The following is a 45,028-nucleotide window of genomic DNA, read 5'->3' on the forward strand; positions in this document are numbered from 1 at the left end:
GGCCGCCGGGGGTTCGTCCGGCGTGGCAGCCGCGCGGGGCTCGGGCGCGGCGGAACCGGCCTGCGGCGGGGCGTCCGTGGACGGCTCGTCCTGGGCCGAAGCCCGCTGGTCCGCACCGGAGGTGCCCCGCTGCGGGTCGTTGGGCGGTGACTGGTTCATGGGGTGGATACCTCGGGGTGGGGACGCGGGGCCAGGGTCACTTGCCGAACGCCATCATCAGCTTTTCCTTGTCGTCGTCGTTACCGGTCAGCCGGTTCGAGGAGAGGTAGAACCGGCCGTCGGCCCAGGCGATCGCGCTGCTGAAGAAGGTGTCCTCGATCTCCGCGGTCGAGGAGGGGTTCTGCAGCAGCGTGCCCGCCCGGTGCACCGACCCGGAGACCGGGATCGCGACGACCCGGCCTCCCGTGTCGTACGACGCGTGCACATAGGCGACGAGCTTGCCGCCCTCCGCCTTGACGGGCGTCATCGACTCGTCCGTGGGCGACTTGACGCGCCACTTCTCCTTGCCGGTGGCGAGGCTGATGGCGACGATCTCGTTGGGCCCGGTCGTCGCGTTGGTGGGCAGATAGAGCGTGTCGTCGGCGACGACGGCCCCCTGGCAGCCCTGGAGCGCGCGGTTGAGCACCGCCCACCCGCAGCTGGTCATGAACTTCTCGTCCACCTTCACCTCGGAGCGGAACTTCCCGCCGTCGGTGAGGGTGGAGATGTTCCACGCCTTCTTCTCGTCGTTGACGAGGTAGATCACCAGCGGGTTCACCGCGTACGCGTGCTGGACCCGCCAGCCCTTCTTGATCGGCTGCGTCCACTTCACCTTGCCGGTGACCGCGTCGAGTTGGCGTACCTCGTCGTGCTCGTTGCTGCCGCCCGTGCCGCAGGAGGCCACCTGGATCAGCCGTCCGCCGCCACCGGTGAAACCGGCCGGGAAGCAGTCCTCGCCGTACTTCTTGGACTCGTACAGCTTGTGCCCGTCGCGGATGTCGAACGCGATGCCCGACTGCGAACGCCCCACGAGCAGGGTGTTGCCGCTGGTGATGAGCTGCACGTTCATGGCGCTGTCGAACAGCCCGCCCTCGGGGATCTCCCCGTGCCAGCCCTTCTTGCCGGTGTCGAGGTCGATCTGCTGGAGCTGGTCGCACTTGGCGCGGTCGCTGACGCCGTTCATGTACCCCACGACGATCTTGCCGCCGACGGGGTCCGGGGTGACCGCGCAGATCTTCTGCGGGAAGGCGATCGGGGCCCAGGCGGGGTTGCCGTCGGCCACGCGGTAGGCGAAGACCTGCTTGTACGCCGCCTTCACCGCCGTACGGCCGGTGATCCACATGCCCGGGGCGTCCGCGCCCGAACCGGGGGCGTCGGGGGCGGTCTTGTACCAGAGCACCTTCGCCTCGCCGGGCTTGCGGCCCGCGTTGAGGTCGTCGGTGTCGGAGCGTCCGTCGCCGCTGCCGTCACCGGGGTCGACGGGGGCGGTGACGGTCGGCTTGGGGTCGTCGCTCTTGTGCGCGACGGGCTTCTTGCCGCCGGAGTCTGCGGAGGTCACGGCGTAGACCGTGCCGCCGACGAGGAGCAGGGCGGCGGCGACAGCGCCCGCGATGATGGCCGTCTTCTTGCGACTCCCGCCGGGGCCGGGCGGAGTGCCGGGGGCGCCGGGGTACGGCGCCTGCGGGTACCCGTAGGGGCCGGGCTGCTGGGCGTAGGGGCCACCGGGGGGCGGGCCGTAGGGGGCGGCACCGCCGGGCTGGGGCGGGTACCCGTAGGGGCCCGGCTGCTGGGCGTACGGGCCGGGCTGGGCGTACGGACCAGGCGGGGCGTAGGGGCCGGGCTGCTGCGGGAAGCCGTAACCGGGCTGCGGCGGGGTGTTGGGGGGCTGCGGCGGTTGCGCCTGGGGCGCGTGGCCATGCGGCGGCTGATCCTGCGGTGCTCCGAATCCGCCCTGCGGCGGCTGACCGGGTGGCTGGGTCATCAGCGCTGCTCCCCCTCGTCCACTGATTTTTAGCCAAGTGATCCGAGGTTGACGGCCGACCGCAGGCCGGCGCGGCGTTCCCCCGAACGCCTCTTTTCTATCACCCGCCGCCGACAGCGCAGGAGCGCACGAGAGCCGGTCCCCCCAAGCGTTCCCAAGGGAGGACCGGCCCGTGATGCCTCCGTTACGCGTCCTCGGCCAACTCCAGCCAGCGCATCTCCAGTTCCTCGCGCTCGTCGGCGAGGCCCCGGAGCTGGGCGTCGAGTTCGGCCACCTTGCCGAAGTCCGTGGCGTTCTCCGCGATGGCCGCGTGGAGCTTGGTCTCCTTCTCGGAGATCTTGTCCAACTGGCGCTCGATCTTCTGGAGTTCCTTCTTCGCGGCGCGCTGGTCGGCGGCGCTGCGCTCAGGGGCGGCGGCGGTCTTCGGGGCGGGGGCGGAAGAGGCCACCGCCTCCTCCATCCGCTGCCGTCGCTCCAGGTACTCGTCGATGCCGCGCGGCAGCATCCGCAGCGTGCCGTCGCCGAGGAGGGCGTACACCTTGTCGGTGGTGCGCTCGACGAAGAAGCGGTCGTGGGAGATGACGATCATCGAGCCGGGCCAGCCGTCGAGGACGTCCTCCAGCTGGTTCAGGGTCTCGATGTCGAGGTCGTTGGTGGGCTCGTCCAGGAAGAGGACGTTGGGCTCGTCCATGAGGAGGCGCAGCAGCTGGAGACGGCGGCGCTCACCGCCGGAGAGGTCGCCGACCGGCGTCCACTGCTTCTCCTTGCTGAAGCCGAAGGTCTCGCACAGCTGGCCCGCCGTCATCTCGCGGCCCTTGCCGAGGTCGACGCGCTCGCGCACCTGCTGCACGGCCTCCAACACCCGCGTGTTGGGGTCGAGTTCGGCGACCTCCTGGGAGAGGTAGGCGAGCTTGACGGTCCTGCCGACGGCGATGCGTCCGGCGGCGGGCTGCGCCTCGCCCTCGGTACGGGCGGACTCGGCCATGGCGCGCAGCAGCGAGGTCTTGCCCGCGCCGTTGACGCCGACCAGGCCGATGCGGTCGCCGGGGCCGAGCTGCCAGGTGACGTGCTGGAGCAGCCGCTTGGGACCGGCCTCGATGGAGACGTTCTCCAGGTCGAAGACGGTCTTGCCGAGCCGGGAGGAGGCGAACTTCATCAGTTCGCTGGAGTCGCGCGGCGGCGGCACGTCCTTGATCAGCTCGTTGGCGGCCTCGACGCGGAAGCGGGGCTTGGAGGTACGGGCCGGGGCACCGCGCCGCAGCCAGGCCAGCTCCTTCCGCACCAGGTTCTGCCGCTTGGCCTCCTCGGTGGCGGCGATGCGCTCGCGCTCCGCGCGGGCGAAGACGTAGTCGGAGTAGCCGCCCTCGTACTCGTACACGTCGCCGCGCTGCACGTCCCACATGCGGGTGCAGACCTGGTCCAGGAACCACCGGTCGTGGGTCACGCACACCAGCGCCGAGCGGCGCTCGCGCAGGTGCCGGGCGAGCCAGGAGATGCCCTCGACGTCGAGGTGGTTGGTGGGCTCGTCCAGGACGATGAGGTCCTGCTCCTCGATGAGCAGCTTCGCCAGCGCGATACGGCGCCGCTCACCACCGGAGAGCGGACCGATGACCGTGTCGAGCCCCTTGGGGAACCCCGGCAGGTCGAGCCCGCCGAACAGCCCGGTCAGCACATCCCTGACCTTGGCGTTGCCCGCCCACTCGTGGTCGGCCATGTCCCCGATGACCTCGTGCCGGACGGTCGCCTCCGGATCGAGCGAGTCGTGCTGCGTCAGCACGCCGAGCCGCAGCCCCCCGGAATGCGTCACCCGCCCGGTGTCGGCCTCCTCCAGCCGCGCGAGCATCCGGATGAGCGTGGTCTTCCCGTCCCCGTTCCGCCCGACGACCCCGATCCGGTCCCCCTCCGACACACCGAGCGAGACACCGTCCAGCAGGGCACGGGTGCCGTAGACCTTGCTGACGTTCTCGACATTGACCAGGTTGACGGCCATTTCACTCCTGTGCGCGCGGGGCGGATCAGCCTTCAAGCGTAGGGCCTGCGGGGGAGGGGGCGGGGCGCGAGGGGTCGGTCACGCTTTGTGATGACGTGATCGGGATCCGGCGGCTACCGTGGTGGGCAGGCAGCAGGATCCCGTTCATGGGAGGAACCATGACCGCCGAGCCCGTCGAGCACCACGTCCAGTGGCCGGTGCCGCCGCAGGACGGCTACACCGTGGACGACCTGTTCACGCTGCCCGATCTCCCGCCGCACACCGAGCTGATCGACGGGAGCCTGGTTTTCGTGAGTCCGCAGCGTCGTTTTCATTACCTTGCGATCGACCTGCTGTTCAGCGGGCTGCGCGCTGCTCTCCCCCCGGAGTTCAGCGTCGAACGGGAGATGGCCGTCGTCCTCGACGACCGCAACGGCCCTGAACCCGATGTATGTGTGGTCCGTGCCGAGGCGGTGACCGGGCTGGATCAGACCCGATTTCAGGCTCGGGACGTCCTGCTCGCCGTGGAGGTCGTCTCCCCCGAGTCCGGTTCCCGCGACCGTACGACCAAACCGCAGAAGTACGCCGCCGCGGGTATCCCGATCTTCTGGCGTGTCGAGCAGGATGGACCCACCGGCAACCCCCTCGTCCATGTGTACGAGATCGACCCGCTCACCAAGTCCTACGTGCACATGGGCCTGCACCGGGACAACCTCAAGGTCGACAAGCCCTACCCGATCGGCATCGACCTGACCGCGATCGGACGGCGCTGACCGGATCAGACCACCAACGCCCCCGGCGCAGGACCGGACGCCACCCGTACCGTCCGGCACGTGCCGGACACCCGCAGCGCCTCCGCGACCTTCGCCGCGGACTCCGCGTCACGGGTCAGGAAGGCCGTCGTGGGGCCCGAGCCGGAGACCAGGGTGGCGAGGGCGCCCGCGTCGTGGCCTGCGGCCAGGGTGGCGGCGAGTTCCGGGTAGAGGGACAGCGCGGCGGGCTGGAGGTCATTCGAGAGGGTGGCCGCCAGGGCGTCCGGGTCGCCCTTGGCCAGGGCGTCCAGGAGGTCCGGGGAGGCGACCGGTTCGGGGATGTCGCGGCCCTCGGCAAGGCGGTCGAACTCTCGGAAGACCGCCGGGGTGGACAGGCCGCGCTCCGCCATCGCGAAGACCCAGTGGAAGCCGCCGCCGATGTCGAGCGGGGTGAGGCGTTCGCCGCGGCCGAGGCCGAGGGCGGCGCCGCCGACCAGGCTGAAGGGCACGTCGCTGCCCAGCTCCGCGCAGATGTCGAGGAGTTCCGGCAGGGACGCCCCCGTGCGCCACAGCGCGTCGCAGGCGACCAGCGCGCCCGCGCCGTCCGCGCTGCCGCCCGCCATGCCGCCCGCGACCGGGATGTCCTTGGCGATGTGGATGTGGACGGCCGGTTCGATGCCCCGGCGCTCGGCGAGGGCGATGGCCGCGCGTGCGGCCAGGTTGGTGCGGTCCAGCGGGACCGACGCGGCGTCCGGGCCCTCGCAGGTGACCCGGAGTTCGTCGGCGGGGGTCACGGTGACCTCGTCGTAGAGGCCGACCGCGAGGAAGACGTTGGCGAGGTCGTGGAAGCCGTCGGGCCGGGCGGCGCCGACCGCGAGCTGGACGTTGACCTTGGCCGGTACCCGTACCGTGACGCTCACGCGCCCGCCCCCTTGTGCTCCGCGATCCGCGCGAACTCCTCGACCGTGAGCGACTCGCCGCGCGCCTGCGGGGAGACCCCGGCCGCGACGAGGGCGGCCTCGGCGGCGGCGGCCGAACCGGCCCAGCCGGAGAGCGCGGCGCGCAGGGTCTTGCGGCGCTGCGCGAAGGCCGCGTCCACGACCGCGAAGACCTGCTCCCGGGTGGCGGTGGTCTTCACCGGCTCGGTACGGCGGACCAGGGAGACGAGCCCGCTGTCGACGTTCGGCGCGGGCCAGAAGACGTTGCGCCCGATGGCACCGGCCCGCTTGACCTCGGCGTACCAGTTGGCCTTCACCGAGGGCACGCCGTACACCTTGGAGCCGGGCGCGGCGGCGAGCCGGTCGGCGACCTCGGACTGGACCATCACCAGCGTGCGCTCGATGCTCGGGAAGGTCGCGAGCATGTGCAGCAGCACGGGGACGGCGACGTTGTAGGGCAGGTTGGCGACGAGCGCGGTGGGCGGCGGGCCCGGCAGCTCGTCGACGAGCATCGCGTCGGAGTGGACCAGCGCGAACCGGTCGGCGCGCCCGGGCATCCGGGCGGCGATGGTCGCGGGCAGCGCGGCGGCCAGCACGTCGTCGATCTCGACGGCGGTGACCCGGTCGGCGGCCTCCAGCAGGGCGAGGGTGAGGGAGCCGAGACCCGGCCCCACCTCGACCACCACGTCGTCGGGGCGTACCCCGGCGGTGCGGACGATGCGGCGGACCGTGTTGGCGTCGATCACGAAGTTCTGACCGCGCTGCTTGGTGGGCCGCACGCCGAGCACGGCCGCCAGTTCGCGGATGTCGGCGGGTCCGAGCAGGGCGTCGGGGGTGGGGCTACTCACGGAACAAGGGTACGGGGCGACGGGGCGCCTCCCGCGCGGCGGACGCCACGGCGGGGCCGTACGGCCGCACGAGAGCGCCTGATCCGCACCCCGTACGGCCCTTCTTCACCCCCGCAGCCGCCCCCCGCAGTGCGGCCAGGGACTCGTCCCGTGCCGCAGATAGAGCTTCTTCGCGCGGAAGGTCTGCTCCTCGGCCGGGGCGTCCTGGGGGCGGCCCTGGCCGCCGAGGCTGTGCCAGGTGGGGGCGTCGAACTGGTAGAGGCCGCCGTAGGTGCCCGAGGGGTCGACGGCGTCGGGGCGGCCGCCGGACTCGCAGACGGCGAGGGCGTGCCAGTTCAGGTGGTCCGCGCCGCCCACGGAGGCGGGGCGCTGCCGGGTGCCGTACCGGACCTTCCCGCGGCGCGGCTCGCGCACCACCTCGGAGCCCTCCAGGCGGGGCCGCTGCCGTACGCCGTTGACGGTGCGCACCAGATAGGTGATCCGGCGCAGGCCGGGGCTGCCCTGCCGGTCGACGACCTCGGTGCCCTGGAAGAGGCTCGGGTCCTCGGTGCGCTCCACGGTGTACGCGATGGGTTCCTCGCGGACCTCGCGGGTGCCGGTCACGCGGAGCACGGTGACCGTCTGCCCGTCGCGGGGGAAGCTCGCGGCGGGTACGGAGGTGGTGTCCTCGCCGTGCAGGGCGACCCCGGCCTCGTCCAGCGCCTGCCCGACGGTGGCGGCGTTGGTGCGGACGGTGCGGCTGCGGCCGTCCGCGACGATGGTGAGGGTGCGCTCGGTGCGCACGTCGAAGCGGAGCCCGGCCCGTCCGATGGGCTGGGAGCGGGAGACGGAGAGGTACGCGCCCTCCGCCCGTACTCCGAACTGCCGGAGCGCCTCCGCCACGGTGCCCGCGGTCGTCCACACCGTGCGCTGCTCGCCGTCGATGGTGAGGCGGAGGGGGCGGCCGTGGCGGACGGTGATCTCGTCGCCGTCGGTCAGCGGGGTGCCGGGGGCGGGGGCGACGACGTCGTGCCGGCCGAGACGGACGCCCTCCTCCTCCAGCAGCTCGGTCACGTCGTCGGCGAAGGTGTGCAGGGTGCGGTGGCCGCCGTCCACGGTCAGCTCGACGGACCGGTCCTCGGCGACGAACGCGCTGGTCCCGCCCGCGAGGAAGGCGACGACGAGGGCCTGCGGGACGAGTCTGCGCACGGCGGACTCGGGGCGCTCACCGGAGCGGGAGCGGCCCCGGGCCCTGCGCCGCGCGGCGCGTCCCCCCGGCGCACCCTCCCGTACGTCGTACACGTCCGGCGCCGGTCTCGGCACCGGCAGCGCGGGCTCGGTGGCGAGGTACGCCTCGGCCTCGTAGGCGGGCCGGTAGGTGTCCCGGCCGCCGGGCAGGTCGTACGGCAGGGTCCGCGCGCTGTGCAGGCCGTCGTGGTCGGGCACCGTGTCGGGCACCGTGCGGGCGAGGGGGCCGAGGGTGCCGTGCGGACCCACGGGGCCGTACGTCTCGTACTGCGACTTGGTCACGCCGACACACGCTCCAGGAGGCCGGGGGTCCGGATCGGGCCCCCAGAACCTAGCGGAGCGGGCGTCACTCTCCAAAGCGACGCGACTACGGTCCGTCGCGCCTCGAACGGGCGCTCAGTACCCGAAGGCGCGCGCCGTGTTCGCGGCGAGCGCGGTGGCAAGGGTGTCCTCGTCGGTGCCGCGTACGGCGGCCATGGCGCGCACGGTGACCGGGATCAGGTACGGCGCGTTGGGGCGGCCCCGGTACGGCGCCGGGGTCAGGAAGGGCGCGTCGGTCTCGACCAGGACCAGTTCCAGCGGGGCCACGGCGAGGGCGTCCCGGAGGTTCTGGGCGTTCTTGAAGGTGACGTTGCCCGCGAAGGACATGTAGTAGCCCTCGCGGGCGCAGATCTCCGCCATGTCGGCGTCGCCGGAGTAGCAGTGGAAGACGGTGCGCTCGGGGGCGCCCTCCTCCTTCAGGACGCGCAGGACGTCGGCGTGGGCGTCGCGGTCGTGGATGACGAGGGCCTTGCCGTGCCGCTTGGCGATCTCGATGTGGGCGCGGAAGGAGCGCTCCTGGGCCTCCTTGCCCTCCGGGCCGGTGCGGAAGTAGTCGAGGCCGGTCTCGCCCACGCCCTTGACCTGCGGGAGCGCGGCGAGGCGGTCGATCTCGGCGAGGGCTTCGTCCAGCGCCGAGTCGCCACCCGCGACCCGAGCGCCCTGCCTCGACCAGCCGTCGGGGTCCCCGTGGACGATGCGCGGCGCCTCGTTCGGGTGAAGGGCGACGGCCGCGTGGACGCTGTCGTACGCGGCGGCCGTCTCGGCGGCCCAGCGGGAGCCCGCGAGGTCGCAGCCGACCTGGACGACGGTCGTCACCCCCACGGACGCGGCCTTCGCCAGGCCCTCCTCGACAGTGCCGGACTGCATGTCGAGGTGGGTGTGCGAGTCGGCCACGGGCACCGCCAGGGGTGCCGGGAGCGGCGGGGCCGCGTGCTTGTCGTCCTGGGCGGGACCGGCGTTCGAAGGCATGTGCCGATCCTACGGAAACCCGCGCTCAGCTCGCCCGGCGCTGGAAGGGATGCAGCAGGTCGGAGAGGTGCCAGTGGTGGTGCGGCTCGGCTTGCGGCGGCGGCGCGGGGACGGGTCGTACGGCGTGCGACCTGGGCTGGGCGCAGGCACGCACCGACGACACCTGCCCGGCGCGCATGATCCGCACCACGCGTCCGTCGCAGTTCTGGCAGGCCGGGCGGCTCAGCGGGGACGGCACGACACGGCCGTCCGCCACGTACCGGACGCACTCGTGGCCCTCGGTGTCGGTGTGGTGGGCTATCTCGTACGACTGCTCCCAGCCGTGCCCGCAGCTCATGCAGGCGAAGGAATACGACTCGTGAACAACGGCGGTGGTCGTCGCCCGGAGGCCGACCGGCCCTGCGATCTCGCTCATGCCCGCTCCTCTTGTCCGCCGGAGGCGAGGGACAGGTTCGTCCCTCGACCAGTGGACGCCGGACGGTGAGCGAGCGCATCCGTCCTGTCGAGTGTTGGACCCGTTTTGGCCCGCCCTTGCCGAAACGCCCCTCCCTCCGGGGTCAGCCCTTTGCCTGGGGCCCGCCCCTTTTGCCCGCCCATGGGGCGCACCTCCGGCGCACCGGCGAGGAGGGGACGCGCCTCAGCCCCCGGACTGCTTCAGCCCGTGGTCTTCTTCGACGCCACCACCGCGTCGAACACCACCCGCTTCGGCAGACCCGCCTCGGCGGCGACCGCGGCGATCGCCTCCTTGCGGCGTTCGCCGGCCTCCTCGCGGACGCGGACGCGGCGGACCAGTTCGTCGGCGTCCAGTTCCTCGGGGCCGGGTTCGGGGGCGCCCTCGACGACGACGGTGATCTCGCCGCGGACGCCGTCGGCGGCCCAGGCGGCGAGGTCGGCCAGGCCCCCGCGCTTGACCTCCTCGTAGGTCTTGGTGAGTTCGCGGCAGACGGCGGCGCGGCGGTCGGGGCCGAAGACCTCGGCCATCGCGGCGAGGGTGTCGTCCAGGCGGTGCGGGGCCTCGAAGTAGACGAGGGTGCGGCGCTCGTTCTCGACCTCGCGGAGCCGGGAGAGGCGTTCGCCCGCCTTGCGGGGGAGGAAGCCCTCGAAGCAGAAGCGGTCGACGGGCAGGCCGGAGAGGGCGAGCGCGGTGAGGACGGCGGAGGGGCCGGGCACGGCGGTGACCTTGACGTCCTTCTCGACGGCCGCCGCGACCAGCCGGTACCCGGGGTCGGAGACCGAGGGCATGCCCGCGTCCGTGACGAGCAGCACCCGGGCCCCGCCGAGCAGCTCCTCGACCAGCTCGGGGGTGCGCGCGGACTCGTTGCCCTCGAAGTACGACACGACGCGCCCGCGCGGTGTCACCCCCAGGGCCTGGGTGAGACGGCGCATCCGGCGCGTGTCCTCGGCGGCGATCACGTCGGCGCCCGCCAGCTCCTCGGCCAGCCGGGGCGGGGCGTCCGCGACGTCGCCGATGGGGGTACCTGCGAGGACAAGGGTTCCAGTCACGCCCCCATCCTCCCAGGGCCCCGGGGGCGGACGGAAAACGATCGCGTCCCAATCGGTACCGCACATGCACGGGACTCCCACAGCGCGTTTCCCTACCATGGCGCGGTGACCAGTACCGCGTCCTCCACGGACCTCCGGCAGGGCCAGGCGCCGCCCGACGACGAGCGGCCCTCCTGGCAGCAGCGGCTGCGCCGATTCGGCTACGCGCCCGCGGGAGGCACGCCGGGAGGAGACGACGTACGGGACCGGCTCGTGCCGCCGTACGCCGAGCCCTCGCCGCGCCTGTGGCAGGTGCTGGGCGCGCCCCCGCTGCTCGCGGACCGGATCACCCGCTGGTCGGCGTGGGGCGGCCCGCTGCTCGTGACGCTGCTCGCGGGCGTGCTGCGCTTCTGGAACCTGGGCCGTCCTCGGGCGGTGATATTCGACGAGACGTACTACGCGAAGGACGCGTGGGCCCTCGTCCACCGGGGCTTCGAGGTCAACTGGGACAAGAACGCCAACGACGCGGTCCTCCAGACGCACGGCCACCTGTCCATCCCGCTGGACGCGGCGTACGTCGTGCATCCGCCGGTCGGCAAGTACGTGATCGGCCTCGGCGAGCTGCTCTTCGGGTTCGACCCGTTCGGCTGGCGTTTCATGACCGCGGTGCTCGGCACGCTGAGCGTGCTGATGCTGTGCCGGATCGGGCGGCGGATCTTCCGCTCGACGTTCCTGGGCTGTCTGGCGGGCCTGCTGATGGCGCTGGACGGCCTGCACTTCGTGATGAGCCGGACCTCGCTGCTCGACGGCGTGCTGATGTTCTTCGTGCTGGCGGCGTTCGGCTGTCTGATCCTCGACCGGGACCGCTCACGGGCGAAACTCGCGGCCGCGCTCCCGGTGGACCCGGACGGCCGCGCCCGCCCGGACGCCGAGGTCGCGGACACCTTCCGCCTCGGCTGGCGCCCCTGGCGCTGGGGGGCCGGTCTGATGCTGGGCCTGGCCTTCGGCACCAAGTGGAACGGCCTGTACATCCTGGCCGCGTTCTGCGTGCTGGCGGTGCTGTGGGACGTGGGCGCGCGCAAGGTCGCGGGCGCCCGGCACCCGTACGAGGCGGTGCTGAAGTACGACACCGGCATCACGTTCCTCGCGACGGTCCCGGTGGCGATCGCCGTCTACCTGGCGTCCTGGATCGGCTGGATCCTCTCCCCCACGGACGGCACCGGCGGCTACTTCCGCGACTGGGCCGCGACCTCGGGCAAGGGCGGCTCCTGGACCTTCCTGCCGGACTGGCTGCGCAGCCTGTGGCACTACGAGCACGAGGTCTACGAGTTCCACGTCCACCTGTCGTCCCCGCACACCTACCAGTCCAACCCGTGGAGCTGGATCGTGCTGGGCCGCCCGGTGTCGTACTTCTACGAGTCCCCCGCCCCCGGCGTCGACGGCTGCCCGGCGGACACGGCAGGCAAGTGCGCCCGCGAGGTGCTGGCCATCGGCACCCCGGCACTCTGGTGGGCGGGCTGCGCGGCGATCCTCTACGTCCTGTGGCGCTGGATCTTCCGCCGCGACTGGCGCGCCGGTGCCATCGCCTGCGGCATCGCGGCCGGGTATCTGCCCTGGTTCATGTACCAGGAGCGGACGATCTTCCTCTTCTACGCGGTCGTCTTCGTGCCGTTCCTCTGTCTCGCGGTGGCGATGATGATCGGCGCGATCATCGGCCCGGCGAACTCCACCGACACCCGCCGCGTGGTGGGCGCGACGGGCGCGGGCGTCCTGGTGCTGCTGATCGCCTGGAACTTCATCTACTTCTGGCCGCTCTTCACGGGGACCTCGATCCCGCTGGACGAGTGGCGGTCGCGGATGTGGCTGGACACCTGGGTGTAGCCCCGGCTGTTCTCTGTCACACGTTCCCTTCACGCGTCATCTGTCACGGCCCGGCGGCCTCACCGCCGGGCCGTGACCGTGCCGTGTTCATCCCGGGCGGCCACGGGGCCGTGGTGGGGCTGCCGGGGAGCGAGGACGTGACGCGGACGCTGGACTGGGCCCTGGCGAACGACAAGCACGTCATCACCCTGTGCCACGGGCCCGCTGTCTGCCCGGACGGCTCCAGTCGCTGGTCGCCGATCTGCTGCGCGAGCAGGGCCTGAACGTCATCGATGACAGGATGACCGGCCAGGTCCACCAGGACCGCGGACTCCTCACCGGCGACAGCCCGCTCGCCTCCAACGCCCTCGGCCTGCTCGCGGCGGACGCGCTGGTGGAGGCGACGCGGGACGAAGGCTGAGGCGCGACGAAGACTGAGGAGCGGCGAGGGCTGAGCAGCGGCGGAACGAGGGCCGAGGGGGCGGCGAAGGGCGGAGCCCGAGAAGACCGGCGGTACCCGCCCATACGCCAGGTTTCGCCACCCCCGCACGTCCCCCGCCTGCGGTTTCTCCATTCGCCATCCGAACGCGCCAGTCGAACACCCCGGCGCCCGCCACCGGCAAACCAGGACGAACCCCCCGCAGGGCCGGGCGCCGGACGCTTGAGCGAGGGGGGTCGGTTGGGGTTGTCTCTCTCCTCGGAGGCCCCAGGGGGAGAGCCTCCCGCACGGCCCCCGTGCCTTGAGGCCCGGCTCCGGAACGCACCCCGGAGCCGGGCCGGCGGCCGGGGGCCCCGGTGGGTCCGGCCGGTCCGACGTCGGCCGGACTCACCCCCGCGCGTCCCGGCGGGGACGCCCTTGCGCCACGAAGAAACGCCCACGCGTCATGACAGGCAGTCGCGCGACATCTCCATTCGGTCAACAATCGACAACTCTCGTCACCAGAGGCTCACGAACGCATACAGTTCCCCCGCACCAATTTTGAACGCGTTCAGCACGTCGGGCGCGGCGGTCGCACCACGGGGACACGGGGCTGGGAGGGGCACGACATGGGCAGGAAGGTCAAGGTCGCCGTCATCAGCGGGGTCTGCGCCGCGATGCTGTGCGGCGCGGGGTACGGGATGTACAACGTCGCCTCCGCGCTCGGCGGGGTGGGTGGCGCGGGCGGCAGCAGTGCTCCCCAGGTGAAGACCGGACCGCCCGACCGGGACGAAGTGGCCGAGACCACCAAGGCGTTCTTCGCCGCCTGGACGCAGAACCAGCCCGCGCAGGCGGCCACGTACACCAACTTCCCCGAGGAAGCCAAGCAGTTGCTGACGGCGTACGGCGACGACGCGCACATCACCGACGTCCGCATCACCCCCGGCAAGGCCGAGGGAACCACCGTGCCGTTCAAGGTGACGGCGAAGGTGTCGTACGGCGAGAAGTCCGAACCGATCGGCTACACCAGCCAGTTGACCGTGGTGCGCGGGGTGACCTCGCACCGGCCGCTGGTCGACTGGGCGCCCTCGGTGGTCTACCCCCGGCTGGAGAAGGGGGACACGCTGACGATCGAGTCGGCCGCCACCCCGCAGGTCGAGGCCGTGGACCGCAACGGAAAGGTGCTGACCCGGGAGAAGTACCCCTCGCTCGGGCCGATCCTCGACGAACTCCGCCAGCGGTACGGGGACAAGGCCGGGGGGCAGGGCGGTGTGGAACTGGTGATCCGTCACCAGGACCCGACGGGCGGCGACGCGGCCGCCGACACCACGCTGATGACGCTGGTGAAGGGCCGGACCGGCAAGCTCAGGACCACCCTCAGCGCGACCGCGCAGGCGGCGGCCGAGTCGGCGGTCGCCCGCTACGCCAACTCCTCGGTGGTGGCGGTCAAGCCGAGCACGGGCGAGATCCTGGCGGTCGCCAACCACCGCGACGACGGCTTCGACGCGGCGCTCCTGGGCGAGCTGGCACCCGGCTCCACCATGAAGATCGTCAGCGCCGCGACCCTCATCGACCACGGTCTGACCACGGCGAACGGCCCGGCGCCCTGCCCGCCCAGCGCCGTCTGGCAGAGCCAGACCTTCAACAACCTCGCCAACATGGCGCCCAACGAGAACGCCACCCTCGCCGAGAGCTTCGCCCGCTCCTGCAACACGGCCTTCGTGAAGTTCGCGGACGACGTGCGGCCGGACTGGCTGACCAACGAGGCCGGACAGCGGTTCGGAATCGGCCGCAACGACTGGAAGATCGGCGTCCCGTCCTTCGACGGCCGGGTGCCCGCACCGGGCGGCCCCGACACGGCGGCCGGGCTGATCGGCCAGGGCCAGGTGCAGATGAGCCCGCTGAACATGGCCTCGGTGACCGCGACCGCGATGACCGGTGTCTTCCGCCAGCCGGTGATCGTGCCGCTGAGCCTGGACGGCCGCACCCCGGCCACCGCCCGGGGCCTCTCCGCCTCCACGTCACGGCAGTTGCGCGAGATGATGAACCGCACCGCCCGCTCCGGCACCGCGCAGGGCGTGATGGCCGGGCTGTCCGGTGTCATCGGCGCCAAGACCGGCTCCGCCGAGGTGGACAGCCAGACGAAGTCGAACAGTTGGTTCACCGGCTACCGCAATGACGTAGCCGCCGCGGCGGTCACCGAGGACGGCGGACACGGCATCGACGCCTCCGGTCCGATTGTCGCAAGAGTGCTACGGAGCATGGGCTGAGCGCAGCCTCACGCGCGGGGACTCTAGTGTGGTTGCCGACGTCGGGGACGTGTGAGGGCTGCGGGGACCCTGGGGAGAGCGCGGAGGACTTGGGACTGTGGGCAAGAGAAGGCGTGCCGCCGAGCGGCCGAAGACCAGACCCGCCGTACTCGGCGGGATGATCGCCGTGGTCGTCGGCGGCGCGGGCTTCGGCCTCTACGCGCTGTTCGGGGGCGGCGCGTCGGCCGACAACCGGACGCTGTCGGACCACAAGGCCGTGAAGACGGGCCCGCCGAGCGCCCTGGAGGTGCAGACGGCCGCCACCCGCTTCCTGACGGCATGGCAGCAGGGGACACCGAGCGCCGCGGCCGCCGTCACCGACGACGCCCCCGCCGCCACCGCCCTGCTCACCGGTTACGCCGCGGACGCCCACCTGAAGGACGTCACGCTCACCGCGGGACCGCGCGCGGGCGCGAAGGTGCCCTTCTCCGTGAAGGCGACCGTCTCCTTCGAGGGCGTCGACAAGCCGCTGGCGTACGACAGTTCGCTGACCGTGGTGCGCCGTGCGTCCGACGGCGTGACGCTGGTGGACTGGCAGCCCTCCATCGTCCATCCGGACCTGAAGGACGGCGACAAGCTCGTCACCGGCACGGCCGGCACCCCGCCGATCAAGGCGCTGGACCGCGACGGCGGCGAGCTGACGACGGCCAAGTACCCCTCGCTGGGCACGGTGCTGGACGGCCTGCGCGAGAAGTACGGCAAGCAGGCGGGCGGCAAGGCGGGCGTGGAACTGCGCGTGGTGCGCGGCGCGGCGTCGGGGAAGGCCGGGCTGTCCGACAAGACGCTGGTGGCGCTCAGCGAGGGCACCCCGGGCACGGTGAAGACCACGCTGAGCCCGGCCCTCCAGGCGGCGGCCGAGAAGCAGGTGGACAAGCAGGAGAAGGCCTCGGTGGTCGCCCTGCGCGCCTCGACCGGGGAGATCCTCGCGGTCGCCAACAGCGGGCACGGCTTCAACACCGCGTTCCAGGGCTCGCTGGCCCCCGGCTCCACCATGAAGATCATCACCTCCTCGCTGCTGATCGAGAAGGGCCTGGCCTCGCCGGACAAGAAGCACCCGTGCCCGAAGACGTTCTCGTACGGCGGCTGGAAGTTCCACAACGACGACGACTTCGAGATCAAGGACGGCACCTTCAAGGCGAGCTTCGGCCGCTCCTGCAACACCGCCTTCATCAGCCAGGCGCCCAAGCTGAAGAACGACGACCTGACCAAGCAGGCCCAGCAGGTCTTCGGCCTCTCCATGGACAACTGGCAGATCGGCGTGCCGACGCTGGACGGCTCGGTGCCGGTGCAGTCGGCGGCCCCGATGGCGGCCTCGCTGATCGGGCAGGGCGGGGTGCGGATGAACCCGCTGAACATGGCGTCGGTGGCGGCGACCGTGAAGACGGGCACCTTCCACCAGCCGTACCTGGTCGCTCCCTCGGTGGACAACCGCAAGCTGGCCACCGCCTCGCGCACCCTGTCCGCGAAGACGCTGGCCGATCTGCGTGAGCTGATGCGGTTCACCGCGTCCTCCGGCACCGCCGCCGAGGCGATGGCCGGGCTCGGCCCGGACTTCGGCGCGAAGACCGGCTCGGCCGAGGTGGACAACCAGGACAAGCCCAACGGCTGGTTCTCCGCCTACCGGGGCGACCTCGCCTCGGCGGGCGTGGTCCAGGCGGGCGGCCACGGCGGCGACACGGCGGGCCCGATCGTCGCGACCCTGCTGAAGCTCGGCAGCTGACCCGCACAACTCACGTGTGAAACGAGCCCGTTCGCAGATCAGCTGCGGACGGGCTCGGCCGTGTAGGTGCGGCGCAGGAAGCGCATGAGCGCCTTGACGTCGAACTGCACGACCTCCACGCCCTCCGGCGAGTGGAACTCGACGACCGCCTGGACCCGGCCGCACGGCCAGACCCGTACGTCCCCGTCACCGCTCTCGGCGGGGGCCCGGAGCCCTTCTTCCAGGAGCGCGCGCGAGAAGGTCCACTCCTGCGGTCCGGGCAGTCCCACGCGGACCGACCAGGGGTCGGTGTCGGGGTCGTAGGTCAGCATGACGGGTACGGCCGCCGGCTCGTCCTCGTCCGTCTCGTCCGTCACGATGTGGGCGCGTGCGTACTGCTCGACTACAGACATCGGATCGCCCTCTCACGTGGGGTGACATCGCCGGAGCTCCGCCCATCCGCTTCGTCTCTAATGTCCCATACTTTCCGATTTACGCCCCCGGAGTACCGAGGCGTGGAATTCCGAGACCGCCTCTCTCTTGCAAAGGGTTCGCAACAAGCCTCTAAAATCGTCCTGTGCATGTACCTGACGGATTCATCGACGCCCCGACCTCCGCCGTCACCGGAGTGGTCGCCGCAGGCGCCCTCGCGGTGAGCCTGCGCGGTGCCCGCCGCGAACTGGGCGAGGAGCGCGCCGCACCGCTGGCCGGGCTGGTCGCGGCGTTCATCTTCGCCGTACAGATGCTCAACTTCCCTGTCGCGGCCGGAACAAGCGGCCACCTCCTCGGCGGCGCGCTCGCCGCGATACTCGTCGGCCCCTACACAGCCGTGCTCTGCGTGTCCGTCGTCCTGCTCATGCAGGGCGTGCTGTTCGCGGACGGCGGGCTGACCGCGCTCGGCGTGAACATCACCGACATGGCGATCACGACCACCGTCGTGTCGTACGCCGTCTTCCGCGGGCTGCTCGCCCTGCTGCCGCGCACCCGGCGCTCGGTCACCGCCGCGTCCTTCGTCGCCGCGCTGGTCTCCGTACCGGCCGCCGCCGTGGTCTTCACGCTGATCTACGCCATCGGTGGCACCACGAACGTCTCCCTCGGCAAGGTCGCCACCGCGATGATCGGCGTCCACGTCCTGATCGGCATCGGCGAGGCCGTGATCACCGCGCTCACCGTGGGTGCCGTCGTCGCCGTACGCCCCGACCTGGTCTACGGCGCGCGCGGACTGCGCCAGCGGCTCCAGCTGCGAGTGAACGGCGAGCTGGTGGACGCGCCCGGCGCGATCCCGGCCCCGGTGGCCGCGCGCACCTCCCGGCGCACCCTGTGGATCACCGGCCTGGTCACCTCCCTGGTCCTCGCCGGTTTCGTCAGCTTCTACGCCTCCGCCAACCCCGACGGCCTGGAGAAGGTCGCGCACGACCAGGGCATCGACCAGAAGGCCGAGCGGCACGCCTCCGCCGACTCCCCGCTCGCGGACTACGGCGTGAAGGACGTGTCCGACGCGCGCCTCTCCGGCGGGCTCGCGGGCGTGATCGGCGTCGGCGCCACGGTCGTGGCGGGCAGCGCGGTGTTCTGGGCGGTGCGCAGGCGCCGCTCCGTCCCGGCGGAGGCCTGACATGGGCGCCGGACACGCCCACCGCCTCTACCGGCACGGCCACTCCCCCGTCCACACCCTGCCCCCGCACACCAAGCTCGCCGCCACGCTCGCCTTCGTCGTCGTGGTGGTAGCCACCCCGCGCGAGGCGATGTGGGCGTTCGGGGTGTACGCGGTGCTGCTGGCCTACGTCGCGTACCGGGCCGGGGTCGGCGCCGGATTCCTGCTGCGGCGGCTGCTCATCGAGGTGCCGTTCGTGGCGTTCGCGGTGCTCATGCCGTTCGTGGCCGAGGGCGCGCGGGTGCACTGGCTCGGCCTCTCGCTGAGCGTCGACGGCCTGTGGGGCGCCTGGAACGTCCTCGCCAAGGGCACCCTCGGCGTCGCCGCCTCCGTCCTCCTCGCGGCCACCACCGACCTGCGCGAGCTGCTCCTCGGCCTCCAGCGGCTCAAGCTGCCGCCGCTGCTCGTCCAGATCGCCTCCTTCATGATCCGCTACGGCGACGTCGTCACCGACGAGATGCGCCGCATGCGCATCGCCCGCGAGTCACGCGGCTTCGAGGCGCGCGGCGTACGGCACTGGGGCGTCCTCGCCAAGTCGGCGGGCGCCCTGTTCATCCGCTCCTACGAACGCGGCGAACGCGTCCACCTCGCCATGATGAGCCGCGGCTACTCCGGCACCATGCCGGTCATCGACGAGATCACCGCGTCCCGCGCCCAGTGGTCGTACGCCCTGACCCTCCCGGCGACCGCGCTGGTGGTCTGCCTGCTGGGCTGGGCCCTGTGAGAAGTGTGCTGGGATGAACGACGTGAGTACTGCTTCGCTGGAGGTCTCCGGCCTCGCCTTCGCCTATCCCGACGGCCATCAGGCACTGTTCGGGGTCGACTTCTCGATCGCGCGCGGTGAGCGGGTCGCGCTGCTCGGCCCCAACGGCGCGGGCAAGACGACGCTCGTGCTGCATCTGAACGGCATCCTGGGCGGCGGCACCGGCACGGTGACCGTGGCCGGGCTGCCGGTAGGAAAGCGGCACATGAGCGAGATCCGGCAGCGGGTCGGCATCGTCTTCCAGGACCCCGACGACCAGCTGTTCATGCCGACCGTGCGCGAGGACGTGGCTTTCGGCCCGGCGGCGGCCGGGCTCAAGGGGCCCGCGCTGGAGAAGCGGGTGCACACCGCCCTCGATCTGGTCGGCATGGCGGACTTCGCGGACCGCCCCCCGCACCACTTGTCCTTCGGCCAACGGCGCCGGGTGGCGGTCGCGACGGTACTGGCGATGGAGCCGGAGATCCTGGTCCTGGACGAACCGTCGTCCAACCTGGACCCGGCCTCCCGCCGCGAACTGGCCGACATCCTCCGCTCGTTGGACGTGACCGTCCTCATGGTCACCCACGACCTCCCCTACGCCCTGGAACTGTGCCCCCGCTCCCTGATCCTCAGCGACGGCGTGATCGCGGCGGACGGCCCGACCGCCACCCTGCTCGGCGACGAGGCGCTGATGCGGGCACACCGGCTGGAGCTGCCGTTCGGGTTCGACCCGGGGGTGGTGCCCACGGGGGCGTGAGCGGGCGGGCGCCTCCCCGGTGACCGTTACCCACGGTCACGGACCCTGGGTGGTGGCCGGTGTCGTACCGGGCAGTACCTTGTGCGCAATGCACTTGTGTGCCACTGGTTCCGGGGGAGGCAGTCCGATGACCGACACCAGCGCTGTCGAGAACCGTCCGACGAAGATCATGTACGTGGCCGAGGCGACCGCCCACGGTGGCCGCGACGGCTATGTGACCAGCCAGGACGGTCAGATCCAGCTGAAGGTCGCGATGCCGCCCGCGCTCGGTGGCAACGGCGACGGGACCAACCCGGAGCAGCTGTTCGCGGCGGGCTACAGCTCCTGCTTCCACAACGCCCTGATCATGGTCGGCAACCGCGCGGGCTACGACCTCACCGGCTCCACGGTCGCCGCCAAGGTCGGCATCGGCCCCAACAAGCGGCGCGGCTACGGTCTCGCGGTCGCTCTCAGCGTCTCCCTGCCGATCCTCGACCAGGAGGTCGCGGCCCGGCTGGTGGACGCGGCGCACGAGGTGTGCCCGTACTCGAACGCGACGCGCGGGAACGTAGACGTGTCGATCGTGCTGGGCTGACATTCTCACCTCCAGATTCCGCCACCCACCGAGGAATCCAAGGCGACGCCGCCGTGTTTCACTCGTGAGCGCAAGCCAGTGAAGGGATCCGGTGGGGAAGTGAACGTGAACGGCACGGTGGCCGAGGGTTTCGAAGCGGTCGGGGAGGCGTTCGCGGCGAACTTCGCGCGGCTCGGGGAGCGCGGCGCGGCCGTCACCGTCTACCGGCACGGCCGACGGGTCGTCCAGCTGTGGGCAGGCACCCGGGACGTGGACGGAACCGAGCCCTGGGAAGAAGGCACCGCCCAGGTGGTCCGCTCCGCGACCAAGGGCGTCGTAGCCGCCGCGCTCCTGCTGCTGCACCAGCGCGGCGAACTGGACCTGGACGCGCCGGTGGCCACGTACTGGCCCGAGTACAAGGCGAACGGCAAGGAGCACACCCTCGTCCGCCACCTGCTCGCGCACCGCGCGGGCGTCCCCGTACTCGACCACCCCCTCACCCCCGAGCAGGCCGCCGACCCGGACCTCGGTGCGGCGGCCGTGGCCGCGCAGGCGCCGGTGTGGGAGCCGGGCACCGCGCACGGCTACCACGCGCAGACCTTCAGCTGGCTCACCGGCGAGCTGATCCGGCGGCTCACCGGGCGCCCGGTGGGCGAGTGGATCGCGGACGAGATCACCGGCCCGGTCGGCGCGGGCCTGTGGCTGGGCCTGCCCGAGCGGGAGCAGGGCCGGGTAGGGCGGGTCGGCCCGGTGGAGCCGCCGCACATCGAGGGCGCGCTGCGCACACGCCCCAAGAAGGCCGTCGCCGACGCCTACGCCGACCCGGACTCCCTCACCCGCCGCGCCTTCGCCGCGATCACCCCGCTTCCGGACGAGAACGCCCCCGCCTACCGCGCCGCAGCCCTGCCCGCCTCCAACGGCATCGCCACGGCGGACGGCCTGGCCCGGGTGTACGCCTCGCTGATCGGCGAAGTGGACGGCGGGGTACGGCTGTTCACCCCGTCCACCATGGAGCTGGCCCGCACGGAACAGTCGGCAGGCCCGGACCGGGTCCTCGTGGTGAACACCCGCTTCGGCCTGGGCCCCATGCTCCACGGCCCCGCCTCCCCCCTCCTCTCCCCCGGCTCCTTCGGCCACCCCGGCCGAGGCGGCGCCCTGGGATTCGCCGACCCGGAGTCGGGCATCGCCTTCGGCTACGTCACCAACGGCTTCCAGCCGGGCGTGACGGCGGACCCGAGGGCACAGGCGCTGGTACGGGCGGTACGGGGAGCGCTGGGCGCCTGAGGAGCGGGGATGCCGGTCCCGGCCGTGGAGATGTACCACCACCACGGAGCGGGACGAAGCCCCCGCCGCCAGGCGCCCTCACACGTGGATCGGATGCGAAATGCGCCCGGAATCCTCGTCGATCTCCTCGTGCGCCTTGGTCAGCAGGCGCATGGCGAGTTCGTTGAGGGCTCGGGCGCCCGCTATCTCCTCGCCGACCCTCGGCTGGTTGTTGTCGACCTGGTGCCGGGTCGCGTGCCCATGGGCACGTAGTTCACTGCCGTCGGGCAGGCGCACCATGGCCACCGCGCGCGTGTGCTGTTCGTCCTCCATGAACTCCAGCTCGACGTGCCAGCCCACAGTGGTGTGCATCATGACGACCACCTCCGGAAAATCTCTGCTTCCAGAGTGCGACAGCGCGCGGCGAATCTCATGTCGGAGGCCGCAGGGCGTCCCCGCTCACTCCCCCGCCTTCTCCTCGAAGCTGGCGAAGTAAGCGGCGGCCATGTCCTCGGCCCCATGCCCCTGCGCGGCGGCCCGGGCGAAACGCTCGGCGGTAGCCTCGGCGAGGTCGAGCCGTACACCCCCACGCTCCGCCGCCGCCAGGATCAGCCGGGCGTCCTTCTCGGCGGTGGTGACGGCGAAGGAGGCCGGGGTCAGCCTGCCGTCGAGCACGAGCGCGCTCTTGGCCCGCAGGTAGCCCATGTCCAGCGGCCCGCCCTCGATCAGCCCGAAGAAGGACTGCGGGTCGACGCCGAGAGCCTGCGCGAGGGCCAGCACCTCACCGGTCGCGGCGGTGACGGCGAGCACCCAGTCGTTGGCGACGAGCTTGAGCCGACTGGCACTAGCTTCGGCGCCGTCCTCGCCGGTCCACACGGTTCGGGAGCCGACCGCGTCGAAGACGGGCGCGAGCGTGGCCCGCCCCTCATCGGGCCCGGCCGCGAGGACGGTGAGCGCCCCGGCCTCGGCGGGCTCACGGGTGCCGAGGACCGGGGCGTCGTAGAAGAGGAGCCCGTGTTCGAGGGCGAACGCGGCGAGTTCGCCGGTGAGTTCGGTCCCGGCGGTGGTGCACTGCGCCCACACGGTGCCGGGGCGCAGCGCGGGTACGGCCTCGCGCATGACGTCCAGGACGGTCCCGCCGTCGTACAGCATGGTCAGGACCACATCGGCGCCGTCGACGGCCTCGGCGGGCGTGCCGGTGACCCGTACCCCGTCCTCGGCGAGCGGCTCGGCCTTGGCGCGGGTGCGGTTCCAGGCGCGGACGCCGAGCCCGGCGCGGGCGAGGTTGCGGGCCATGGCGGCGCCCATGATGCCGGTGCCGAGGACGGCGACGGTGGGCTGCGCGGTCGTCATGTGACGGCTCTCCCTGTCGTGCGTGAGGGGTGATCGGATGTGCTCCCGCCCCATCCTGCCCGCACGTACCGCACCGCCGACCACGACGCATCCGACACGTCCGGCGGGTCCGGCGCGTCCGACGCGTCCGGCACGTGACTCAGCCGGTCTGCCGCTCCTGGTCGAAGAAGGCGACCAGTTCCTCGGTGGTGAGCTTGGCCGCCGCCGCGGCGGCGGCACCGGCGCTGCGCGGGAACAGCACCCGCTCGTACGCGGCGAGCGCGCCCTCGGGGTCGCCGGGGTGCGCGGCGATGGCCTCGCCGAGATCGGCGCCGTCCTGCATGGCGAGGTTGGCGCCCTCGCCGTTGGGGGCGGTGAGGTGGGCGGCGTCGCCGACGAGGGTCACGCCGGGCACGCGGTCCCAGCGGTCGCCCACGGGCAGGGCGTAGTGGGGGCGCAGGACGGGGGCGGTGTCGGCCTCGGTGATGAGGGCGGTGTACTCGGGCGCCCAGCCCTCGAACTCGGCCGCGATGCGCGCGGTGGCCGAGGCGCCGTCGCCGAAGTCGATGCCGGCGAACCAGTCCAGCGGCCTGGTGAGCTTGACGTAGGTGTGAACGGTCTCGCCGCTCTCCCGGTGCGCCAGAATGCACTGCCCGTCGTCGTCCGGGTCGAACACGCCGAACGAGCCACCGCCCACCGTCTTCGCGACGGCGGGGTGCCGGGTCTCGACGTCGTACAGGTAGTTCTCGACGAAGGCTTCGCCGACGTACGCGGGCGTGGCGCCGGACAGCAGCGGCCGTACGCGCGACCAGGCGCCGTCCGCGCCGACGAGGAGGTCCGTCGTGACGGAGGTCCCGTTCTCGAAGCTCACCTCGTGCCGTCCGCCGCCGAGCGCACGCACCCCGGTGACCTTGTGGCCCCAGCGCACGGTGCCCTCGGGCAGCGCGTCGAGGAACATCCGCCGCAGTTCCCCGCGCTGCACCTCGGGCCGCCCGCCCGTCCCGTCGTCCTCCTTCTCCAGCCGGATGGTGCCGTCCCGCTGGATGAACCGCAGCGCCTGCCGCCCCTCCAGCACGATGGCCCGGAACTCCTCCATCAAGTCGGCCGCTTTGAGCGCCAGTTGCCCGTTGTAGTCGTGGATGTCGAGCATCCCGCCCTGCATCCGTGCCGCTGGGGACGCCTCCGCCTCGTAGACGGTGGCCGCTATCCCGTGCACGTGCAGAACCCGGGCCAGGGTCAGTCCGCCGAGTCCGGCGCCGATGATCGTGACAGGTGTGGTCATGAGTGGTCCCCTCGCTGATCGCGTTCCTGCCGGGCACCCGCCCGACCGGCTCCCACCCAACGTCCCAACCCCACCCGACACCCCCCCGACACCGCCCTGACAGCCCCGACAGGGGGCCGACAACGAAGCTCACCCCGTGGCCTGTCCAACGGGTTCCGTCTCGGACCGGTCCTCCTCCCAGGTATGCCGTCCACCGTGCCCCACGAAGAGGCAGCAACTTTCCTCATGGGCACCGGCGCTCCGCACCAGGCAGTCGGCCAGTACGACTGACGTGGCCTCGCCGCCAGCCCAGCGCAGCCACAACGCGGTCGCGTACGCGGCGTCGTCGAGAAAGCCGTAGTGATCACCGGCCCGGTGCTCGGGCATCTGGCACTGCACGGCATGGTCGACCCACCCGGAGCGCGACCGGTCCCTGGCCTCCCGCAGGATGTCCAGCGGCACACGGCGCCAGTGCGTGCAGCGCGTCATGACACCGTCCCGAGGACGGCCACCGAGCGCGGCTCGCGGTCCGTACAGCGCGGACAGCAACAGGGCGGAAACCCAACGGGGTTGTCAGGAAGCCTCCGCTCCTTCCGCTCCCGCACCTCAACAACCGGGCCCCAGGTCCGGCCGGAGTCACGAGAGACCCTGAGCGTCATGAGGACGCGCGGCCGAGCACCGGAGTCCTCCGCCGAGTCGCTCTCCGCCGGACGCCCCCGTGCATCACCTCTTGCACTCATGACCGAACTCCTCCTTGGATAACCGACGTTCCGGGACGGCATCCAGGAAATCGGTTGAAGCCGGAGGTATCCACGGCGTTCATGCGGCACTCTTGTCGCAGATCCGGGCACGCACCGTAGCGGGGGTGGACCGGGGAAAGGACGGTCATGGGGCTGGCACGTCGTCGCAGGGTCCTGGGCTACAGTCAGGAAAAACTGGCCCAGTTGGTCGGCGTGGACCGCACCACGGTCGGGCGCTGGGAAAGCGGCAGAATCGCTCCCCAGCCGACCCAGCGGCGAGCGCTGGCTGCCGTACTCGAGATCAGCCTGGCCGAGTTGGACGCCCTCCTGACATCGCCGCGAACGGTCGACGCAGAGGAGCGGGAGCGGCAGTCCGGCGGCCCTCCGGACGCGGGAGACCCCGACGAGATGATCCGCCGCGAATTCCTTCGCCTGCTCAGCGTCAGCGGAGCGCTCGCCGCGCTTCCCGTCGAAGAGGCCGAAGTCCTCGCCGAGGGAGTCCGCAGGGGCAGCCCCGCCGACTTCGCCCGTATGAACGGTCACCTCTGGCAGGTCTATCAACTGGCCCGCTCCAAGCGCTCCGTGTATCCCGTGGTCCGCGACCAACTGAGCGCGCTCACCGAGGCGCTGGCAGGAAACCGGGGCAGTGCCCAAGCACTGCTGACCGCGGCGGCGGACCTCTTCCAGCTGGCCGGTGAGGTGGCCTTCGACGCCGACCGGTACTCCAACGCCGTCGCCTCGTACACGCTCGCCGCGACGCTCGGCAAGGACGCGGGAGCGTACGACCTGTGGGCGTGCGCTCTCGTACGGCACGCGTACGTCGAGATGGCGGAGCACCGCTACACGCAGGCCGCCGAGGTACTCGGCGCCGCCGAAGCGTTGGCCGGTCGGGGCGACGACGGGCTGTCGACACGCCACTGGGTCGCGTCGGTACGGGCCGAGGCCTACGCCGGTCTGGGTGATCTGAGCGCGTGCGAAAGGGCGTTGGACCAGGCCGAAGAGGTGCGGGGCCTGAGCCCGGGTGCCGGCAACGGCGGGTGGCTCAGGTTCGACGGGTCACGGCTGGCCGAGGAACGCGGCGCACGCTATGTACGGCTGGGCCGCTTGGACTTGGCCGAGAGCACGCTGAAGAAGGCGCTGGGGCAGGGCATCTTGGCGTCCGGTCTGTCGTACCGGCGACGCGGCGCGGTACTGACCGACCTGGCGGCCATCGGGGCGAGGCGAGGAGATCCGGAGCAGGTCGTCGCCTATGGGAGCGAGGCCGTCGAGCTGGCTCGTACCTCGTCCTCGGGCTATGCGGCCCGTAGACTCCGGGGCCTGTACAACGAGTTCGGCCCCCTGCACCAGGACCGCCGTGTGGCAGAGCTGGGGGTGGAGATCGTCGCGCTGAGCACGTCGTCACGAGAGGGGTAACCATGTCGGAGACCGAGGGCGCACGACTGTTCCGGGACGCCTGGATCGCCGGTGTCCACCGGCACTTCCCCGGTGAGCCCAAGCCCGGCTACGTCGCCCCGTGGGAGGAGACCCCGCAGTGGGAGCGGGAGGCGGCGGGGGCGGTGGCGGCGCAGGTACGTCAGCTGATGAGCCTCAGCGACGGCAACGCCTCCCGGCTGACCCGCGAGCAGAAGGGCCGTTTCGTGGCGATCAGTTGGACCGCCCAGATGTACCGGCACTTCGTCGACCCCAAGCCCGCCTACGTGGCCGACTGGTCCGAACTCCCGGACTGGCAGCAGGAGACGGACGCGGACATCTTCGAGGCGATCGAGAAGTCGCTGGGTTGAGCCAGCCGTAGGGCACCGCCGGACAAAGCCGGGCTTCACCCCGCGTGCAACATCAACCCGATCCCCACCACCAACAGCCCCGCCGCCGCGATCCGGGGCGCGCCGAACCGTTCCTTGAAGAACACCGCCCCGATGGCCGCGCCGACGATGATCGAGGACTCGCGGAGGGTGGCGACGGGGGCGAGGGGGGCGCGGGTCTGGGCCCAGAGGACGAGGGCGTAGGCGGCGACGGAGAGGGCGGCGCCGAGGAGTCCGAGGCGGGCATGCGGGCGGAGTTGGCGGAGCATGTCGCCGCGCACCCGTACGTACATGTACGCCGGGATGACCACGCCCTGGATCGCCATCAGCCAGGCGATGTAGCCGAGCGGGGTGTGTGCCTGGCGGACGCCGAGGCCGTCGAGGACGGTGTACGCGGCGATGGTGAGACCGGTGGCGACGGCGGCGCCGATGGCCTTCCAGTCGGGGCGCCGTCCGCGCAGCCCCCAGAGGCTGACCCCCATCAGCCCCACGCACGACACCGCGACCCCGGCCGCCGCCCACACACCCGGCACCTCGTGCGCGAACACGGCCGCGAGCACGGTGACCACCAGCGGGGCGGTGCCGCGCGCGATGGGGTACGCCTGCCCGAAGTCGCCCAGCCGGAAAGAGGTCATCAGCAGCGCGTAGTACGCGACGTGCACCCCGGCCGAGACGAGCAGATACGGCCACGAGGGCCCGGCGGGCAACGGCGTGAACAGGGCCATCAGCAGGCCGATGATCAGCCCGCCCCCGGCGATGAGCGTGAACCCGGTCAGCTTGTCGGTGATCCGGTGCGCGATGGCGTTCCACCCGGCATGGGTGAACGCGGCGAGCAGGACGGCGGCGGTGACGAGCGGCGTCACCGGTGAGAACCAGTCGTCATACCCGGCACGCTAACGGATCACTGTGTGGCCTGTACACGGGGTTTGGGTGTCATCGGGGTAGCGGTGGGGTGACCGGCGGGAACGGCGAACGGCCGGTGAGGGTTCCTCACCGGCCGTTCGCATCAAGTGCGCTCAGGCGTCGACCGCTCAGGCTTCAACCACGCTCAGGCATGCACCAGTTCCCGCTTCGGGTCCTCGTCCCGCTCCGTCCGCAGCCCCTCCCCCTCCACGTCCACGTTCGGCAGGGCCCGGTCCAGCCAGGCCGGGAGCCACCAGGCGCGGCGGCCGAGGAGGGCCAGGACGGCCGGGACGATGGCCATGCGGACGATGAACGCGTCGAAGAAGACGGCGATCGCGAGGCCGAAGCCGATCATCTTGATCATCGACTCGCTGGAGCCGATGAAGCCGGAGAAGACGGCGATCATGATGACGGCGGCGGCGGTGACGACGCGGGCGCTGTAGCGGAAGCCGGTGACGACGGCCTGGCCGGGGTTCTCCCCGTGGACGTACGCCTCGCGCATCCGGGTCACGAGGAACACCTCGTAGTCCATGGCGAGTCCGAAGACCACGCCGACCATGAAGATCGGCATCATCGACATGACCGGACCGGTCTGCTCGACGTTCATCAGGCCGGACAGCCAGCCCCACTGGAAGACCGCGACGACCGCGCCGAGGGCGGCGAGCACGCTGAGCAGGAAGCCGAGGGCGGCCTTCAGCGGGACCAGGATCGAGCGGAAGACCACGATCAGCAGCAGGAAGGCCATGCCGACCACCAGCGCCAGGTACGGCAGCAGCGCGTCGTTCAGCTTCTGGGAGACGTCGATGTTCATCGCCGTCGCGCCGGTGACCAGCAGCGTCGCATGCGTCGCGGTGGTGATCGCGCCGCCCTTGCCGCGGATCGCGTGCACCAGGTCCTCGGTGACGGCCGAGGACGGCTTGGACTTCGGTACGACCGTGATGATCGCGGTGTCGCCCGCCTTGTTGGGCGCGGGCGGCGTGACGGTGACGACGTCCTTGAGGCCCTTGATCTCGTCGCCGACCTTGGTGAACGCGGCCTTCGGGTCGTCGCTCTTCTTCGCGTCGACCACGACCATCAGCGGGCCGTTGAAGCCCGGTCCGAAGCCCTCGGAGAGCAGGTCGTAGGCGCGGCGCTGGGTGGTGGAGACGGGCTGGGCACCGTCGTCCGGCAGGCCCAGCTCCAGGGAGGCGGCCGGTACGGCGGCGGCGCCGAGGCCGATGACGCCGAGCAGCAGGACCGCGACCGGGCGGCGGACGACGAAACTCGCCCACCGGGTGCCCATGTTGGGACGGTCGGGCTTCGCGGCCGTACGCCCGCCGCCGAGCAGCTTGCTCTTCTCGCCCGCCGGCTTGACCGTACGGCCCGCGTAGCCGAGCAGCGCAGGAATCATGGTGAGCGCGATGAGGACGGCGATGGCGACCGTGCCCGCCGCGGCCACGCCCATCTTGGTCAGCATGGGGATGTTGACGACCGAGAGGCCGACCAGGGCGATGACGACGGTGAGGCCCGCGAAGACCACCGCCGAGCCCGCCGTGCCGACGGCCCGCCCCGCCGCCTCCTCGCGCTCGCGGCCCTCGGCCAGCTCGGCGCGGTAGCGGGAGACGATGAACAGGGCGTAGTCGATGCCGACCGCGAGGCCGATCATCGACGCCAGGGTGGAGGTGGTGGAGCCGAGGTCGAGCGGCTTGGCGAGCGCGGCGATCGCGGAGACGCCGATGCCGACGCCGACGATCGCGGTGAGCAGCGGCAGCCCGGCGGCGATGAGCGAGCCGAAGGTGATGACGAGGATGACGGCGGCGATGCCGACGCCGATGACCTCGCTGGAGCCGGTCTCGGGCGTGGCGTTGAGCGCGTCGCCGCCGACCTCGACGGTGAGCCCGGCCTTACGGGCGTGCCCGGCGGCCTCCTTGAGGGCGTCCCGGGAGGCGTCCTTCAGCTCCATGCCGGAGACCTTGTACTTCACCGAGGCGTAGGCGATCGTGCCGTCCCGGCTGACGGCGTGTCCGGCGTACGGGTCGGCGACGGAGGCGACCTCGGAGCCGGAGGACAGCTCCTTGACCGTCTTCTGGACGGCCGCCTTCTCACCGGCGTCGGTCATCTTGTGCCCGGCGGGCGCCTTGAAGACGACACGGGCGGTGGCGCCGTCGGCGCTCATGCCGGGGAAGCGCTGTTCCAGCAGGTCGAAGGCGCGCTGCGCCTCGGTGCCGGGGATGGAGAAGGAGGAGTTCCCGGCGGGCGGCGCGGTGGCGGCGCCCACCCCGGCGAGGGTGAGCAGCGCGATCCACAGCAGGGCGACGAAGTGCCGTCGCCGGAAGGCGAACCGGCCTAGTTTGTAGAGATACGTGGCCACGAGGGCGTACTCCCGGTCAGGTCGTGACGGGCATCTGGGCAGGGGTGATCAGCCCGGCGACGTGAGCGGAGACGTCAGGTGGTGGGCTTGCTGGGGAATCCCGAAGAGATCAGGACGGGTCAGGAAACGGGGACGCCGAGGGCGGGGAGGACCACGGCGTCGATGTACGAGCGCAGGAACGCCTGCGTCGGCGGCTGTTCGTCGATGAGCGCGCGCGTCGCAAACGCGCCGATCATCATGTGCACCACGTACGGCAGCGCCGGGTTGTCCGGCGCGACCTCGCCCCGGTCCACGGCCCGGGCGACCATCGCGCGCAGCGCGCTCATCTCGGGCTCGATGAGGTGCTCCCGGAAGGCCGTGAGCAGGTCGGGGTTGTTGTGGACGGCCATGGCCAGGCCCCGCATCAGGGCGCTGTTCTGCTCCATGGCGCAGTCGTCCTCGTGTCCGACGACCGCGTGGAAGTCGCCGCGCAGCGAGCCGGTGTCCACATCGGAGATCCGGCCCGGCTTGCCGTGCCGGATCGCGCGGGCGACCAGCTCGGCCTTGCCGCCCCACTGGCGGTAGAGCGTGGCCTTGCTGGAACGGGTGCGGGCGGCGACGGCGTCCATGGTGAGGGCGTCGTAACCGACCTCGCGCAGCAGGTCGAGCACGGCCTCGTACAGCTCGGCCGCACGCTCGGGCGTGAGTCGGCTGCGCCGCGCGGTGGCGGCATCGGTCATCGGTCTCACCCTCCCGCTGGTCAACAACACGGTCCCGTACGGGACTTTATACAAAAGCCAACTACGACACAGCGTAGGAGACCTCGCATGGGACGAAGGTAGCGCAGCCTCCCGCGAAACGAAACCGTTTCGTACGTGTCCTGCGTCACGAGCTCTCGCGTCAACCCGAACGGCTCACCCGGCGTCCCCCGGAAGGCCCGCCTCCGCCGTGCCCGACAGGCCCGAGTTGCCCCGCCCCCGTCGCCGGAAAAGCATGGGTAGGTGAGCTATCTGCGCCTTCCCCACATCAACGGCGATCAGCTGTGCTTCGTGGCCGAGGACGACCTCTGGCTGGCGCCCCTCGACGCGCCGGGACGCCCCTGGCGGCTCACGGCGGACCGCACCAAGGCCGGTCACCCGCGCTTCTCGCCGGACGGCAGCAAGATCGCGTTCACGAGCTGGCGCAGTCTGATGCCCGAGATCCATCTGGTCGGCACCGACGGCGGGCCCGCGCGGCAGCTGACGCACTGGGGCACCGCCGACACCCAGGTCTGCGGCTGGACACCCCCGGACCAGAGCGGCCGCAGCGACATCCTGGCCGTCGCCTCGCACGGCCAGCCGTTCTCGTACTTCAGCTGGGCCCACAAGGTCCCCACCGACGGCGACCCGGGCGGCCGGCTGCCCTGGGGCCCGGTCGGCGACATCCAGGTCGCCGACGTGGACGGCGAGCACATGACGCTGCTGCTCACCGGCACCCCGCCGCACGAGATGGCCTCCTGGAAGCGCTACCGGGGCGGCGCCATGGGCAGGCTCTGGCTCCAGGGCAAGCGGCTCCTGGAGGACATCGACGGCCAGCTGGGCTCCCCGATGTTCGTCGCCGGGCGGATCGCCTTCCTCTCCGACCACGAGGGCATCGGCAACCTCTACTCCGTCGCCATGGACGGCTCCGACCTGCGCCGTCACACCGACCACGACGCCTTCTACGCCCGCCACGCCTCCACCGACGGCGACCGGGTGGTCTACCAGTGCGCGGGCGACCTGTGGATCGTGGACGACTTCTCCCCCACCGGCACCTCGCGCAAGCTGGACGTACGGCTCAGCGGCCCGAGCCCCGGCCGCCGTCCCTACCAGGTGCCCGCCGCGCACAACGTGGACGGCCTCTCCGTGGACGAGACAGGGCGGGCCAGCGCGGTCGTGGTGCGCGGCAGCCTGTACTGGCTCACCCACCGCGACGGCCCCGCCCGCACCATCTCCGACACCCCCGGCGTCCGGGTCCGGCTGCCGGAGATGCTGGGCTCGACCGGCCAGATCGCCTACGTCACCGACGCCGAGGGCGACGACGCGATCGGCATCGCCCAGCTGCCCCGCGCGAGCGGGGACCGGGAGCCCCGGCTGCTGGCCCAGGGCAGGCTCGGGCACGTCCTGGAGATGGTCTCGGACCCGGAGGGCGAGCGGATCGCCGTCGCCTCCAACGACGGGCGGCTGCTGCTGATCGACGTGGCGGAGAACGCCGAGGGCGGCGAGGGGGCGGAAGGGGACGGGGAGGGCGCCGAGAGCGCCGAGGCCACCCCGCCCGGCACCGTCACCGAGCTGATCCACTCCGTCAACGGCCCCGTCCGCGACCTCGCCTTCTCCCCCGACGGCGCCTGGCTCACCTGGTCCCACCCGGGCATCGGCCGCTCGCTGCGGCAGATCAAGCTGGCCCGGATCAAGGACCGGATGGTCGTGGACGTCACCAACGGCCGCTTCGAGGACGAGAACCCGGTCTTCACCAGCGACGGCCGCTATCTCGCCTTCCTGTCCTGGCGCGGCTTCGACCCGGTCTACGACGTGCACACCGGCGACCTGTCCTTCCCGCTGGGCTCACGGCCTTACCTCGTCCCGCTGTCCTCCGCGACGCCCTCGCCCTTCGCGCTGAACCCCGAGGGACGCCCGGCGGCGGGCGGGCTCGACCCGCTGGAGAGCGGGAACGGCGAGGGCGGCACGGTCATGGTGGAGCTGGAGGGGCTGGAGAACCGGGTCACGCCGTTCCCGGTGATCGCCTCCAAGTACTCGGCGCTGCGCCCGGTCGCGGGCGGTGGTCTGGTCTGGCTGCGCTGGCCGATCTCCGGCGCGCTGGGCGAGACCTTCGTGAACCCCGCCGACATCTCGGGCCGCCCGACCCTTGAGCACTTCAACCTCAGCAAAGCCAAGAAGTCCGAACTCGTGGGCCATCTCGACTGGTTCGAGGTGAGCGGCGACGGCACCCGGCTCGTGGTGGTGGACGAGGGCGAGCTGCGCGCGGTGCCCGCGACCGAGCCCGGGGACAGCGACAGCACCGTCTGGATGGACCTGCGCCGCATCCTGCACGAGGTGGACCCCGGCGCCGAGTGGCGGGGTGCGTACGGCGAGGCGGGGCGCCTGATCCGGGACTACTTCTGGGCGCCCAACATGTGCGGCGTCGACTGGGACGCGGTCCTGGAGCAGTACCGCCCGCTGGTCGAACGGGTCACCTCCCCCGACGAGTTCGCCGACCTGCTCCGCGAGGTGCTCGGCGAACTCGGCACCTCGCACGCCTATGTCACCCCGGCCCGGCGCAGCGAGGGCCCGCCGCACTACCAGCGCAGACAGGGGCTGCTCGGCGCCAACTTCGTGCGCCGGGACGGCTCCTGGGTGGTCCGGCGCATCCTGCACGGCGACTCCTCCGACTCCCGGGCGCGCTCCCCGCTGGCCGGCACCGGCATCCGCGAGGGCGCGGTGCTGACCCACGTCAACGGCCGCCCGGTCGACCCGATGACAGGGCCGTACCCGCTGCTGGCGGGCTCGGGCGGCACCACCGTGGACCTGACCTTCACCCCGCCGCAGGGCGAGCCGGGACCGCCGCGCCGGGTCGCGGTCGTGCCGCTGATCGACGAGCGCCCGCTGCGCTACCAGGACTGGGTGGCGGGGCGCCGCCAGGTGGTACGGGAGCTGAGCGGCGGCAAGTGCGGCTATCTGCACATCCCCGACATGGGCGGCTCCGGCTGGGCCCAGTTCAACCGGGACCTGCGCCTGGAGGTCTCGCGGCCCGCGCTGATCGTGGACGTGCGGGGCAACGCGGGCGGCCACATCAGCGAGCTGGTCATCGAGAAGCTGACCCGGACCATCCTCGGCTGGGACCTCACCCGGGACGCGCAGCCGGTGTCGTACACCTCCAACGCGCCCCGGGGCCCGGTCGTGGCGCTCGCCGACGAGGCGACCTCCTCCGACGGCGACATGATCACCGCCGCGTTCAAGCTGCTCGGGCTCGGACCAGTGGTCGGACAGCGCACCTGGGGCGGAGTCGTCGGCATGACCGGACGGCACCGGCTCGGGGACGGCACGGTGATCACGGTGCCGATGAACGCGGCCTGGTTCGACGAGTACGGCTGGTCCGTGGAGAACCGGGGTGTCACGCCCGACCTGGAGGCGCTGCGCACCCCGCTGGACTGGGCCGAGGGCCGCTACGCCCAGCTGGACGACGCGGTGCGGCTCGCGCTCGACATGCTGGAGACGACCCCGGCCTCCGTGCCGCCCGACTACAGCGACGTACCGGACCGCTCGCGGCCCAAGCTGCCGCCGCGCGAGGAGAGTTGAGAAGGGTGCGAGAAGGGGGCCCCGGACGAAGGGCCGCGAAGAGGAGGCGGGAGGAGAAGGCGAGGGAGGAACACACACTCCCCGCCACTTACAAGCTATAGCGCAAGGGGGGCCTTGCGGCAAGGCCCCCCTCATGCCGCACAATCGCTGGCCGAGCCCAGAACCTGCGGAAATGAGTGATCCACGCCATGTGTGCGCTGCTGTCCGTGCGCGATCCCGCGCCCGAGTCCCGCGCGTTCGACCTGCCCGACCGGCTCGCCGCCAAGGCCGACCCGGCACTGATCGCCGACGACGAGCGGCACTTCGCGGCCATCGCCGAGAGCCTGGAGCAGAACGTCGCCGAACTGTCCGCGAGCATCGACGCGCTGCGCCGGGCGCCCGGCGGGGTCGGCCGGGAGGTGCTGGAGCGCGACCTGGAGATCCACCGGCTGACCGCCCGGCTGCGCGCCCTGCGCCGCTTCGGCCTCGACCTGTGTCTCGGCCGCATCGTCCACGCCGACGACCCCGAGCCGGTCTACATCGGACGCCTCGGCCTCACCGACAGCGACGGCCGCCGTCTGCTGATCGACTGGCGCTCCCCCGCCGCCGAACCGTTCTTCGCCGCGACCCACGCCCAGCCGATGGGCCTGACGAGCCGCCGCCGCTACCGCTGGACGCGCGGCCGGATCAGCGACTACTGGGACGAGGTGTTCACCACCGAGGGCCTGGAGCACCACGCGGCCCTGGACGACCAGTCCGCGTTCATCGCCACCCTGGGCACCAACCGCTCCGAGCGGATGCGGGACGTGCTGGCCACCATCCAGGCCGACCAGGACGCCATCATCCGCGCCTCCTCGCGCGGCGCCCTCGTGGTGGACGGCGGACCCGGCACCGGCAAGACCGTCGTCGCCCTGCACCGCTCCGCCTATCTGCTCCACTCCGACCCGCGCCTCGGACACCGCAGGGGCGGCGTGCTGTTCGTCGGCCCGCACCAGCCCTACCTGAACTACGTCGCGGACGTGCTGCCGAGCCTGGGCGAGGATGGCGTGCGCACCTGCACCGTGCGGGACCTGGTCGCCGAGGGCGCCACCGCGGGCGTGGAGGCCGACCCGGAGGTGGCGCGGCTGAAGTCCTCGGCTCAACTGGTGAAGGCGATCGAGAAGGCGGTGCGTTTCTACGAGACCCCGCCCACCGAGGAGCTCACCGTCTCCACCCCCTGGGGCGAGCTGCGCCTGACCGCCGCCGACTGGGCCGAGGCGTTCGAGGCCGCGGAGGCGGGCGTCCCGCACAACGAGGCCCGGGAGCTGATCTGGGAGGCCCTGATCACGATCCTCCTGGACAAGCTCGGCAAGGAGGTCCCGCTGAGGCTGTTCCGCCGGGCGCTGGCCGCCGACGCCGAGCTGACCGGCACCTTGCGCCAGGCGTGGCCCCTGCTGGAGGCGGCCGACGTGGTCGGTGACCTGTGGACGGTCCCCGCCTATCTGCGGATGTGCGCCCCCTGGCTCACCCCCGACGAGGTACGCCTGCTGCGCCGCGCGGACCCGCAGGCGTGGACGGTGTCCGACCTGCCCCTGCTCGACGCGGCCCGGCAGCGGCTCGGCGACCCGGAGACCGCCCGGAAGAAGCGCCACAAGGCCGCCACGGTGGCCGCCGAGCGCGAGCGCATGGACGCCGTCATCGACAGCGTGATCGCCGCCGACCCCGACGGCGAGGGCGCGGTGACCATGCTGCACGGACAGGACCTCAGGGACAGCCTGGTCGACGAGGACGCGCTGCCCGCCCTCGACACCGACGAGCTGGCCGGTCCGTTCGCGCACATCGTCGTGGACGAGGCCCAGGAACTGACCGACGCCGAGTGGCAGATGCTGCTGCTGCGCTGCCCGTCCCGCAGCTTCACCATCGTCGGCGACCGCGCCCAGGCCCGGCACGGCTTCACCGAGTCGTGGAAGGAGCGGCTCGCGCGGGTCGGCCTCGACCGCGCTGAGGTGGCCACGCTGAGCATCAACTACCGCACACCGGAAGAGGTGATGGCGGAGGCGGAGCCGGTGATCCGCGCCGCGCTGCCGGACGCCAACGTGCCGACGTCCGTGCGGTCCAACGGGATTCCGGTCACCTACGGCGCGGTGTCCGACCTGGAGAAGGTCCTGGACGACTGGCTGGCCGAACACGCCGAAGGGACCGCCTGTGTCATCGGCGATCCCGCGTTCACGGAGCGGCCCCGAGTCCGGTCGCTGACACCGGAGTTGGCGAAGGGGCTCGAATTCGACCTGGTCGTGCTGGTGGAGCCGGAGGCGTTCGGCACGGGCATCGAGGGCGCGGTGGACCGCTATGTGGCGATGACCCGGGCGACCCAGCGGCTCGTCGTCCTCACTGGCGCCTAGGGGGTGCCGGGGCGGGGTGCCCGGTGGCCTACCGGGCACCCCGCCTTCACGGCTGACGCCGGACGCTACGCTCAGGCGCTGTGGTCCGGGTCGAAGCGGTCCGCGCGGTGGTCGCGGTTCGCCTCGTGGGCACCGGCCTGGCGGGCGTCGCGCTCCGGACGGCCGTCACGCTGCTGCTGGCCACGCTGACCGGCACCGGCCTTGTCACGGCCCTGGGCCGCCTTGTCACGGGTCTGCCCCGCCTTCTCGCGGGCCTGGCCCATCTTCTCCTTGGCCTGGTCCTGCGCCTGGCGGGACTTCTCCTGGATCTGGTCCTTCATACCCATGTGGGTTCACATCCCTGGTGGGGTGGGGGAAATCGGCCCTTGCTGGGCCTCGACCAGATTCACACGCCCGAACACGGAACGCATGTCGATCAGTTACGTTCCGTAGCCCTCTCCGCCTCGTCCGCCGCGCCGCCCGCGCCCACCAGCCCCGAGCGCATCCCCTGGAGCCGGGAGGCGTACCTGCGCATCTCGCGCTGCCCGACCGTGCCGATCAGTGCCGGGAGGTAACCGCGCACCCCCTGCATCCCGCGCAGCCACCACTGCCCGTACACATGCGCCGAGCGCCGCTCGATGCCGTCCGCGATACGGTCCACGGCCGGGCCCAGCGGGTACGTCTTGTTCGCCGGCCAGGGCAGCCGCTGCCTCAACTCCCGCATCACGTCGTCCTGATCGGCGCCGCGCACCATGTCGGTGTCGGTCCAGGACAGGTACGCGACGCCCACCCGCACGCCCTGGTAACCGACTTCGGCGCGCAGGCTGTGCGCGTACGCCTCCACGCCCGCCTTGGAGGCGCAGTACGCCGTCATCATCGGCGCCGGGGTCATCGCGGCGAGCGAGGCGACCTGGAGGAGGTAGCCGCGGCTCTCGGTCAGCACCGGCAGGAAGGCGCGGGCGGTGACGGCCGAGCCGATCAGGTTCACCTCGATCACCCGGCGCCAGGCCACCGGGTCGGAGTCGGCGAATGGACCCCCGTTCGCCACACCGGCGTTGGCGACCACGATGTCCACCTTGCCGAAGCGCTCCTTGACCTCCCGGGCCACCCGGCTCATCGCCTCGTGGTCGGTGACGTCGGCGTACCAGTAGCCGCCCTCGCCGTGCAGCCGCTCGGAGGCGGCCTTCAGCGCCTCCTCCTCCAGGCCGACCAGCGCCACCGTCGCCCCGCGCGCGGAGAGCTTGCGCGCCAGCAGCTCGCCGACGCCGCGCGCCGCCCCGGTGACGACCGCGACCTGTCCTTCGAGACCCACCCTGCTCATGCGCCCTCCTCCAGCGATGCGGGGGCGTTCCCCGCGACGTACGTGGTGACGAGTTCCCGTATCCGCCCGGTCACAGCCTCCGGCGCCTCCACCGGGGTCATGTGGCCCACGCCGGTCAGCTCGGTCAGGCCGACGCAGCGCGGCAGCGCGGCGACCAGCGCGTGGGCGTGCGCCGAGGGGGTGAGCCGGTCGGCGGTGCCGTGCAGCACCTCGGTGGGCACGGTCAACCGCCGTACGCCGTGGTCGAGATCGAGCCCGGCCAGCACCGTGCCCCAGGCGTGCCGGGCGGCGCGCGGGCAGGCGTGCACGATACGGGCGCAGGCGTCCACCATGTGCGGGGCCGAACCGGCGCCCATGGTCGCGTACTTGAGGACCGCCTTCGCCACCGGCGTGACCGGGCCGAGCGGGGCGCGCGAGCCGAGGATGTGCCCGCTCAGCCGGGTACGCAGCCGCCCGGCGGGCAGCGGCACCACCTTGGCCCAGGCCGTGAGCTGCGAACTGCCGGTGCTGCACAGCAGGACGGCGGCCGCGTGCTCGCGGAAGCGGGGACGGTCGGCGGCGGCCATGACGGTCATGCCGCCCATGGAGTGCCCGGCGATCAGCGCCTGTTCGCCGGGCGCGAGGGTGTGCGCGAGGACGGCTTCGAGGTCGTCGGCGAGCGCGGCCGTGGAGCAGGCCGGGCTGAGCGGGCTGCGGCCGTGGCCGCGCTGGTCGTAGGCGATCACCCGGTGGTCGCGCGCCAGGTCCCGTGTCTGCGCGGCCCAGAAGGCGGTGGAGCAGGTCCAGCCGTGGGCGAGGACGACGGGCGGGGCGCCGTCGGGGCCGTGCACCTCGACGTGCAGCCGGGCACCGTCGGCGGAGATGGCATCGACGATGCGGGCGGGGACCGGCGGGGCGTAGGGACCGGTGGCGACCGGCTCGGGGCGGCTCACGCGCCGGCCTCGGTGCGGGCGGCCTTCTTCGCGGCGGACGCCTTGGCGGCGGGCTTCCCGGCGACGGACTTCGCGGCCTCGGGAGCCTCAGACGCCTCAGACGCTTCAGGTGTCGCCTTCCCCGCGCGGATCACCTCGTACTCCCCGAGGTCCACCCGCCGGACCGCGCGGCGGAACTCGGCGGTCGTGCCCGGCCAGAGGGTGGTGTTGCGGCCGCTGGCGTCGAGGTACCAGCTCGTGCAGCCGCCGTTGTTCCAGACCGTGCGCCGCATCCGCTCCTGCACCCGGTCGTTCCAGGCGTCGACGGCGGCCGGACGGGCGTCGAGCGCGACCCGGCCGCCGAGCACGTCCAGCTGGCGCAGATAGTCGGCGAGGTAGTTCAGCTGGGACTCGATCATGAGGATCATGGAGGAGTTCCCGAGGCCGGTGTTGGGCCCGATGACGCTCAGCCAGTTCGGGAACCCGGCGGCGGCGCCACCACGCAGCGCCTGCATCCCGCCCTTCCAGGCGTCCGCGAGCGTGATGCCCCCGATGCCGACCACGCGCTCGGCGATGGGCATGTCCGTGACGTGGAAGCCCGTACCGAAGATGATCGCGTCGACCTCGGTCTCCGTGCCGTCGGCGGCGACCACGGTCGAGCCGCGGACCTCGCTGAGCCCGCTGGCGACCACGTCCACGTTGGGGCGGGCGAGCGCCGGATAGTAGGCGTTGGACAGCAGGATGCGCTTGCAGCCGATGCGGTAGTCCGGGGTGAGCTTGGCGCGCAGGGCCGGATCCTTGATCGCGCGGGCCATGTTGCGCCTGGCCAGCCGCTCGACCAGACCGAGTTCCTCGGGGTGCTTGGTGAAGGCCTGCACCTGGAGTTCCCGGATGCCCCACAGCAGCCCGCGCCGCAGCCGGGTGGTGAAGGGCAGCGCCCGGTGCAGCCGCCGCTCGGCGCCGCTGATGGCGCGGTCCACGCGGGGCATCACCCAGGGCGCGGTGCGCTGGAAGAGGGTGAGGCGGCCGACCTTGGGCTGGATCTCGGGGATGATCTGGGCGGCGGAGGCGCCGGTGCCGACCATGGCGACGCGCTTGCCGCGCAGGTCGTAGTCGTGGTCCCAGCGGGCGGAGTGGAACACCTTGCCGGGGAAGGAGTCCAGGCCCGGGATCGCGGGGATCTTCGGGTCGGACAGCGGCCCGGTGGCGGAGACCACCATGTCGGCGGAGTACGACCCGTTCGTCGTCTCGATGTTCCAGCGCAGCCGCTCCGCGTCCCAGGTCATCAGCTTGACCTCGGAGCCGAAGCGCAGATGCGGACGTAGCCCGAAGGTGTCCGCGACGTGCTCCAGGTAGGCGCGGATGTGCTCCTGCCCGGAGAAGGCGCGCGGCCAGTCGGGGTTGGGGGCGAAGGAGAAGGAGTACAGGTGCGACGGCACGTCGCAGGCGCAGCCGGGGTAACTGTTGTCCCGCCAGGTGCCGCCCACCCCGCTCGCCCGCTCCAGGACGACGAAGTCGGTGATCCCCTCGCGGCGCAGCCGCACGGCCGCTCCAAGCCCGCCGAAACCGGACCCGATCACCGCCACCCGTACATGCTCGTGCTGGGCCATCCCGAAGCCTCCACGCATCAGCTGGACTCTGCCAGTGAACACTGGCGCAATGGGACTGTAGAGCAGCTCCGTACCGAGCGGTAGGGGGCGCGAAAGGAAAGTTACCGGCGGTACGCCATAGGCTGCGGGCGTGACGGAAGAGGGCGGACCCAGCACGGAGCAGACCGGCGGCGTACGGGAGTACCGCATGGAGGAGCTGGCCCGGCTGGCCGGCATCACCGTGCGCACCCTGCGCTTCTACCGCGAACGCAAGCTGATCCCACCGCCCCGCCGCGAGGGCCGTATCGCCTGGTACGACGACCACCACCTGGCCCGGCTGCGCACGATCTCGGCCCTGCTGGAGCGCGGCCACACACTGAACGGCATAGCGGAGCTGGCCGAGGCGCTGGAGAACGGCCGTGACGTCGCCGACCTGCTCGGGGTCGGCCCGCCCAGCGAGGAGGAGCCGGTACGGCTCACCCCGGAGGAGCTGGCGGCCCGCTTCGCGGGGCAGGACACCCCGGAGAACCTGGCCGCCGCCCTGGAGCTGGGCTACGTCGGCACCGACGGCGACGAGATCGTGCACATCAGCGGCCGCCTGCTGGACGTCTCCTCCGCCCTGGTCCGCGAGGGCATCCCGCTCGCCGAGGTCCTGGCGGCGGGCGCCCGGGTCCGCGAACACGTCGACGCCCTGGCCGACCTCTTCGCCTCCATGGTCCTCCGCCACGGCCCCGAGGAGGACCTGCACCGGCTGCGCCCGCTGGCGCGGAGCGTGGTGGAGGCGGAGCTGTCGCTGGCGCTGGACCGGCGGCTGCGGAAGCGGGAGTGAGGCCCGGAAAGCGGGAGTGAGGCCCGAAAGCGGGCGTCAGCGCTCGTAGACGACCGTCACCGGCGCGTGGTCCGACCAGCGCTCGGCGTGGGTGGCCGCGCGCTCCACGGAGCCCTTCACTGCCTTGGCGGCGAGCCCGGCGGTGGCCAGGTGGTAGTCGATGCGCCAGCCGGAGTCGTTGTCGAAGGCGCGGCCGCGGTAGGACCACCAGCTGTAGGGGCCGTCCACGCCGGGGTGCAGGGCGCGCATGACATCGACGTAGCCGCCGTCCCCGGGGGTGAGCACCCGGCTCAGCCACTCCCGCTCCTCGGGCAGGAAGCCGGAGTTCTTGGTGTTGGCGCGCCAGTTCTTGAGGTCGGCCTGCTGGTGGGCGATGTTCCAGTCGCCGCAGACCAGGACCTCGCGGCCGTCGGCGGCGGACCGCTCGCGCAGCTCCTTGAGGTGGGCCAGGAACTCACCCATGAAGCGGACCTTCTCGTCCTGCCGCTCGGTGCCGACCTCGCCGGAGGGCAGATAGAGGGAGGCGACGGTGACGCCGGGCAGCTCGGCCTCGACATAGCGCCCGGAGCCGTCGAACTCGGCGGAGCCGAAGCCGACCCGGACCCGGTCGGGCTCACGGCGGGTATACAGCGAGACACCGGCGCGGCCCTTGGCTGCGGCCGGGGCGTGCACGACGTGCCAGCCCTCGGGCTCCCGCACGTCCTCGGGCAGCTGGTGCGGCTCGGCGCGCACCTCCTGGAGGCAGACCACGTCGGCCGGGGTCTGCGCCAGCCACTCCACGAAGCCCTTCTTGGCGGCGGCGCGGAGCCCGTTCACGTTCACGGAGGTAACAGTCAGCACCATGGCACGATACCGGCACACCCCGGAAAACCCGGCGCTCCACAGCCCGCATGGAAGTACGGTCACCAGCATGAACATACGCCGCGTCCGCTTCGACCACCCCGACGCCGTGAAGCTCAACGACGAGGTCCAGGCCGAGTACCACGTGCGCTACGGCGACGGCGGCGACGCCACCGTGCTGGACGTCACCGACTTCGACCCGCCCCGGGGCGTCTACCTGATCGCCTACGACGAGCGCGACCGCCCGGTCGCCACCGGCGGCTGGCGCGCCCAGGACACCAACGGCGAGGGCAACGAGGACGGCGACGCCGAGCTGAAGCGCATGTTCGTCGTCGAGGAGATGCGCGGCCGGGGCGTGGCCCGCCTGATGCTCGCGGCCCTGGAGGACGACGCCCGCGCCGCAGGCCGCCTCCGCATGGTCCTGGAGACCGGCACCCGCCAGCCGGAGGCCATCGGTCTGTACACCTCCAGCGGCTACACCCCGTGCGCCAAGTTCGGCTTCTACCGGGAGTACGAGAGCAGCCGCTGCTTCGCCAAGGGGCTGTGAACGGGCGGCGGTCTCAGGGGTTCCAGTAGGTCTCAGGGGTTCCAGTAGACCGTCGTGAACACCCGCTCGAAGCGCCGGGCGACCAGATCCGCGCGCTGGATCGCCCAGTGCACGGTGGCGCCCTCCCGCCCCTCGATCCCGGGGCTCCAGTCGGCGAGCAGCACCCAGTCGGAGACGTCGCCGGACACCGGGCCGTCCCACCTGCCCGCCTCCGCCTCCTGCCGCGCGCAGGAGACGGCACCGGCGAGCGGATCGGTGTAGACGGCCTCCTCCGAGGCGTACCCGCCGAGCTGGAGCGGCCCCCGATGGACGATCTCCCCCTCGACGTCGTCCCAGACCTCCACCAGCTCCTCGGCGCGCGGATGTCCGGGCAGCGGCTCGCTCCAGGGCGCCTCGGGGAGGTCGACCGCGCGGTGGTACGGCAGCGACACATCGGCCGTCACCCGCATCGGCCCCTGCGGAAACCTCCCGAACAGCTCGCGGTACTCCTCGACATCGGCCAGCGCCCAGCCGTACCGGTCCCGCTCCTCCACGGCCGTCCCCGCCGGGACGTACACCACGCTCCCCATGTTCGCGCAGTCCCCGTCGTCCTCGGGCACGGCGAACAGCAGCAGTTGGCCGTCGGGCGGCAGCGGAAGATCGGTCACCCCGTCGGGCAGCGCCGCGAGATCGATGCTCCCGACGAAGGGATGCACGGGGTCCGCGACCCCGCCCGGCAGCGACAGCGGCCCCCCGAACCGCCCCACCACCTCCCCGTCCCCGCCCTGCCCCAACGTCGCACAGGGCCGCGCGAGCCCGAGCCACCGCTCCACGTCCTCGCCGGGTATCCCCCGGGCGATCGCCTTGCCACGAAAGGGACTTAACCGGTCCCGCAGTTCAGGAGTCATGGGGGAACCGTAGGGGGAGGGTCTGACAGCGGGCCCGGGGTCGAGAGGCGCTCGCTTCACAACTTCCCGCCAGGGACGCCGTGTTCACGGCCGCACGCGGTGAGCGCGAGGACTCCCCGGCCCGCGATGCGGGTGTGCGGTCCCAGCGCCGCGGGGTCGACCGAGAGCCGCGCCCAGGACGGGGCTGACGAAGGCCCGGGAGCAGCGGGCGTGCGGCCTGCGGTCCCAGACGTGCTGGTCGCGCTTCCATGCCTCCGCGCCCGCTCGCAGCGTGACCGGCTCGGGCTCGGCGAGGCCGAACGCCTCCAGCACCGCGTCCTGGTCGCCGGTCGGCACCGCGTACCAGCTGCCGCACAGATGCATACCGTCCGGCACCTCGGCCGGGAGTGTGATCGGCGTCACGCCGGACACCTTGGGCGGGCCCACCGACAACGGCGCGGCTCCGAAGTGCCCCACAACGTGTCAGAGCCCCAGTCGGATTTCTCCGACTGGGGCTCTGAGCTGCGGTGGACCTGTGGGGATTTGAACCCCAGACCCCCTCGATGCGAACGAGGTGCGCTACCAGACTGCGCCACAGGCCCTTGCAACGAGTGAAACTCTAGCATCCCGATCCGGGTGCTCGGAAATCCGCTCCCGGACTGGTCAGGGCGGGGGTCACTCGTTGGCGGCGCGGGGGCGGCCGTCGGTCTCGTACTGGTCGAAGAGGGGGGTGCGGCCGCGCTCGCGGGAGCGGCGGGCGGAGGCGGCGCGGCGGGCGGCGTCGCGGGTGTCCTCGGCGCGGGGCTCCGGGACCTCCTCCGGCTCCGTCTCGTGCTCCGACACGACCGGTCCCGAGCGGGCGGAGCTCCAGGTGTCCGGGGCGCCGAGGTCGACGTCGGGGGTGGCGCGCGGGGCGACCGGAGCGGTGACGTAGGTGGGCAGCGGGACCGGGACCGGCTCCCAGCTGTCGCCGTGGCCGGGCGGCCGCGTGCGCTCGCGCTGCTGGTCGACCCACTCGGCGTGGTCGGTCTGCTCGACGAGGGCGCGGCGGTCGGCGGCGAGCGCGGCGGACAGGGCGGGATCGGTCTTCGGCTCTGATGCCTCCTCCGGTTCGTCGGCGACGGCGCCCGCGTCGGCCGCCAGACGGCGGCGCGACCGGGGCGCGCTCTCGCGCAGCCTGCGGGCGGCGTCCTCGGCGCGGCGGCGGTCCATCTGGTAGGCGAAGCGGCGCCGTTCCTGGGTGCGCAGATAGCCGATGTAGCCGCTGAGCAGGAGGGCGGGCACGGCGGGCACCCACAGGAAGGCGAGCCCGCCGACGGCGGCGACGATCGCGCCGCAGGTGAAGCCGAGGAAGAGCAGGACGGTGGTACGCCTGCGCCGCGCGAGCACCT

At 72.2% G+C, this 45,028-nt stretch carries 39 protein-coding genes, 1 tRNA gene and 1 pseudogene; 16 read left to right on the forward strand and 25 right to left on the reverse strand.

Annotation, left to right across the window (positions count from 1 at the left end; translation table 11 throughout):
* Positions 1-196: 196 nt before the first annotated feature.
* Together GTW40_RS03255 and GTW40_RS03260 are read right to left on the reverse strand one after the other, a co-directional pair.
* A complete protein-coding gene (locus GTW40_RS03255; RefSeq protein WP_161178619.1) occupies positions 197-1,960 on the reverse strand; it encodes a PQQ-binding-like beta-propeller repeat protein in 1,764 nt (587 codons plus the stop codon).
* A gap of 184 nt (positions 1,961-2,144) precedes the next feature.
* Positions 2,145-3,950 carry an ABC-F family ATP-binding cassette domain-containing protein gene (locus tag GTW40_RS03260; RefSeq protein ID WP_161178620.1) on the reverse strand — a complete coding sequence of 602 codons (1,806 nt, stop codon included), beginning with the start codon at positions 3,948-3,950 and terminating at the stop codon, positions 2,145-2,147.
* 158 nt (positions 3,951-4,108) lie between these two features.
* Here GTW40_RS03260 and GTW40_RS03265 point away from each other — a divergent pair, with 158 nt between their 5' ends.
* Positions 4,109-4,702, forward strand: a complete 594-nt coding sequence (locus tag GTW40_RS03265; RefSeq protein ID WP_161178621.1) for a Uma2 family endonuclease — start codon at positions 4,109-4,111, stop codon at positions 4,700-4,702.
* A gap of 5 nt (positions 4,703-4,707) precedes the next feature.
* Here the strand turns inward: GTW40_RS03265 and GTW40_RS03270 are convergent, their stop codons facing one another.
* The 6 genes from GTW40_RS03270 to rsmI form a co-directional block, all read right to left on the reverse strand.
* The gene (locus GTW40_RS03270; RefSeq protein WP_161178622.1) at positions 4,708-5,601 is read right to left on the reverse strand and encodes a 4-(cytidine 5'-diphospho)-2-C-methyl-D-erythritol kinase; all 894 of its coding nucleotides are present in this window, start codon (positions 5,599-5,601) and stop codon (positions 4,708-4,710) included.
* On the reverse strand, positions 5,598-6,467 hold the full coding sequence (rsmA, locus tag GTW40_RS03275; RefSeq protein ID WP_161178623.1) for a 16S rRNA (adenine(1518)-N(6)/adenine(1519)-N(6))-dimethyltransferase RsmA: 870 nt from the start codon (positions 6,465-6,467) through the stop codon (positions 5,598-5,600). The genes GTW40_RS03270 and rsmA overlap by 4 nt, the downstream gene beginning before the upstream one ends.
* Positions 6,468-6,572: 105 nt before the next feature.
* Positions 6,573-7,976: a resuscitation-promoting factor gene (locus GTW40_RS03280; protein WP_161178624.1), complete on the reverse strand. Its 1,404-nt coding sequence runs from the start codon at positions 7,974-7,976 to the stop codon at positions 6,573-6,575.
* Positions 7,977-8,090: 114 nt separating this feature from the next.
* Positions 8,091-8,984 carry a TatD family hydrolase gene (locus GTW40_RS03285; protein WP_161178625.1) on the reverse strand — a complete coding sequence of 298 codons (894 nt, stop codon included), beginning with the start codon at positions 8,982-8,984 and terminating at the stop codon, positions 8,091-8,093.
* Positions 8,985-9,009: 25 nt separating this feature from the next.
* The gene (locus GTW40_RS03290) at positions 9,010-9,399 is read right to left on the reverse strand and encodes a hypothetical protein (RefSeq protein WP_161178626.1); all 390 of its coding nucleotides are present in this window, start codon (positions 9,397-9,399) and stop codon (positions 9,010-9,012) included.
* A 239-nt stretch (positions 9,400-9,638) separates the two neighbouring features.
* Positions 9,639-10,487: a 16S rRNA (cytidine(1402)-2'-O)-methyltransferase gene (rsmI, locus tag GTW40_RS03295; RefSeq protein ID WP_161178627.1), complete on the reverse strand. Its 849-nt coding sequence runs from the start codon at positions 10,485-10,487 to the stop codon at positions 9,639-9,641.
* A 105-nt stretch (positions 10,488-10,592) separates the two neighbouring features.
* On the opposite strand from rsmI, the gene GTW40_RS03300 reads away from it, so the two are divergent.
* The 4 genes from GTW40_RS03300 (at position 10,593) to GTW40_RS03315 (ending at position 16,773) form a co-directional block, all read left to right on the forward strand.
* Positions 10,593-12,347, forward strand: coding sequence for a phospholipid carrier-dependent glycosyltransferase (locus GTW40_RS03300; protein WP_161178628.1), 1,755 nt, complete (start codon positions 10,593-10,595; stop codon positions 12,345-12,347).
* A 190-nt stretch (positions 12,348-12,537) separates the two neighbouring features.
* A complete protein-coding gene (locus GTW40_RS03305; RefSeq protein ID WP_202485323.1) occupies positions 12,538-12,747 on the forward strand; it encodes a hypothetical protein in 210 nt (69 codons plus the stop codon).
* A gap of 626 nt (positions 12,748-13,373) precedes the next feature.
* Positions 13,374-15,014, forward strand: a complete 1,641-nt coding sequence (locus GTW40_RS03310) for a penicillin-binding transpeptidase domain-containing protein (RefSeq protein WP_161178629.1) — start codon at positions 13,374-13,376, stop codon at positions 15,012-15,014.
* Positions 15,015-15,111: 97 nt separating this feature from the next.
* Positions 15,112-16,773 carry a penicillin-binding transpeptidase domain-containing protein gene (locus GTW40_RS03315; protein WP_161178630.1) on the forward strand — a complete coding sequence of 554 codons (1,662 nt, stop codon included), beginning with the start codon at positions 15,112-15,114 and terminating at the stop codon, positions 16,771-16,773.
* A gap of 38 nt (positions 16,774-16,811) precedes the next feature.
* Here GTW40_RS03315 and GTW40_RS03320 read toward each other — a convergent pair whose 3' ends face one another.
* Complete coding sequence (locus GTW40_RS03320) at positions 16,812-17,165, reverse strand: SsgA family sporulation/cell division regulator (RefSeq protein ID WP_161178631.1); 354 nt, start codon at positions 17,163-17,165, stop codon at positions 16,812-16,814.
* A gap of 164 nt (positions 17,166-17,329) precedes the next feature.
* Between GTW40_RS03320 and GTW40_RS03325 the strand changes: the two genes are divergently transcribed.
* From GTW40_RS03325 to GTW40_RS03345, 5 genes are all read left to right on the forward strand, one after another.
* Positions 17,330-18,364 (forward strand): energy-coupling factor ABC transporter permease, encoded by a 1,035-nt coding sequence (locus tag GTW40_RS03325; RefSeq protein WP_161178632.1) that lies wholly within the window; start codon positions 17,330-17,332, stop codon positions 18,362-18,364.
* A gap of 1 nt (position 18,365) precedes the next feature.
* A complete protein-coding gene (gene cbiQ, locus GTW40_RS03330) occupies positions 18,366-19,127 on the forward strand; it encodes a cobalt ECF transporter T component CbiQ (protein WP_161178633.1) in 762 nt (253 codons plus the stop codon).
* 13 nt (positions 19,128-19,140) lie between these two features.
* Positions 19,141-19,902, forward strand: coding sequence for an ABC transporter ATP-binding protein (locus GTW40_RS03335; RefSeq protein ID WP_161178634.1), 762 nt, complete (start codon positions 19,141-19,143; stop codon positions 19,900-19,902).
* A gap of 127 nt (positions 19,903-20,029) precedes the next feature.
* On the forward strand, positions 20,030-20,476 hold the full coding sequence (locus GTW40_RS03340; RefSeq protein ID WP_161178635.1) for an organic hydroperoxide resistance protein: 447 nt from the start codon (positions 20,030-20,032) through the stop codon (positions 20,474-20,476).
* A gap of 99 nt (positions 20,477-20,575) precedes the next feature.
* Positions 20,576-21,739 carry a serine hydrolase domain-containing protein gene (locus GTW40_RS03345; RefSeq protein ID WP_161178636.1) on the forward strand — a complete coding sequence of 388 codons (1,164 nt, stop codon included), beginning with the start codon at positions 20,576-20,578 and terminating at the stop codon, positions 21,737-21,739.
* Between the two features lie 78 nt (positions 21,740-21,817).
* On the opposite strand, the gene GTW40_RS03350 is transcribed toward GTW40_RS03345, so the two are convergent.
* The 4 genes from GTW40_RS03350 to GTW40_RS03365 form a co-directional block, all read right to left on the reverse strand.
* Entirely contained in the window at positions 21,818-22,093 is a 276-nt protein-coding gene (locus tag GTW40_RS03350) for a DUF1876 domain-containing protein (protein ID WP_161178637.1), read from the reverse strand.
* Between the two features lie 84 nt (positions 22,094-22,177).
* Positions 22,178-23,125: an NAD(P)-dependent oxidoreductase gene (locus GTW40_RS03355; protein ID WP_161178638.1), complete on the reverse strand. Its 948-nt coding sequence runs from the start codon at positions 23,123-23,125 to the stop codon at positions 22,178-22,180.
* An 85-nt stretch (positions 23,126-23,210) separates the two neighbouring features.
* The gene (locus tag GTW40_RS03360; RefSeq protein WP_161178639.1) at positions 23,211-24,332 is read right to left on the reverse strand and encodes an NAD(P)/FAD-dependent oxidoreductase; all 1,122 of its coding nucleotides are present in this window, start codon (positions 24,330-24,332) and stop codon (positions 23,211-23,213) included.
* 129 nt (positions 24,333-24,461) lie between these two features.
* Entirely contained in the window at positions 24,462-24,800 is a 339-nt protein-coding gene (locus GTW40_RS03365) for a hypothetical protein (protein ID WP_161178640.1), read from the reverse strand.
* A 398-nt stretch (positions 24,801-25,198) separates the two neighbouring features.
* On the opposite strand from GTW40_RS03365, the gene GTW40_RS03370 reads away from it, so the two are divergent.
* Together GTW40_RS03370 and GTW40_RS03375 are read left to right on the forward strand one after the other, a co-directional pair.
* A complete protein-coding gene (locus GTW40_RS03370; RefSeq protein WP_161178641.1) occupies positions 25,199-26,464 on the forward strand; it encodes a helix-turn-helix domain-containing protein in 1,266 nt (421 codons plus the stop codon).
* Positions 26,465-26,466: 2 nt separating this feature from the next.
* Positions 26,467-26,832, forward strand: a complete 366-nt coding sequence (locus GTW40_RS03375) for a hypothetical protein (RefSeq protein WP_161178642.1) — start codon at positions 26,467-26,469, stop codon at positions 26,830-26,832.
* 35 nt (positions 26,833-26,867) lie between these two features.
* On the opposite strand, the gene GTW40_RS03380 is transcribed toward GTW40_RS03375, so the two are convergent.
* The 3 genes from GTW40_RS03380 to GTW40_RS03390 form a co-directional block, all read right to left on the reverse strand.
* Positions 26,868-27,713 carry an EamA family transporter gene (locus GTW40_RS03380; RefSeq protein WP_161178643.1) on the reverse strand — a complete coding sequence of 282 codons (846 nt, stop codon included), beginning with the start codon at positions 27,711-27,713 and terminating at the stop codon, positions 26,868-26,870.
* A 185-nt stretch (positions 27,714-27,898) separates the two neighbouring features.
* Positions 27,899-30,103: an MMPL family transporter gene (locus GTW40_RS03385; RefSeq protein WP_161178644.1), complete on the reverse strand. Its 2,205-nt coding sequence runs from the start codon at positions 30,101-30,103 to the stop codon at positions 27,899-27,901.
* 119 nt (positions 30,104-30,222) lie between these two features.
* Positions 30,223-30,822 carry a TetR/AcrR family transcriptional regulator gene (locus GTW40_RS03390; protein ID WP_161178645.1) on the reverse strand — a complete coding sequence of 200 codons (600 nt, stop codon included), beginning with the start codon at positions 30,820-30,822 and terminating at the stop codon, positions 30,223-30,225.
* Positions 30,823-31,083: 261 nt separating this feature from the next.
* Between GTW40_RS03390 and GTW40_RS03395 the strand changes: the two genes are divergently transcribed.
* Together GTW40_RS03395 and helR are read left to right on the forward strand one after the other, a co-directional pair.
* Positions 31,084-34,395: a S41 family peptidase gene (locus tag GTW40_RS03395; RefSeq protein WP_161178646.1), complete on the forward strand. Its 3,312-nt coding sequence runs from the start codon at positions 31,084-31,086 to the stop codon at positions 34,393-34,395.
* 188 nt (positions 34,396-34,583) lie between these two features.
* A complete protein-coding gene (helR, locus tag GTW40_RS03400) occupies positions 34,584-36,755 on the forward strand; it encodes an RNA polymerase recycling motor ATPase HelR (RefSeq protein WP_202485324.1) in 2,172 nt (723 codons plus the stop codon).
* Between the two features lie 71 nt (positions 36,756-36,826).
* Here helR and GTW40_RS03405 read toward each other — a convergent pair whose 3' ends face one another.
* From GTW40_RS03405 to GTW40_RS03420, 4 genes are all read right to left on the reverse strand, one after another.
* Positions 36,827-37,081 (reverse strand): hypothetical protein, encoded by a 255-nt coding sequence (locus tag GTW40_RS03405; protein WP_161178647.1) that lies wholly within the window; start codon positions 37,079-37,081, stop codon positions 36,827-36,829.
* A gap of 89 nt (positions 37,082-37,170) precedes the next feature.
* Positions 37,171-38,055, reverse strand: a complete 885-nt coding sequence (locus GTW40_RS03410) for an SDR family oxidoreductase (protein ID WP_161178648.1) — start codon at positions 38,053-38,055, stop codon at positions 37,171-37,173.
* Complete coding sequence (locus GTW40_RS03415) at positions 38,052-38,987, reverse strand: alpha/beta hydrolase (RefSeq protein WP_161178649.1); 936 nt, start codon at positions 38,985-38,987, stop codon at positions 38,052-38,054. The genes GTW40_RS03410 and GTW40_RS03415 overlap by 4 nt, the downstream gene beginning before the upstream one ends.
* A complete protein-coding gene (locus GTW40_RS03420; RefSeq protein ID WP_237525314.1) occupies positions 38,984-40,576 on the reverse strand; it encodes an NAD(P)/FAD-dependent oxidoreductase in 1,593 nt (530 codons plus the stop codon). The genes GTW40_RS03415 and GTW40_RS03420 overlap by 4 nt, the downstream gene beginning before the upstream one ends.
* A 187-nt stretch (positions 40,577-40,763) precedes the next feature.
* On the opposite strand from GTW40_RS03420, the gene GTW40_RS03425 reads away from it, so the two are divergent.
* Positions 40,764-41,384: a MerR family transcriptional regulator gene (locus GTW40_RS03425; RefSeq protein WP_161178654.1), complete on the forward strand. Its 621-nt coding sequence runs from the start codon at positions 40,764-40,766 to the stop codon at positions 41,382-41,384.
* A 36-nt stretch (positions 41,385-41,420) separates the two neighbouring features.
* Here GTW40_RS03425 and GTW40_RS03430 read toward each other — a convergent pair whose 3' ends face one another.
* Positions 41,421-42,227, reverse strand: coding sequence for an exodeoxyribonuclease III (locus tag GTW40_RS03430; RefSeq protein ID WP_202485325.1), 807 nt, complete (start codon positions 42,225-42,227; stop codon positions 41,421-41,423).
* Between the two features lie 67 nt (positions 42,228-42,294).
* Here GTW40_RS03430 and GTW40_RS03435 point away from each other — a divergent pair, with 67 nt between their 5' ends.
* Positions 42,295-42,771, forward strand: a complete 477-nt coding sequence (locus GTW40_RS03435; RefSeq protein WP_161178650.1) for a GNAT family N-acetyltransferase — start codon at positions 42,295-42,297, stop codon at positions 42,769-42,771.
* A 32-nt stretch (positions 42,772-42,803) separates the two neighbouring features.
* Here GTW40_RS03435 and GTW40_RS03440 read toward each other — a convergent pair whose 3' ends face one another.
* The 4 genes and pseudogenes from GTW40_RS03440 to GTW40_RS03455 form a co-directional block, all read right to left on the reverse strand.
* Entirely contained in the window at positions 42,804-43,658 is an 855-nt protein-coding gene (locus GTW40_RS03440; protein ID WP_161178651.1) for a DUF1963 domain-containing protein, read from the reverse strand.
* An 84-nt stretch (positions 43,659-43,742) separates the two neighbouring features.
* Complete coding sequence (locus GTW40_RS03445) at positions 43,743-44,060, reverse strand: hypothetical protein (protein WP_161178652.1); 318 nt, start codon at positions 44,058-44,060, stop codon at positions 43,743-43,745.
* 105 nt (positions 44,061-44,165) lie between these two features.
* A tRNA-Ala gene (locus GTW40_RS03450) sits at positions 44,166-44,239 on the reverse strand.
* 73 nt (positions 44,240-44,312) lie between these two features.
* Positions 44,313-45,028 (reverse strand): annotated as a pseudogene (locus GTW40_RS03455) (hypothetical protein); the annotation flags it as partial.

Origin of the sequence: Streptomyces sp. SID4985, from assembly GCF_009863025.1 — a bacterium.
In the GTDB taxonomy this organism is placed as follows: domain Bacteria; phylum Actinomycetota; class Actinomycetes; order Streptomycetales; family Streptomycetaceae; genus Streptomyces.

Bases quoted from the DNA above. Each gene is read 5' to 3' on its own strand.
- GTW40_RS03255 (WP_161178619.1), bottom strand. From the start codon at position 1,960: ATGACCCAGCCACCCGGTCAGCCGCCGCAGGGCGGATTCGGAGCACCG.
- GTW40_RS03260 (WP_161178620.1), bottom strand. From the start codon at position 3,950: ATGGCCGTCAACCTGGTCAATGTCGAGAACGTCAGCAAGGTCTACGGC.
- GTW40_RS03265 (WP_161178621.1), top strand. From the start codon at position 4,109: ATGACCGCCGAGCCCGTCGAGCACCACGTCCAGTGGCCGGTGCCGCCG.
- GTW40_RS03285 (WP_161178625.1), bottom strand. From the start codon at position 8,984: ATGCCTTCGAACGCCGGTCCCGCCCAGGACGACAAGCACGCGGCCCCG.
- GTW40_RS03290 (WP_161178626.1), bottom strand. From the start codon at position 9,399: ATGAGCGAGATCGCAGGGCCGGTCGGCCTCCGGGCGACGACCACCGCC.
- GTW40_RS03310 (WP_161178629.1), top strand. From the start codon at position 13,374: ATGGGCAGGAAGGTCAAGGTCGCCGTCATCAGCGGGGTCTGCGCCGCG.
- GTW40_RS03320 (WP_161178631.1), bottom strand. From the start codon at position 17,165: ATGTCTGTAGTCGAGCAGTACGCACGCGCCCACATCGTGACGGACGAG.
- cbiQ (WP_161178633.1), top strand. From the start codon at position 18,366: ATGGGCGCCGGACACGCCCACCGCCTCTACCGGCACGGCCACTCCCCC.
- GTW40_RS03335 (WP_161178634.1), top strand. From the start codon at position 19,141: ATGAACGACGTGAGTACTGCTTCGCTGGAGGTCTCCGGCCTCGCCTTC.
- GTW40_RS03340 (WP_161178635.1), top strand. From the start codon at position 20,030: ATGACCGACACCAGCGCTGTCGAGAACCGTCCGACGAAGATCATGTAC.
- GTW40_RS03350 (WP_161178637.1), bottom strand. From the start codon at position 22,093: ATGATGCACACCACTGTGGGCTGGCACGTCGAGCTGGAGTTCATGGAG.
- GTW40_RS03355 (WP_161178638.1), bottom strand. From the start codon at position 23,125: ATGGGGCGGGAGCACATCCGATCACCCCTCACGCACGACAGGGAGAGC.
- GTW40_RS03360 (WP_161178639.1), bottom strand. From the start codon at position 24,332: ATGACCACACCTGTCACGATCATCGGCGCCGGACTCGGCGGACTGACC.
- GTW40_RS03365 (WP_161178640.1), bottom strand. From the start codon at position 24,800: ATGACGCGCTGCACGCACTGGCGCCGTGTGCCGCTGGACATCCTGCGG.
- GTW40_RS03370 (WP_161178641.1), top strand. From the start codon at position 25,199: ATGGGGCTGGCACGTCGTCGCAGGGTCCTGGGCTACAGTCAGGAAAAA.
- GTW40_RS03375 (WP_161178642.1), top strand. From the start codon at position 26,467: ATGTCGGAGACCGAGGGCGCACGACTGTTCCGGGACGCCTGGATCGCC.
- GTW40_RS03390 (WP_161178645.1), bottom strand. From the start codon at position 30,822: ATGACCGATGCCGCCACCGCGCGGCGCAGCCGACTCACGCCCGAGCGT.
- helR (WP_202485324.1), top strand. From the start codon at position 34,584: ATGTGTGCGCTGCTGTCCGTGCGCGATCCCGCGCCCGAGTCCCGCGCG.
- GTW40_RS03405 (WP_161178647.1), bottom strand. From the start codon at position 37,081: ATGGGTATGAAGGACCAGATCCAGGAGAAGTCCCGCCAGGCGCAGGAC.
- GTW40_RS03410 (WP_161178648.1), bottom strand. From the start codon at position 38,055: ATGAGCAGGGTGGGTCTCGAAGGACAGGTCGCGGTCGTCACCGGGGCG.
- GTW40_RS03420 (WP_237525314.1), bottom strand. From the start codon at position 40,576: ATGGCCCAGCACGAGCATGTACGGGTGGCGGTGATCGGGTCCGGTTTC.
- GTW40_RS03425 (WP_161178654.1), top strand. From the start codon at position 40,764: ATGGAGGAGCTGGCCCGGCTGGCCGGCATCACCGTGCGCACCCTGCGC.
- GTW40_RS03430 (WP_202485325.1), bottom strand. From the start codon at position 42,227: ATGGTGCTGACTGTTACCTCCGTGAACGTGAACGGGCTCCGCGCCGCC.
- GTW40_RS03435 (WP_161178650.1), top strand. From the start codon at position 42,295: ATGAACATACGCCGCGTCCGCTTCGACCACCCCGACGCCGTGAAGCTC.
- GTW40_RS03440 (WP_161178651.1), bottom strand. From the start codon at position 43,658: ATGACTCCTGAACTGCGGGACCGGTTAAGTCCCTTTCGTGGCAAGGCG.